Origin of the sequence: Pseudomonas sp. 21 (assembly GCF_000955805.1) — a bacterium.
Lineage (GTDB): Bacteria > Pseudomonadota > Gammaproteobacteria > Pseudomonadales > Pseudomonadaceae > Pseudomonas.
On record NZ_JYOA01000005.1, the window covers coordinates 228345 to 286015 of the forward strand.

Genomic DNA, 57671 nt, shown 5'->3' on the forward strand with positions numbered 1-57671 from the left:
CGCGCATGGCGCGCTCCTACAACGGGCCGCCGGCGCCCCTGCTCGCTTCGACGAACTCAGCGGGTGCCGCGGCGACGCAGGGCGGACGGGCTGAAGTAGGAGTCGTCCGGCACGGCCTGGCCGAAGTCGATGGTGCTCGGCTCTTCGTTGTCCAGGTTCTGCACGTGGTAGCGACGGGCCTGCAGGTCGTGGAAGGTATCCAGAGCGGTCCAGGTGGTAGGCAGCTCGTAGTAGTTCTTCAGATAGGCCAGCGATACACGCCACAGCTCACCGCGACCGTCGTACTGGTCGACTTCGGCGGCGCCCCAGCTGTCTTCGTCCAGGAACAGCACGCGCTTGGAGTAGATGTGGCGCGAGCCCGGCTTCAGGGTGCCTTCGACGACCCACACGCGGTGCAGTTCGTAGCGGGTGTATTTCGGGTTCAGGTGGTTGGGGGTCAGCAGATCCTTGTACTTAACCTCAGGGCTGGAAACCTTGTAGTTGTTGTACGGGATGTACATTTCCTTCTTGCCGATCAGCTTCCAGTCGTAGCGGTCCGGCGAGCCGTTGAACATGTCGGTGTCGTCGGCGGTACGCAGGCCGTCGGCGGCGGCGATCGGGGTGTCGTAGGCCAGGTTCGGCGCGCGGCGCACGCGGCGCTGGCCGGCGTTGTAGCCCCAGGCCTGACGCGGTTCCTTCACCTGGTCGAGGGTCTCGTGGACCAGTGCGGCACCACCGGCCAGGCGAGCCGGGCTCTTGGTGAACGACAGGTAGTAGAACAGCAGGTTGTTCAGGTCGGCGAAGCTCTTGCCCTGGATGTAGTACTTGAACAGCGCTTCCTGTTGCGAGGTCACCAGCGAGTAGTCGCCGTTGCGCTGCACGGCCACTTCGGAGGCGCGACGCACGACGTAGGTACCGCGGTAGCGGGCGATGTGGTTCCACACCGCTTCCACGCCGCTCTGCGGGATCGGGAATGGAATGCCGCCGAAGGCATCGACGAAGCCGTTGCCGCCCTCGGCCAGCTTGGCGCTGGTGGCGTTCTTCAGGGTGTTGTCATACACCCACTGCGGCGCCGAACCACTGCGGCGGCTCGGGTACACCGGCATCTGGAAGGTGTCCGGGTAGGTGGCGAACAGCGCCAGGGTGCCGGGGGTCAGGTTGGCCTTGTACTGGTCCAGGTTCGCCTTGGTGATGGTGTACAGCGGCTTGTCGGCGGCGAACGGGTCGATGTGGTGCTGGCCCGGCTTGTAGCCGGCCGGCGCCTGGGTGATGCCACCGGTCCAGGCCGGGATGGTGCCGGCGGCGTTGCCGGCCTTTTCCGCGCCCAGCGGGGTCAGGTTCGACTGCAGCTTGGCCGCGTCCTGCGGGGAAACCGCTGCCAGGACGCTGCCGGCCGACAGGGCCAGGGCCACTGCGGCGCCGACCAGGGTACGCATGTTGCGCATGTTGCTTCTCCGTGAGGTGTGCGCGGCGGGTACTTCTGAACCCCGCCGCGCGGCTTTCATAGGATCTGTTTTCGTCAGAACGAGTACTTGACGTTGAAGCCCACGTTGTCGCGGTCGCGTGCGGCGTTGTTCTGCCCGGCGCCGTAGAACTCGGTGTATTGCAGCTCGGCTTCGAGGGCGTTCAGGTAGGTTGCCTTGACGCCCAGGGTGTAGGCCTTGCGGCCTTCGATGAAGTTGCCGGTCTGGTAGGAGTTGCCTTCGAAGTCGTCCTTGTAGACGGCGTAGGGCGAGATGTTCACGCCAGCGAAGACGTCGTTCCAGGTGCCCGACAGCAGCAGGGTGTAGCCGTAGGCGTTCTTGTTCACCTGATCGTCGCGGTCGTAGCCGGAGATGTAGGCGCCGTTGCCACGGCCGGAGTAGTAGCGGGTGCTGCCGTCGTACGCGGTGTACTGCAGGTCGCTGCCGCGCAGGTGTTCGGAGGCCAGTTCCGCCACACCCATCAGCGAGTCGAAGGACAGCGACGGGCCGAAGTTGTAGATGGTGCCCAACGAGGTGTTGAAGGCCTCGACGCGCTCGTAGTTGTGGATCTGGTCGCGAATCGAGACGTCACCGCCACCGATGTTCACGGTCTTGCCGCTGGCCAGCGCCGGAGCCTGGACCAGCAGGTCGCCGAGCAGGTCGTTGGTGGTGGCGATGCCGATCGGCAAGTTCGGGCGGTAGGCCAGCTCACCGAACACCGAGGCGTCGCCCACGGTGGTGTTGAAGCTGAAGCCGTACATGCGGATGTTCTCGACGTACTCGCGGCGGGCGTTGACCTGGTTGGCGACGTCCACGGAGGTCGCGCCGTTGACCAGGCTCAGCACCTGGCCGGCCAGGGCGTTGCCGCTGCCCGCAGCGCTCACCAGCTGGTCGTAGGAGGTGAAGCCACCGACGCCGGCGAGCTGATCGAGATCCACGCCCGCGTAGCTGCTGTTCAGGTCGGCGTAGATGGTCGGCTCTTTGGAGTGGTAGTTGACGAAGTAGAAGCCGAACTCGGTGGAGTTCAGTTCCTCGGCCACATAGTGGAAGGCCACACCGAACTGACCATCGTTCTTGGCGTTGATGTCCTTGCCAACGTTGGCGACCTTGAACACGCCGTTGGAGTCCAGGTACTGGGTACCCTGCAGGCCGCCCACATGGGCTGCGGACAGCTGCGGGTAGAGGCTCTGGAACAGCGGGTTGGAGAGCGCGCCCACGGTGGTGTAGGCGGTGTTGCCGCCATCGGCGAACAGGTCGGTCTCGGAGAAGAAGGTGCCGACCGGGTCGATGCGGGTCTCTTTCCAGTTCCACTGGTAGAAGGCGTCCATCGACAGGTTGTCGGTCAGGCCGATGTTGAAGCTCGCGGCTTCAACCGGCATCAGCACTTCCTTCAGCTCAGAGCCCGGCAGGCGGAACTTGGCGGCGTCCACCGGGTTGGTGGTGTTGACGCCACCGCGGTAGAAGATGCCCTCGCCCCAGTTGAACACCTGGCGGCCCAGGCGCGCGGTCAGCGGGTGATCGGCCACGTCCCAGTTGCCGTAGACGTAGGCATCGAGGATCTCGGCGCGGTTGCCGGCGGCGTCGCGGGTCTCGCTGGTGAAGCGGTCGCTGTTGGGGTAGGTCTGGCTCGGCTGCGCCGGATGGTTGTTGTCGTAGTAGTCGTTGCGCTTGTCCATGATCTGGGTGTCATAGAAAGCCGAGCCACGCACGAACAGGCCGTAGTTCTTGTAGGTCGCTTCCAGGTCGGAAGTGATCTTGTACACCTCGGAAACCAGGCCAGTGTCGAAGTTGCGGTTGCCGTCGTTGCCGTTGATGTCGTTGTTGGTCTTGTCCTGGCCTTGTACGCGCCACAGGGCGCCGTAGGACACGGTGCTGTCCAGCGAGCCGGTGACTTCGTTATCGAGGAAGCTGAACTCGACCGCCGTTGCCTGGGCAGACATCAGCAGGGGCAGGATGCCGGCCAGGGCGAAACCGGCACGAGCAGGCGCATAACGCAAGACAGGCTTGCGAACTGGGATTTCCATTAGGACTCACTCCATGGACTGATCATTCTTTGGCGGCGCCGCCAGTGCGCGGTACGCCTTGTCAGCCGTTATTCCACGGCCTTGTTGTCGTCGATCTGAAGGAAATTCCCCCAAGGTGCTCGACACGCCTCCCGTCCCAATGGACGGGCAAAGGCTAAGCGGGGTCCGTCGGTGCAACCCCAGTGCCAACAGCACCGATGTCTCCGATTCTGCTTACAAAAAATAAAGAATCTGCGCGCTACTTTTTGTGACTGGTCGTTCACTGATCAAATCAAGGGGCCGATTGCGCCATTCACCACCCCGGATGGCGCAATCGGCCCCTGAAGGTGCGACGCAGACACATCGGCGTTTTTCGCCCAATATCACAAAGCGATAAGAATGATATCGATTAATTTCGATAGGTAACAAAAAGGTGTTACCAACAAAAGTTGGTAACACCTTTTCGACCGTGCATTGCGCCCCTGGGACGGGGCGCGGCGGGCGTGTTACGCGAGGCTCTTGCTGACCACTTCGTAGACATCGCTGGAAAGCTCGCCGGACGCCAGGATGCGCTCCAGCTCGGCCTTCATCAGCGCCTGGCGTGCCGGCGCGTACTTGCGCCAGCGGGTCAGCGGCGTCAGCAGGCGCGAGGCGATCTGCGGGTTGAGTGCGTTGAGGGTGATGATCTGGTCCGCGAGGAAGCGGTAGCCGGCGCCGTCCGCGCGGTGGAAGTTCACCGCGTTCTGGTTGGCGAAGGCGCCGATCAGCGCGCGGATCTTGTTCGGGTTCTTCAGGGTGAAGGCCGAATGCTTCATCAGCTCCTGCACACGCTCCAGCCCACCCGGCAGGGTGCAACCGGCCTGGACGCTGAACCACTGGTCCATCACCAGCGGGTCGTCCTTGAAGTAGTCGGCGAACATCGCCAGCGCCTCGGCCTTCTCCTTCTCGAAGGAAGAGTTGACCAGCACCGCGAGCGCGGTCAGGCGCTCGGTCATGTTGTCGCAATCCTTGTACTGCTCCTGGCAGGCAGCGAGCACTTCGGCCTTGCCACTCTGGATCAGGTAGGACAGCGCGATGTTCTGCAGGCTGCGACGGGCAATGTGCGAGGCCTCGGCAACGTAGGCGGTGTCGCGGGATTGCTTGCGGTTGGCCTGGTAACGCTCCCACAGCTGTTCGTGCAGCGCCGCGCCGATCTGCTGGCGGGCGAACTCGCGGGCCGCGTGGATCGCCTCGACATCAGCCACTTCGCTGATCTCGGTGAGGTAGGCCTCGCTGGGCAGCGAGAGCATCTCGGCGACCATGGCCTGGTCCAGGCCGGTGTCCAGCAGCAGGGTGCGGAAGGCGGTGATCAGGCGCTCATCCAGGACGAGCTTCTCACCACGCTGGTGCTGGCCGATCAGATCCTGCAGGACCTGCACGGACAACTGCTGGCCGGCTTCCCAGCGATTGAAGCCGTCCTCGTCAAACTGCATGAGGAACATCAGCTGGTCGCGGTCGTAGGGGAAGCTCAGCTTCACCGGCGCGGAGAAGCCACGCAGCAACGACGGCAGCGGTTTCTCCGCCAGGCCTACGAAGGTGAAGGACTGCTCGGCTTCGGTCACCTGCAGCACACGGTCGCTGCCGTGGGCGTGCTCTTCGCCCTTGAGGCGCAGCGACAGGGCGTTGCCCAGCTTGTCGATCAGGCCCATCTGCACCGGGATGACGAAGGGCAGCTTTTCGCTCTGCCCCGGCGTCGCCGGGCAGCTCTGGCGGAAGGTCAGGGTGTAGCTCTGCGCGGCGGCGTCATAGCTCTCCTCCACCGCCAGGCGCGGAGTACCGGACTGGCTGTACCAGCGCTTGAACTGGGTGAGGTCGACGCCGTTGGCGTCTTCCATGGCCTTGATGAAATCGTCGCAGGTCACGGCCTGGCCGTCATGGCGCTCGAAGTACAGGTCGGTGCCCTTGCGGAAGCCGTCGGCGCCCAGCAGGGTGTGGATCATGCGCACCACTTCCGAACCCTTCTCGTAGACGGTCAGGGTGTAGAAGTTGGAAATCTCGATGAAGGAATCCGGGCGCACCGGGTGCGCCATCGGGCCGGCGTCCTCGGCGAACTGGTTGGTGCGCAGGAAGGCCACGTCCTCGACGCGCTTGACGGTGCGCGAGTTCATGTCGGCGGAGAACTCACTGTCGCGGAACACGGTGAAGCCTTCCTTGAGCGACAGCTGGAACCAGTCGCGGCAGGTCACGCGGTTGCCCGACCAGTTGTGGAAGTACTCGTGGGCGACCACGCCTTCGACGCGCTGGTGCGCAGCGTCGGTGGCGGTCTCGGCCTTCGCCAGCACGCAGCTGGAGTTGAAGATGTTGAGGCCCTTGTTCTCCATGGCGCCCATGTTGAAATCGTTGACCGCGACGATCATGAAGATGTCCAGGTCGTACTCGCGACCGTAGACCTTCTCGTCCCAGCGCATGGAGTTCTTCAGGCTGTCCATGGCGTGCTGGCACTTGTCGATGTTCTCCGGCTCGACATAGATGCGCAGGGTGACTTCGCGTTCGCTCAGGGTGGTGAACTGGTCTTCCACGCACCAGAGGTCACCGGCGACCAGGGCGAACAGGTAGGCCGGCTTCTTGAACGGGTCCTGCCAGGTCGCCCAGTGCCGACCGCCCTCTTCCGAGCCGCTAGCCACCGGGTTGCCGTTGGAGAGGAGCACCGGGTACTGGTGTTGCTCGGCCGACAGCGTGGTGGTGAAGCTGCTCATCACGTCCGGGCGGTCAAGGTAGTAGGTGATCTTGCGGAAGCCTTCGGCCTCGCACTGGGTGCAGAACATCTTGCCGGACTTGTACAGGCCTTCCAGCGCGGTGTTGCTTTCCGGGTGGATGCGCACGGTGCTGTCGACGGTGAAGGTCGTCGCCGTCGGCTGCAGGGTCAGGTGGTTCTCGTCGAGCTGATAGTCGCCGGCCTCCAGGGCGCGATCATCCAGCGCGACAGAGAGCAGCTCCAGCTGCTGGCCGTCGAGCACCAGGGGCGGCAGGCCGTCGCCCGGAGCGCCGGCCGCACGATCCGGGTTGCGGCGCATCACCAGCTGGGCGTGGACCAGGGTGTGGTCCTCGTACAGCTCGAAGGTCAGGTTGGTCTCGTCGATCAGGTACTCGGGCGCCTGATAATCCTTGAGGTAGATGACTTTCGGTTGCTCGGTACGCATGGCTTTTGGCCCCTTGGCAGGCGGCCGGCGCGGTGGGCCGGCCGGAGGAATCTGGTACTGACTCTAGCGAGCTAGAGCGAAGCGGGCGAGTCGCGCACGCATCTATCCCTAGATGCGTGCCACGAACCGGAAATTCAATGCGGTGTCGATCAGGCGCTGATGGCCAGCTGGTACGCGGTGAACTTGCGCACGTTGATCACGCCGGTATCGAAGATCAGGTACTGGCCCTTGATACCCTGCAGGGTACCCTCGACCACCGGCGTCTTGTCCAGATCGAAGCTGGTGATCTTGGCCAGGTAGGCCTCTACCGGATAGCGGATCTCGATGGGCTGCATGTCGATCACCGGCTGGATCGCCTGCAGGCCAAAGCGCTGCTGCAGGGCGACGATGCCCTCGGCGCAGGCGTCGAAGATCTGCTCGCGGATGGCCACCAGGTCCAGCGGCTCGGCCTCGCCCTTGAGCAGCGCGCGCCAGTTGGTGCGGTCGGTGACCTGGCTGCGCAGCAGGTCCTCGACGAAGCCGGACTGCTGGCGGGTCGCCACGCGCATGATCGGCAGCGCCTGGCGCGCGCCCTGGTCGATCCAGCGCGTCGGCACCTGGGTGGCGCGGGTGATGCCCACCTTGGCTCCCGAGGAGTTGGCCAGGTAGACCACGTGATCGGTCATGCAGAAACGCTCGCCCCACTCCGGCTCGCGGCAGGAACCATCCTCGTAGTGGCACTTCTCCGGGCTCATGATGCAGCTGTCGCATTGCGCCAGCTTGGTGAAGCACGGGTAGCAGTAGCCCTGGGCGAAGCTCTTCTTGGTCTTGCGCCCGCAGTGGCAGCAGTTGATCTCGCCCAGGTACTCCAGGCGCACCGTCTTGCCGATCAGTGGGTTCACCGGAACCTGCGAATCGCCCAAGCGGAAGGCGTACTGCACGGGGCTTTCCAGGCGCGCCGACATCTTGTCCAGGGCGCCGCGTCCAATCTCCTGCATCAGTGCAGAGAATTGGAGGAGAAGAGGATGTTCGGGATCGGCTCGGCGTGGGATTCGCAGGCCTGCGGGCCCATGTAGCCGGTGCGCTGGTCCTCGGGCAGGTTGTCCATCTCCCAGGCGATCATGGCCTGCAGCGACAGCTCCTTCTGCTCCTGGGACAGCTTGCGGCCATCCGGCCATTTGCCGATTTCCACGGCCAGCTTGAGGCTCTCGTAGATTTCGGGGGTGATGTTCTCGATCATTTCGGCGAAGGACGACATGGGCCGGCTCCTGCTGGGGAAAAACGAAGCGGGCATTCTACCGGGCTGTGCGCCTGGGCGCACGAACGTCGGTCAATCGGTTGCCCGGCCGCATTCATGTAGGAGCGAGCTTGCTCGCGAACCGCCTAACTCCGCAGCGTCCGGCGAGATTGTTCGCGAGCAAGCTCGCTCCTACAGGGTCAGGGTCAGGGTCAGGGTCAGGGTCAGGGTCAGGCCATGCGACGCCGCGCCAGCAGCCCGCCGATCAGGCCGCTGAGGCAACCCGCCACCAGCCCGCCGACATGGGCGCCGTTGGCGATGGAGCCGAAGCCGAGCAGGTCGATCACGCCCGACAGGCAGACCAGCAGCCAGATCAGCATCATCGCCACCACGCCCTTGGGCAGGTTGTAGGCCGGCGTCGGCGCCATGCGCTGGAAGATCCAGCAGTGGCCGAGCAGACCGTAAAGCACGCCGGACAGGCCGCCGAACAGGCTCGGGCCACTGACGCCGTACTGCACGACGTTGGAGATCAGGCCGAAGCCCAGGCTCAGCCCCAGCAACAGCCACGGCCCCTGGCGGTACTCGATGCGCCGGCCCAGCTCCCAGTACCACATGGCGTTCATTGCCAGGTGCAGCCAGCCGAAGTGAATCAGCATGGGCGTGAACAGGCGCCACCACTGTCCCTGCGCCAGCGAGTCGGACAGCGGATAGAACAGCGCGCGATCCTCGCCGACCATCTGGAAATTCTGGAAGGTGAACCAGCGCAGCGTCTCCGGCGAGGTACCGAGCAGGGTGATGGCGGCCACCACGAACGTCACCAGCAGCACTGCCGCGGTCATCCGACTCATCTTCAGTTGCTGGACGAAACCCGGGCCGCGGCGCTGGGTCTCGGCCTGCACGGCGAACTGCGGATCGCCCTGCGGATAACGCTCATAGAGCGTGCGGACCTGCTCGGCCAGTTGCGCATTGGGCACCCAGAGCACCTGCTCGCCGGACTCTTCGCTGACCCGGAACGGCACGTTCAGCCGCTGCAGCAGGGTGACGAACTGCCCCAGATCGACCGCCGCCGGCAGCCGCATCGCTTCAATTGCGCTCACTCATCGCCCTCCGGACGCTTGACGTCCACCCACACGAACTTGTTGCGGTCCAGCCGCGTTTCCTCGTCCAGCCGGTAGGCCGCGAGCTTGCCGTACATCACCGCGCTGTAGTCCAGGCAGGCGAGGTTCGGGCGGATCGGCGCCGGGATGCCACGCCGCCAGTAGTGGCCGACGAACAGCAGCGGTTCGTCGGCGCCATAGGTCAGCAGGCGCGACTTCTGCTCCTCGCTCAGACGCTCGCTGGCCACTTCGTCGGGCAACGCGTCGGGCTGGAACACGATGTCGCCATAGGTTTCGGGCGCGCGGTCCTCCTCCCAGAACTTGGTGCGGAAGAAAGCACGGGTGAAACCGTCGCTGCCGGTCAGCGTCAGGCCGTTGGGCAGGCGCATGTCGGTGCCGCGCAGCAGCCGGTCGCAGGCCTGCTGGGCAAAACTGCCCGGCTCGGCAGTGGCCATGAGGAAGGCTTCGTCGATGCGCCCGCCAGGGAACTGCCGGCGCAGCGCGTCGATCACGTCGTGGTCCCAGCAGGCGTGCACCATGCGGAAGCGACCGGCATCGAGGAACAGCGGCATCTCCTGGAACCAGCCGAGGAAGTCGCGCCAGTCCGCCGGGTGGCCTTCGAACTGCTCCAGCGTCTCGCGGATCAGCCGGGCGTGGCGCGGCGTGTGCTCGCGCACGTAGTGCCGGCCGCTGCCTGGCGCGGCGGGGGTGGACCAGCCGAGGGCGTTGAATTCGTGGTTGCCCATGATGCACAGCGCCTCGCCGGCGGCGACCATGTCGTGCACCCGGTGCAGCGCCTCGCGGATGCGCGGGCCACGGTCGATGAGGTCGCCCAGGAACAGCGCCTGGCGCCGCGCATGGCGCCAGACGCCGCCCTGCTGCCGGTAGCCGAGGCGCTCCAGCAGGTGGTCGAGGGTGTGCGCGCAGCCGTGGATGTCGCCGATCAGGTCATAGCCGCGTGCGGGGTCGAGTTCCATCACTCGCTGCTCCCGAGGCGGCTGCCCCAGCCCAGCTTGGTCCGGCAGACCTCGTAGTAGTTGTGGTCGATGGGGTGGATCAGGCGCAGCTTCTGCGGCTTCTTGCTGACCGTGACGGTATCGCCCGGCGCGCAGGTGAAGTGGTTCTGGCCGTCACAGGACACCTGCGGGTAGATCTGCATGTTCGGCGAGACGACGATCTTCAGCTCGCTGTTGCCGTCGACCACGATAGGTCGGCTGGAGAGCATGTGCGGGTACATCGGCACCACCACGATGGCATCCAGCTTGGGATGCATGATCGGCCCGCCGGCGGACAGCGCGTAGGCGGTGGAGCCGGTCGGGGTGGCGACGATCAGGCCGTCGGCCTTCTGGCTGCAGACGAACTGGCCGTCGATGTACAGCTCGAACTCGATCATCCGCGTGGACTTGCCGGGGTGCAGCACCACGTCGTTCAGCGCGTCGCCCTGGCCGATGGATTCGCCATGCCGGCGCACCAGGGCGTCGAGCAGGAAGCGGCTCTCGACGATGTACTGGCCGCCGAGCACTTCGGCGACCTTGGTTTCCAGTTCGTCAGGGCGGATATCGGTGAGGAAGCCCAGGCTGCCGCGGTTGATCCCCAGCACTGGCACCTTGTGACGCGCCAGGGCGCGCGCGGCGCCGAGCATGCTGCCGTCGCCGCCGACCACGATCACCAGGTCGCAGATCTCGCCCATGATCTTCCGCGAGCACGTCTGCAGGCCATGGCCCGGCAGGACCTCGGCAATGGTGTCCTCGAGGATCACGTGCAGGTGGCGCTCGGTGAGGAATTTCTTCAGCCGACGGATGGTTTCCAGGACCTGGGTGCTGCCCAGGCGGCCGATGATGCCGATATTGCGAAAGGGTTCCATGGGACTCCGGACGGCGTTGCGCTACTCGAATGGCGGAATTATGGGCGAAAGGCGGAAGCAGCGGCAAACCGCAGCGTGGCCGGAGCGACGGTGTAGCGGCTAGGCTTGGGACATGACCGACTTCACCGCCCTGCTCGACGAGCTGCTGATCGACCTGCGCCAGCCGCAGGTCCGCGACCTCGCCTGGACATTGCTCTCCCCACCCCTGCTGCAACCCGGCAGCCCGGCGCTGCGCCATCCGCTCAGCGCCAGTCGCTGGTATTCGCAGCCCGCGCTGCTGGCCGACTGGCTGCGCGCCCAGGAATGCTCGCCGGACGAACTGCTGGCACAGCTCGAGTCCGCGCCCCACCAGCGCCTGGGCCGCTACTACGAACGCCTCTGGCAATACGCCCTGGAGCGCGCGCCGGACCTGCGCCTGCTGGCGGCCAACCTGCCGGTGCGCGACAACGGCCAGACCCTCGGCGAGCTGGACCTGCTGCTGGAGGACGACGACGGCCTGCATCACCTGGAGCTGGCCATCAAGCTCTACCTCGGCCCCAGCGACGACGGCCCCGATTCCTGGCTCGGGCCGGGCGCCGAAGACCATCTGCTGCGCAAGATCGGGCACTTCTACCAGCACCAGCTGCCGCTCTCCTCCACCGCAGAGGGGCTGGCCGTGGTGCGCGAGCACAGCGACGCCGAGCCGTCACCCGGCCTCTGGCTCGGCGGCTACCTGTTCTACTCCTGGCCCACGCCCTGCCCGCCGCCCGCGGGGGCCAGCGAAAACCACCAGCGAGGTCGCTGGCTGCACCGGCGCTCCTGGCCCGCCTACCAGGCACAACAACCACACGGCTGGCAGGCCTTGTCCCGCAAGGGCTGGCTATCCCCGGCCGCCGAAGATGAAAGCTGGAGCACGGAGCGCTTCGCCACCTGGCTGGCAGAACTGCCGGAAGATGGTTTCCCGCAGATGCTGGTGCGCATGGAGTTCCACGAAGGGCGCTGGCGGGAGCAGGAGCGTCTGTTCCTGGTGGGCGACCGCTGGCCAAGGGTGCACAGCGGTTACTCGCGCTGAAGCCGCCAGGGTCTTCAATTTCTCATCCAACGCTCGCCGCCCCTGCAGACCGCCGCTGTGGATCGCGACGATTCGTGCGCCGCATGCGATACGCCCGGCTGCGATTTCATCGTGCAACGCCAGCAGCAGCTTGCCGGTGTACAGCGGCTCCAGCGGCACGCCGCACGCGGCTTCGGTCGCGAGGATGAAACGCGCCAGTGTCGCGTCGATCCGCGCGAAGCCGCCACGGCTGGCATCCAGCAGACGGTATCCGGTATCGCTTGTACCACCCGCCCTTAACAGCTCGGGCACCTGGGTTTCGACGCCGTGCCCTGGCGGCACCGCCAGGGCACCGACCACCGGATGTGCGCCACGCTCGCCCAGCACAAGGCCGGCCAGGGTCGTGCCGGTGCCGCAGGCCACCCAGAGCTGGTGATAGTCGTTCCAACCGAGAACGCCGAGCTGCCCGTGAATCTGCGCAATCAACGGTGAGCAGCCTTGCGCACCGGGAAGTCCGCCGCCGCCCTCGCCCACCGCCAGCAACTGCGGGTAGCGCTCGCGCCAGGGCGCCCAGAAATCCGGCTCATTGCGGCGCCGATAGCCGCCGTAGCCCAGCCAATGGAGCTGCATGCCGAGTTCACGCAAGTCGGCCACGGTCGGGTTTTCCTGCGCTTCCCCGCGCAGCAACCCGACGGTCTCGAAGCCGAAGCGCGCGCCGGCCGCCGCGACCGCATGCAGGTGATTGGAATGGGCGCCGCCCAGGGTCATCACGCCGCTCAAGCCGAGGTCGGCGGCCTGCTGGAGGTAGGGTGCAAGTTTGAACCACTTGTTGCCGGAGACCAGGGAGTCCGTCTCGTCCAGACGCAACAACGCCAGCTCGACGCCGGCGCGGTCGAGCCAATCCAGGTGGACGCGTTGCAGGGGGACTTCGGGGCGCCAGTCGGGAAACCGCACGGCGCCCCGGTCAGCCGGCGGTGACGCTGCGCAGTCGGCCGGCGGTCTTGTGCCGGGAGCAGCAGTTGCTGTCGCCTTCGACGAAGCGGCCGGGGGTTTCCACGCGGTCGATGGGCATGGCGCAGCGCTCGCCGTTGGACAGGCGTCCTTCGCAGGCGGGTTGCTGGTAATGGGCGAGCCAGCTGCGGTACTGGTCTTCGGCGACGAAGCACTTGGCCGCAGCGTAAGCCATGGGATTTTCCTGGTAACGGGCGACATCCTGCAGCGACAGGGTCAGATGACCGGCGCCGGGATGGTACACCACGAAGATCACCCCCATGCCAGCCAGGCGCTCCAGCATCGAGCTATCGGCCGCCTTGGCCGCCAGCGCATCCAGCTCCAGGCGCAAGCCCTCGGCGCCTTGCTGCAACTGCCCGGCGAGCGCGCGCAACTGGGTGGTTTCCTCGCGCAGTTGCTCGGCCTCCTGGCGCAGCTGCTGGTTCTCCTGCTGCAGTTGCTGGTCGAGTTCGTTGCGATAGCCCAGTTCGACGTCACGGGCGGAAATCTGCTCCTTGTAGCGAGCCTCCAGGCTGGCCAGGCGGGTACGTGATTCTTCCTCGATCTGCTGGCGCAACTGCTCCAGCTCGTCGCGGCCGCTCTCTTCGATATGGCGCAACTGCGCAGTCAGCTCCTCGCGTCCGCGCTGGAAGCCATTGGCCTGGCCATCCAGCTCACGGCGCAGGCCGGCGTTGATCTCCTCCTCGCGCTTCAGGCCTTCGCGCAGCGCGGCGAGCTCAGCCTGCAGCACCTTGACCTGTTCCTGCGCGCCGAGCTTCAGGCGACTGAGTTCCTGCTCATGCTGCTGGCTGATCTGCGACAGGCGAGCCTCATGCTGGCCGAGCAGTGCGGCGGTCTTCTGCTGGTGCTCTTCGAGCATCGCGCGGGCCAGTTTTTCGGCCTCCTCGCGGGACTCCTCGGCAGGCGCATACCACTGGTGCTCGTCGGCCATCTGCAGGCGCGCGAGCTCCACGGCGGCCGGCTCTTCTTCCACCAGCACCCCGAGGTTGTTGCGCTTGATGGACTCGCGCAGTTGCACCAGATGGTTCTGGGCCGTATCGAGAGTCGGGTCCCACAGGTGCATCTGGTGCCAGGACACCGGGCACTGACTGCGGCAGGCCAGGCGGATGGGCCCGGCGCCCATGTCGGGGCCACGACCGGCACGGTCGGCCAGGTTGCGCAGCGGCAGGTTCCAGCCTTTGTCGGCTTCACCCTTCTCGTCGAAGTCCAGGTAGAAGAACACCACCGCCTTGACCAGCAGGCGCGGGTTGATCAGCACATAGGCGAGCTGCATCTGCTGATCGGCGTATTCCGGCATTTGCACGACGTTGTCGAGCAGCGCCTCGAATTCGGGGTAGAGCATTTCCCTGCAGACGCCACGGTCGTTGAAGAAGACCACGGCTTCCACCATTTGAGGCTTCTTCTGCATGCTCATCGATTGACCTCTGGGCTGGTGCGGGAGGAAGTCTGAAAAAAGGGTCTGTCAGAAATGCAGCACCCAGACAGCGGGAAAATCCCGACGTCCGAGCAAGTCTAGGGGAATTAATGTCGCAGGCAATGTGACTCGGTTGGCACCCGCCCCGGCGGTCGGGCCGGGCGGTTAACCGGCTGGATAATTCTGTGACGCGGTTGGATTTTCGAAAGGGTTCCCGGGCCCGGAAGGGAACTTTTCCGGGCCCGGTTTTGCGATCCAGATCTCAGTCAGCTCAGGCTTCGAGCGAATCAGATCTCGGCAGCGAGGCGCGACCCCTGGTTGATGGCGCGCTTGGCGTCCAGCTCGGCAGCCACGTCGGCGCCGCCAATCAGGTGCACGCTCTGGCCGGCAGCGACCAGGCCGTCGTGCAGTTCGCGCAGCGGGTCCTGGCCAGCGCAGACGACCACGGTATCCACCGGCAGAACCTGCGGCTCGCCGCCGGCGATGCTGATGTGCAGGCCGTCGTTGTCGACCTTGAGGTATTCGACGCTGTTGAGCATCTGTACCTGCTTGTTCTTCAGGCCGGTGCGGTGGATCCAGCCGGTGGTCTTGCCCAGGCCGTCACCGACCTTGGACTTCTTGCGCTGCAGCAGGAACACCTGGCGCGCCGCGGCGTGCGGGTGCGCCTGGATACCGGCGATGCCGCCACGGGCATCCAGGTTCTCGTCGATACCCCACTCCTGCCAGAAGGCATGGCGATCCAGGCTGGTGGATTCGCCGGCATGGGTGATGAACTCGGAGACGTCGAAGCCGATGCCGCCGGCGCCGATCACCGCTGCGCTGTTGCCGACCGGCTTGCGCTCGAGGATGGCGTCCAGGTAGCTGATCACCTTGGCGTTCTCGATACCCGGAATGGCCGGGGTACGCGGCACGATGCCGGTGGCCAGGATGATCTCGTCGAAGCCACCCTTGACCAGGTCATCGACGCTGACGCGGGTGTTCAGGCGCAGGTTCACGCCGGTGGTTTCCACCTTGCGCTTGAAGTAGCGCAGGGTCTCGTAGAACTCTTCCTTGCCCGGTACGCGCTTGGCGACGTTGAACTGGCCACCGATCTCGCCGGCGGCGTCGAACAGGGTCACCTCATGGCCACGCTCGGCCGCCACGGTGGCGGCGGACAGGCCGGCGGGGCCGGCGCCGACCACGGCGATCTTCTTCACGTGGGTGGTCGGGATGTAGTTCAGCTCGGTCTCGTGGCAGGCACGCGGATTCACCAGGCAACTGGTCAGCTTGCCGCCGAAGGTGTGGTCCAGGCAGGCCTGGTTGCAGCCGATGCAGGTGTTGATCTCGTCGGCACGGCCTTCGGCAGCCTTGTTGACGAAATCCGGGTCGGCAAGGAACGGGCGAGCCATGGAGACCATGTCGGCGTCACCTTCGGCCAATACCTGCTCGGCGATTTCCGGGGTGTTGATGCGGTTGGTGGTGCACAGCGGAATGCTGACTTCACCCTTGAGCTTGGCGGTGACCTTGGTGAAGGCCGCACGCGGCACCTTGGTGGCGATGGTCGGGATACGCGCTTCGTGCCAGCCGATGCCGGTGTTGATGATGGTGGCGCCCGCCTTTTCGATGGCCTTGGCCAGCAGGACGATCTCTTCCCAGGTGCTGCCGCCTTCCACCAGGTCGAGCATCGACAGGCGATAGATGATGATGAAGTTCGGGCCTACGGCCTCGCGCACGCGGCGGACGATCTCCACCGGCAGGCGCATGCGGTTCTCGTAGCTGCCACCCCAGCGGTCGGTGCGGTGGTTGGTGTGGGCCACCAGGAACTGGTTGATGAAGTAGCCTTCCGACCCCATGATCTCGACGCCGTCGTAGCCGGCCACCTGGGCCAGGCTCGAGCAATTGACGAAGTCGGCGATCTGCTTCTCGATGCCCTCTTCATCCAGCTCGCGCGGCTTGAACGGGTTGATCGGCGCCTGGATGGCGCTGGGCGCGACGGACTTGGGGCTGTAGGCGTAGCGGCCGGCGTGGAGGATCTGCATGCAGATCTTGCCGCCCGCCTCATGCACGGCCTGGGTGACGATCTTGTGCTTCTCGGCCTCTTCCGGCGTGCTGAGCTTGGCTGCGCCAGAATAGACGCCACCTTCCTCGTTCGGGCCGATGCCGCCGGTGACCATCAGGCCGACACCGCCACGGGCGCGCTCGGCGAAGTAGGCCGCCATGCGCTCGAAGCCCTGGGGCTTCTCTTCCAGGCCGGTGTGCATGGAACCCATCAGGGTGCGGTTGCGCAGGGTGGTGAAACCCAGGTCCAGCGGTGCGAGCAGGTGCGGGTAGGTGGCGGTCATGGTTCCTCCGGCATTCACGATGATGCCGCGCCCTCAGCCTGCGGTCGCGGAACGGCGAGGCATGGGGCGCGGTCGGTATGGGGCAGACTCTAAGGAGCGCACCCTCGCCGCTCAATGATCGAAAATGACAAGTTACTGACCAAAGATGACACCCCGGCTTGGCAAGGCCCGGCCCAACCCCTACCCTGTGGTGCATCCCATGAGTACCCGTCCTTTATGCGCAAGCTGATCTTCCTCGTCCTGGTCATCCTCTTCGCCGGTTATGCCGGTTGGGCGGAACGTCGACCGGTGGGCCACTACCTGTCCGACCTGCGCAGCGAAGTCTCGCTCAACCAGGGCCAGCCGTCCGAGCGCGGCAACCTGCTGGGCGTGCAGCCGGAGCTGTTCACCCAGGACTACCAGAGCGTGGAGCGCCTGCGCCTGAAGCTCCACGCCTACCTGGCCAAGGCCCGCGACGAAGGACTGATCAACCCGCACACCGTGGTGGTCTTCCCCGAGCACATCGGCACCTGGCTGGTGGCCGCCGGCGAGAAACCCGAGGTCTACCAGACCGAGCACATCGCCGAGGCCATGGAATGGATGGCCGCCAGCAACCCGCTGAAACTGGCGCGCGGCTGGCTCGGCGCCAAGGGCGAGGACCGCATGGCCGACGCCCTGTTCCGCATGAAGGCGGTGGACATGGCGCATGACTACCAGACACTGTTTGGCGGGCTGGCCAAGGAGTTCGGCGTGACTATCGTCGCCGGCTCCATCGTGCTGCCCAACCCGCGCATCGTCGAGGGACAGATCCGCACCGGCAATGGCCGCCTGTATAACGTCAGCCAGGTCTTCGGCAGTGACGGTCTGCCGCTGGGCAAGCCGCAGCGCAAGCTGTTCCCCATCGACGACGAGAAAGGCTTCACCCGCGGCGGCGATGCCGACGACCTGCAGGTGCTGCAGACCCCGGCCGGGCGCCTGGGCGTTCTGGTCTGCGCCGACAGCTGGTACCCGGCGAGCTACAGCGCGCTGGCCGCGAACAAGCCCGACATCATTGCCGTGCCCGCCTTCCTCACCGGCAACGGCAGCTGGAGCAAGCCGTGGAAGGGCTATAACGGCGGCGCGACGCCCAGCGACGTGACCCTCAAACCCGGCGAACTCACGGAAGGCGAAGCCTGGGAACGCCTGGCGCTGGCCGGCCGTCTCGGCGAGAGCGGCGCGCACGCCGGCATCACCGTGTTCTTCCGTGGCCATCTCTGGGACCTGGGCAGCGACGGTCGCAGCCTGGTCGTGAATGGCGACGGCCATACCCTGGCGCCCGACGGCCCCGGCGCGCGCCTGATCAACCTCTGGCTATGAACCGCCCGACCATGCGGCTCGGCGACCTTTCGGTGGGCTTTGTCCACAGCCTCGCCGATGCGCTGGCGGAAAGTGGCGTCGCCCCGCACCCCCTGCTCCAACAATACGGACTGGACGCGGCACGCCTGGGCGAGCCTGGCGCGCGCCTGTCGATCCCCCGCTACATGCGTCTGGGCCACGCGGCCATCCAGCAGAGCGGTGACCCTGCCCTCGGCCTGCGCATGGGGCAGTTGAGCCGGCCGAGCCAGAGCGGCCTGGCCGGCGTCACCGCCGCGCAAGCACCCAACCTGCGTGCGGCGGCCCGCGCACTGATCCGCTTCGAGCCGCTGTACGCACAGAACTATCGCGGCCAGAGCAGCTTCATCGAAGACGCCAGCGGCGCCTGGCTGCGCTTCTACTCCATCAGCCCGTACAACGCCTACAACCGCTTCGTGGTGGATTCGGTGCTGGCCGGCTGGGTGAGCATGCTCGGCAGCATTGGCGCGCAGCCGCTGCGCCCGGAGAAGGTCGAGATCGAGTACCCGGCACCTGCCTGGGCGTCGCGCTTCGAGGAAATGCTTGGCTGCCCAGTGGAGTTCGGCGCCGAACACAACCAGCTACGCCTGGACCAGGCAACACTGGCGCGCGCCAACCCGGACCACTGCCCGAGCACCTGGCGGCAATTGCTGGATATCTGCGAAAAGGAACTGGAGCAGCTGACTCGCACACGCAGCCTGCGCGAGCGCGTTGCCCAGTTGCTGGGCCCGATGCTCAACGGTCGCGAACCGGACCTGGAGGAAGTGGCCGCGCGCCTCAAACTGCCGACCTGGACGTTGCGCCGCAAGCTGGCCGAGGAAGGCACGCAGTTCCGCAGCATTCTCAACGACACCCGCCGCGACCTGGCGATGATCTACATCCGCGACACCGACCTGGCCTTCGGCGAGATCGCCTACCTGCTCGGCTTCGCCTCCGCGGAGGCCTTCCAGCGCGCCTTCAAGCGCTGGAGCGGGCAAACGCCGGGGGAGTTCCGCCGCGCCCAGCGCCACAGCGCCTGATCACATCTCCGTGGCGTCGTCGGCCGGCTCCGGCAGATCCTGTTCCACGGCATGCTGCTCCAGCAGTTCTTCCTGATAGTCGTCCATTGGCTTTTCTCCTGACCGTTCGATCCGGTTTTAGCAAAAACCATGGGAAAAAAGCTAGACGGAAAAGGTGAACGACCTGTGACAGCGTCTTGCAGAAGGACTGCTGGAGTTTTCCAACGGAAACGAAAAAACCCTCAGGTATTGCTACCTGAGGGCTTTCGAATATGGCGCAGCGGACGGGACTCGAACCCGCGACCCCCGGCGTGACAGGCCGGTATTCTAACCGACTGAACTACCGCTGCGTGTCGGTTGGACTTTCGTCCGGTACAGCAACCTCCTGGCGCCTGGAGTGAATCACTCGACAAGCAGGTTCGGGGTAGGAACCAAGGAGGGGGAAATGGCGCAGCGGACGGGACTCGAACCCGCGACCCCCGGCGTGACAGGCCGGTATTCTAACCGACTGAACTACCGCTGCGCGTAACTTGCGAGAGTGGTGGGTGATGACGGGATCGAACCGCCGACCCTCTGCTTGTAAGGCAGATGCTCTCCCAGCTGAGCTAATCACCCTTCGTCTCGAAGTGGGGCGCATTCTACAGCCGGCAGAACCTAAGTCAATGCCCTGATTGAACTTTTTTTCATTTTCCACAAAAAAAGTTCGGCGCGCGGTTAGCGACACCGGTGCGACTCCAGGTTCGCGAGCAAGCTCGCTCCTGCAGGGTCAACCTCGCGAGCGCTCTTGTCGGAGCAAGCTTGCTCGCGAACAACCCACGCTCGGAGTCGGAGAGCCACAAAAGAAAAAGGGCGACCCGCGGGCCGCCCTCCTCTTCCACACCCGACACTCAGTCGAGGTAGATCATCTTGCGCGTCATGCCGCCGTCGATCACCAACTCCTGGCCGGTGACGAAGCCGGCACTGTCGCCGATCAGCCAGGCCACCGCCGAGGCGATGTCCTCCACCGTGCCGACGCGGCCGACCAGATGCTGGTCATGGTCCAGCTCGGTCAGCGGCTCGGCTTCGCGCTCGCGCAGGTCGCGGGCGTCGATCCAGCCGGGGGAAATCGCGTTGACGCGAATCTCCGGGCCCAGGCTGCTGGCCAGGGCGTGGGTCAGCGACAGCAACCCGCCCTTGCTCGCCGCGTAGGCTTCGGAATTCGGCTCGGACTGGTGCGCGCGAGTGGAAGCGATGTTGACGATGGCGCCACTGTGCGCGCGCAGGTACGGCGCGCAGTGCTTGGCCAGCAGCATCGGGCCGGTGAGGTTCACCGCCAGGGTGCGGTTCCACTCGTTCAGGCCAAGGCTTTCCAGCGCCGTGTTGTGCGGCCGGGCGATGGCGGCATTGCTCACCAGCGCATCGAGGCGGCCGAACTGACCGATCAGCTCGGCCACGGCCGCGGCGACCTGCCCTTCACTGGCCACGTCCAGCGCGATGAAGCTGGCGCGCTCACCGAGTGCCGCCGCCACTTTCGGGCCGCGCTCGCGGTCGATGTCCGCCAGCACCACCTGCCAGCCCTCGGCGACCAGCCAGGCAGCGACGCCCAGGCCGATGCCGTGTGCCGCACCGGTGACCAGCACCACCTGGCCGTTGCCCAGGGCGTCCATCACGCTCACAGCGCCGCCAGGCCTCGCGCCAGATCGGCCTTGATGTCATCGACATCTTCCAGGCCAACGGCAACGCGGATCAGGTTGTCACGGATGCCGGCGTTCTCGCGCTCCAGCGGCGACAGGCGACCGTGGGAGGTCGTGGCCGGGTGGGCGATGGTGGTCTTGGTGTCACCCAGGTTGGTGGTGATGGAGATCATCCGGGTGGCATCGATGCAGCGCCAGGCTGCGGCCTTGTCACCTTTCACCTCGAAGCTCACTACCGCGCCGAAGCCCTTCTGCTGACGCTTGGCCAGCTCGTGCTGCGGATGACTGGGCAGGCCGGAGTAGTAGACGCGCTCGACGCCCGGCTGTTGCTCCAGCCATTCGGCGACCAGTTGGGCCGAGGCGCTGTGGGCCTGCATGCGCACGCGCAGGGTTTCCAGACCCTTGATGAAGATCCAGGCGTTGAACGGGCTGAGGGTCGGGCCGGCGGTGCGCAAGAAGCCGACGACGGGCTCCATCTGTGCACGGCGACCAGCGACCACGCCGCCCATGGTGCGGCCCTGGCCATCGATGTACTTGGTCGCCGAGTGGATCACCACGTCCGCGCCGAGCTTCAACGGCTGTTGCAGCGCCGGGGTGCAGAAGCAGTTGTCCACCGCCAGCAGCGCCCCCTTGGCGTGGGCGATCTCGGCCAGCGCGGCGATATCGACCAGCTCGGCCAGCGGGTTGGACGGCGATTCGACGAAGAACAGCTTGGTGTTCGGCTTGCAGGCCGCTTCCCAGGCTTTCAGGTCGCTCAGCGGCGGGTAGTCCACCTCGATGCCGAATCGCTTGAAGTACTTCTCGAACAGGCTGATGGTCGAGCCGAACACGCTGCGCGAGACCAGCACGTGGTCGCCGGCGCTGCACAGGCTCATCACCAGGGAAAGGATCGCCGACATGCCGGTGGACGTGGCCACCGCCTGCTCGGCGCCTTCCAGCGCAGCGATGCGCTCCTCGAAGGTGCGCACCGTGGGGTTGGTGTAGCGCGAGTAGACGTTGCCCGGCACTTCGCCGGCGAAACGCGCGGCCGCATCGGCGGCGCTGCGGAACACATAGCTGGAGGTGGTGAACAGGCCTTCGCCATGTTCAGCCTCCGGGGTGCGGCGCTGTCCGGCACGCACTGCGAGGGTGTCGAAACCGACGCCCTCCAGGTCGCTGTCCAGCCGGCCGGCTTCCCAATCCTGAGCCATGCCTGCTCTCCTTAGTCGTTATAGAGATCGATGATGGCGCTGACCGCGGCACCCTTGGTCTTGGTGGCGTCGTTGCGCGCCTGCTCGATCTTGTTCAGATAGGCTTCGTCGACGTCGCCGGTGACGTACTCACCGTTGAACACGGCACAGTCGAAGTGTTCGATCTTGATCTTGCCGCCCTCGGTGGATTCGATCAGGTCCTGCAGGTCCTGATAGATCAGCCAGTCGGCGCCGATCAGCTCGCCGACTTCCTCGGTGCTGCGGTTGTGCGCGATGAGCTCGTGGGCACTCGGCATGTCGATGCCGTAGACGTTGGGATAGCGCACCGCCGGGGCGGCGGAGCAGAAGTAGACGTTCTTCGCGCCAGCCTCGCGGGCCATCTGGATGATCTGCTTGCAGGTGGTGCCGCGAACGATGGAATCGTCCACCAGCATCACGTTCTTGCCGCGGAACTCCAGCTCGATGGCGTTGAGCTTCTGGCGTACCGATTTCTTGCGCGCAGCCTGGCCGGGCATGATGAAGGTACGGCCGATGTAGCGGTTCTTCACGAAGCCCTCGCGGAACTTCACGCCCAGGCGGTTGGCCAGCTCCAGCGCAGCGGTACGGCTGGTGTCCGGGATCGGGATGACCACGTCGATGTCATGGTCCGGTCGCTCGCGGAGGATCTTGTCGGCCAGCTTCTCGCCCATGCGCAGGCGCGCCTTGTAGACCGAGATGCCGTCGATGATGGAGTCCGGACGGGCCAGGTAGACGTGCTCGAAGATGCACGGCGCGTACTGCGGATTGGCCGCACACTGGCGGGTGTAGAGCTTGCCATCTTCGGTGATGTACACCGCTTCGCCCGGAGCCAGGTCGCGGATCAGGGTGAAGCCGAGGACGTCCAGGGCCACGCTTTCCGAGGCGATCATGTACTCCACGCCGTTCTCGGTGTGGCGCTGGCCGAAGACGATCGGGCGGATCGCATGGGGGTCGCGGAAGCCGACAATGCCGTAGCCGGTGATCATCGCCACTACGGCGTAGCCGCCCACACAACGGGCATGCACGCCGGCAACGGCGGCGAACACGTCTTCCTCGGTGGGTTGCAGCTTGTTGCGCACCGCCAGTTCATGGGCGAACACGTTGAGCAGCACTTCCGAGTCGGAGTTGGTGTTCACGTGGCGCAGGTCGGATTCGTAGATTTCCTTGGCCAGCTGCTCGACGTTGGTCAGGTTGCCGTTGTGCGCCAGGGTGATGCCGTACGGCGAGTTGACGTAGAACGGCTGCGCCTCGGCGGAGCTGGAGCTGCCCGCGGTCGGGTAGCGCACGTGGCCGATGCCGATCTTGCCGACCAGGCGCTGCATGTGGCGCTGCTGGAAGACGTCACGGACCAGGCCGTTATCCTTGCGCAGGTACAGGCGGTCGTCCTGACAGGTGACAATCCCCGCAGCGTCCTGGCCACGATGCTGGAGAACGGTGAGCGCGTCATAGAGCGCCTGATTCACGTTCGACTTGCCCACGATACCGACGATGCCACACATGCGACGCAACCCCTAGTTGGTGTTCAGGCTAAAACAATTCCGTATTCGGCAGTATCCACCGGACCTGCCGTAGCGGCGACGGCTACCCGTCGCCTCCGCCCGCCCGTCACTGGGCAGGCAGCAAGGACCCCACTCCGGATGGCGGAGTGATGGTCACGCCGGACATCCACTGCCCGGCAAAAGTCAGGATGAAGTTCTTCGACCAGTCGGCGACCATCAGGAAATGCGGCATCAGCACCGATTGCTGCCACCACGGATCCTGTTGCACCGGCGCAAGGCTCAGCAAACCGACCAGCAAAACCACCAGCAGCACACCGCGGGCGCCGCCGAACACCATGCCGAGCACGCGGTCGGTGCCGGACATGCCGGTCACCCGCACCAGCTCGCTGATGAGGAAATTGACAAGTGCGCCCAGCAGCAGCGTGACGACGAAAAGAAGAGCGCAGGCGGCGATGACGCGCCCCGAGGGCAGCTGGATGTAGGGTGCGAGATGCTCGGCCAGGGCGCCGCCGAACATCCAGGCGACCGCACCGGCTACGATCCAGGTGACCAGCGACAAGGCTTCCTTGACGAAACCACGACTCAAGCTGATCAGGCTGGAAATGACGATGATGCCGATCATCGTCCAATCGACCCAGGTAAATGCCACGTTGCGGCCCAGAAACGGAAAGGCCCCGCATTTTAGCAGAGGCCTTCGATTTAGAAGAGCCCCAGTTTGACATGGGGCCGATTGAGAGAAGCTAACGAACGGGCTCAGCCACGCTCAGGCTGGAAACGCACCACGAAACCATTGAGTTTCTGCTGCTTGCCGAGCTGGTCACGCAGGCGATCCGCCTCGGCACGCTCGACCACCGGGCCGACAAAGACGCGGTTCATGCCGTCGAAGCTGCGCACGTAAGCGTTGTAGCCCTGGCTGCGCAAGGACTTCTGCAGTTCATCGGCACGAGCACGGTTGGACAGGCTGGCCAGCTGCACCGACCAGCTCACCGGCAGGTTATTGCTGTCCATACGTTGGGCCGGCGGTTGCGCCGGAGCGGCAGGAGCGGTGCTGGCCTGGGCCTGGGCAGCCTGCTGCGCCGGCGCGGCAGGCTTGGGAGCAGCCACTTGCGGGGCCGGAGCCTTGGGCTGCGTCGGCTGGGCCTGCTGGGTCGGCAGACTGGCGATTGGTGCGGAAGGCGCCTGCGCCGGTGCTGCTTCGGCCGACGGCACGGCGTTATCCGCGTCTTCGGCCTGCAGGTCAGGAACTTCGGTGGGTTGCACTTCGACGGTAGGCATCGCCGGCGGCTTGGGCATCACCGGCGCCTCGACCACCACCTGGCGTACATCATCCTCGCGGGAGAACAGCATCGGCAGGAAGATCACGGCCAGTGCCAGCAGCACCAGCGCTCCGACTACCCGCTGCTTGAGCCCCTTATCGAGCAACGCCATGCACAACTCCCCTTAGGTCTACTTATTGAGCAGCCTTGGCGAGCCACTCCAGGGCATCCACCACGCTGTAGAACGAACCGAACACCAGGATCTCGTCATCGGTGCCCGCTGCATCGCATTGCGCCACCAGCGCCGCTGCGATATCGCCATGGCAACTGACCTGCGCCCCGCGAGCCTGCAGCGCGACCTCCAGCTCTGCGGCCGGACGGCTACGCCCGGTGGGCAGCGGCGCGACGGCCCAATCCTGCACCAAGCCGAGCAAGGGTTCCAGTACGCCGTCGAGGTCCTTGTCCGCCAGCAGGCCGAACACCGCGTGGCGCACACCCTTGGGCGGCGCCGCACGCAGGCGGCTGGCAAGGTATTGCGCAGCGTGGGGATTATGCCCGACGTCGAGCAGCAAGTGGCGCTCTTCGCCGTGCCATCGCACTGTGCGGCGATCCAGGCGCCCGGTCACGCGGGTGCGCTGCAGCGCGGCGACCAGTTGCTCGGGCTGCCACGGCAGGTCCAGCAAGGCATAGACCTGCAGGGCCAGCGCCGCGTTCTCCATCGGCAGATCGAGCAACGGCAGGTTGTGCAGGCTCAGCGCCTCGCCAGTGGCGGAGCGGCCGCGCCAGTGCCAGTCGCCCTCGCCCATCGCCAGGTCGAAATCACGGCCACGCAGGAGCAGCGGCGAGCCGAGCTTGCGCGCTTGTTCCATGATCGGCGCCGGCGGCTCCAGGTCGCCGCAGACTGCAGGCTTGCCGGCGCGGAAGATACCGGCTTTCTCGAAGGCCACGCTTTCGCGGGTGTCGCCCAGCCAGTCGGCGTGGTCGATACCGATGCTGGTGACCGCGGCAATGTCGGAGTCGATCAGGTTGACCGCATCCAGGCGACCGCCCAGGCCGACTTCCAGCACCACGGCATCCAGGTTGGCGCGCTCGAACAGCCAGAAGGCCGCGAGGGTGCCCACCTCGAAATAGGTCAGGGAGATTTCGCCGCGAGCCGCCTCGACAGCGGCGAAGGCTTCGCAGAGCGCTTCATCGCTGGCCTCGACGCCATCGATGAGCACTCGCTCGTTGTAGCGCAGCAGGTGCGGCGAGCTGTAGACGCCGACTCGCTGGCCCTGCTCGCCGAGCAGGGCGGCGAGGAAGGCGCAGGTGGAACCCTTGCCGTTGGTGCCGGTGACGGTCACCACTCGGGGCGCGGGGCGCCCGAGGCCAAGCCGGCCAGCTACTTCACGGGAGCGATCCAGCCCCATGTCGATTGCCGTGGGGTGGAGTTGTTCGAGATAGCTCAGCCAGTCGGCAAGGGTACGTTGGGTCATCCTGCGAGCGCGGTACTTGGAGTGTGGGTGAATTTGGCCAGCAGGCTGGCGAGCCGCTGACGCATTTCTGCACGGTGGACGATCATGTCGATGGCGCCGTGCTCCAGCAGGAACTCGCTGCGCTGGAAGCCTTCCGGCAGCTTCTCGCGCACGGTCTGCTCGATCACCCGCGGACCGGCGAAGCCGATCAGGGCGCGCGGCTCGCCGACGATCACGTCGCCGAGCATCGCCAGGCTGGCAGAGACACCGCCGTAGACAGGGTCGGTCAGCACGGAGATGAACGGGATGCCTTCTTCGCGCAGGCGGGCCAGCGCGGCGGAGGTCTTGGCCATCTGCATCAGGGAGATCAGCGCTTCCTGCATGCGCGCGCCACCCGAGGCGGAGAAGCAGATCATCGGGCAACGGTTTTCCAGGGCGTAGTTGGCGGCGCGCACGAAGCGCTCGCCGACGATGGAACCCATGGAGCCGCCCATGAAGGAGAACTCGAAGGCGCTGACCACGACCGGCAGGCCCATCAGCTTGCCGCTCATGGAGATCAGAGCGTCCTTCTCGCCGGTGTCTTTCTGCGCGGCGGTCAGGCGGTCCTTGTATTTCTTGCTGTCACGGAACTTCAGGCGGTCCACCGGTTCCAGCTCGGCGCCCAGCTCCTCCCGGCCTTCCTCATCGAGGAAGATATCGATGCGCGCGCGGGCGCCGATACGCATGTGGTGATCGCACTTGGGGCAGACGTCGAGGGTCTTTTCCAGCTCCGGACGGTACAGCACCGCCTCGCAGGACGGGCACTTGTGCCACAGGCCTTCCGGAACCGAGCTCTTCTTCGCCTCGGAACGCATGATGGAAGGGATCAGCTTGTCTACCAGCCAGTTGCTCATGCTCTCGTCTCCAGTGCAGTGACACAGCGCGATGGGTTGCGCGTGCCCCTGAGCAAATTCATCGTCGCGGTTCCGACCTCAAGGCCGGAACCCCTCGCAAACAAAGGCGCCGCCTGGGGCGTCGCCACGGATACAGCACTCGATGCGGGGCGCCGATGGGCAAGACTGCCAACACCGACAACTCCCTGCGCCACCCACGGGTAGCGATTGGGTAGTGGACGGCGGCAGGCCGCTGGTCGTCACATGAAGATTCCGCGTCACACCACCGAACGGCACTGCGCAATGAAATCGCGGATCTTCTGCGCATCCTTGACGCCCTTGCTCGCCTCCACCCCGCCGCTCACATCCACGGCGTAAGGACGCACCTGGGCAATGGCATCGGCCACGTTGCCGACCGTCAGGCCGCCGGCCAGGATCAGCGGACGCTGCACGTCCTTCGGCACCAGGGACCAATCGAAGGCCAACCCGGTTCCGCCAGGAATACCTTCCACATAGGTATCGAGGAGGAAGCCGCTGGCCTGTGGGTACTTCGCGATCTGCGCCGCCACGTCGTCGCCCGGCTTCACGCGCAGGGCCTTGAGGTAGCGCTTGTGCCAGCCGGAGCAGGCCTCGGGCGACTCGTCGCCATGGAACTGCAGCACATCCAGCGGCACCGCATCGAGGATTTCCCCCAGCTCGCAGCGACTGGCGTCGACGAACAGGCCAACGGTACTGACGAAGGGCGGCAGCGCAGCGACTATCGCCCGCGCCTGCTGGATGCTGACCGCGCGCGGGCTCTTCGCGTAGAACACCAGGCCGATGGCGTCGGCACCCGCCTCGGCGGCGGCCAGGGCATCCTCGACTCGGGTAATACCGCAGATTTTGATGCGAACGGCGGACAAGATGCAGCAACCTTCAGGCAAGTGATCGATCGATGGTAGCAAATGCCCCTGGCATCGTCAGCCGACGATATCCGGCAAACTTGAAAGGAAATGTGGCCCCACATACCGCTCGGGCAACACGAACTCCTCCGGGTATTCCACGCTCACCAGGTACAGCCCGTAGGGGTGCGCGGTGATACCGCTGGCGCGCCGGTCGCGCGCGGCCAGTGCCTCGGCCGCCCACTCAACCGGGCGCTCGCCGGCGCCGATGGTCATCAGCATTCCGGCAAAGTTGCGCACCATGTGATGCAGGAAGGCATTGGCGCGGACATCCAGCACGATGAAGCGCCCGTGTTCGATCACCTCAAGGTGGTGCACCGTCTTGATTGCCGACTTGGCCTGGCACTGCACCGCGCGGAAGGAGGTGAAGTCGTGGGTGCCGACCAGCGCACGGGCCGCCTCGCGCATGCGCGAGACATCCAGCGGACGGTGGTTCCAGGTGACCTCTTCGGCCATGTGCGCCGGGCGAATCTGATCGTTGTAGATCACGTAGCGATAGCGCCGCGCCATGGCGGTGAAGCGCGCATGGAAATGCGCCGGCATCACCTTGGCCCAGGTCACGCTGATGTCGTTGGGCAGGTTGGCATTGGTGCCCATGACCCAGGCGATGAGCGAGCGCTCGGCAGTGGTGTCGAAATGCACCACCTGCCCGCTCGCGTGCACCAGCGCATCGGTACGCCCCGCGCACATCAGGGAAACCGGATGATCAGCCACCCGGGACAGAGCTTTTTCCAGCGCGCCCTGCACGGTCGGCACACCATTTTCCTGGCGCTGCCAGCCGCGATAGCGCGAGCCTTTGAATTCGACGCCCAGGGCAATCCTGGAAACGCCAACGGCGGCCGATTCGGCCGCCGCTGAGGGTACTGCTTCAATCATCTATCTGGAGCCTTCCGGCTCAGGCGATACGCCCGAGCAGTTCGCGAGCTTCCTGCTGCTGGTTGTCGTTACCCTCGGTGATGACCTCATCGAGGATGTCGCGGGCGCCTTCGGTGTCGCCCATGTCGATGTAGGCACGGGCCAGGTCGAGCTTGGTGGCCGCCTCGTCAGCGCCGGAGAGGAAGTCGAAATCGTCTTCGTCGTCGGCACCTTCGCCCGGCAGTTCAAGATCGCTTGCGGCGAAGCTTTCTTCTGCCAGCGACTCGACCGGAGCCTGCGGCTCGTCGTTCTGTGCGGAGAGACGGTCCAGCTCGGCGCTGACCTCGTCCAACTGGGTGGCAAAGCTGTCGCCAGCCTTGGCCGGCGCCGGCTCGTCATCCGCCAGGGACAGGTCGAAATCGTCCGGCAGGTCGTCGGCTTGCGGCGCCTTGCTTTCGATATCCAGGGTGAACTCCTCGGGGCTCACGCCGGACAGCGATGCGGTGTCGTCATCCAGCCCCAGCAGGAAATCGTCTTCCGCCGAAGCCAGGGTGGAGCGGGTGTCCGTCTCCAGGTCCTTGTCCAGGTCCAGGGAGAAGTCGCTCAGGTCGTCGACCAGCGACGGAGCCTCGACCTTGGCAACCGGCTGTTCCGGCAGGTCCAGATCGAAAGCGAAGTCGTCCTCGGCCCTGGCGCTCGGCACTGCGGCCGGCGAGCCGCCCAGGCCCAGGTCGTCGTCCAGGTCGAAGCTACCGAAGGACAGTTCGTCGTCCTGCTGCGCAACCGGAGCAGCGGGCTTGTCGTCACCCAGCTCCAGGTCATCCAATGCCAGGTCGAAGGCATCGTCCAGATCGCCGTGGGGCTGCGCAACGGGCTCCGCAGGCGCCGCCGGGCTATCGGCAGTCGGGCTATCGATGGCGAAGTCGTCCAGGCTGAACCCGTCGAGGTCGCCATCCGAAGTTGCAGCAGCAGCGGCCAGGCCACCCCCCACGGCAGCGAGGGTGACCATGCCCGGGTAACGGGACTTCAGTTGCTCGACCTGCGGCTCGGCGCCACCGATCTCGCGCAGTTCGTTTTCCTGGCGGGCGAAACCTTCGCGATCACCGATCTCGGCATAGACCTCCATCAGCTTCAGGCGCAGGTCGGCGCGCTGCGGCTCGTCGTAGATGGCGCCCTGCAGCAGTTCGGCAGCCTGGTTGAAGCGACCGTAGGCGATGTAGATGTCCGCCTCGCCCAGCGCATCGCTGGTCTGCGCGGCAACGCGCTCGGGCGCAGCCTGAGCCGGGGCGGCAACTTCGGCGGCCTGCGGCACGTCGAGGGTATCCAGCTCGCTGCCGGCGAGGGCCAGGTCATCGTCCAGGTGCGGCTCGTCATCACCGGCGTAGGCAGCGAGGCTTTCCTGCTCCTTGGCGGCGCGGCGGCGGGAAATGATCATCAGCAGGACCAGCAGGGCCAGCAGTGCGCTGCCGGCGATGGCGCCCAGCCAGATCGGATTGGCGAGAATCTCGTCAACGATGCTGGTCTCGGCCTGCGGGGCCGGTGCGGCAACGGGAGCCGGTTTCGGCTTCTGCGCCTCAGGCACGGGGGCCGCTGCGGCAGGAGCCGGTGCGGGTGCCGGAGCCGGTTGCGGCTGTGCCTCGGCGGCAGGAGCCGGCGGAGTGCCTGCATCGCTGCCCGGAGCCGGCGCGGCCGGTTGCTCTGCCACCGCCGGAGCCGGCGGAGTGGCCGGCTGGGCGGCCGAATCGGCGCCCGGCACAGGAGCCGGAACGGCAGCGGCGCCATTGGCGACCGCCTTGTCGCTGCCCAGTTCGTTCTGCAGTTTGGCCAGCTGGGCATCCTTCAGCGCAATGAGCTTCTGCAGCTTGTCCATCTGACTCTGCAGGTCGGTCATGCGACTGCTCAGCTCATCGTTCTCGCGACGGGTGCTGTCCAGGCTTTCCTTGGTGACGGCCAGCTTGTCAGCGACGGCCTGGCCGTCCTTGCTGCCCTTGTCGCCACCCTTGGCCTTGCCGTTCTCGCCAGAGAGCAGGCGCAGGCTGTCCTTGGTTTCGGCCTGGGCCGGAGCGTTGCCGGCATTGGCACGCGGCGTGGCGTCCAGCTGACGAGCGCCGCCAGCGGGCAGGCTGCGGCCTTCGCGCCAGGCGGTGTACTGCTGGTTGACCTCGGTCACGGCAGCCGGCTGGGTGCGGGCCTTGATCTGCTCGGCATCGGGCAGGCGCAGCACCTGGCCGCTCTTCAGGCGGTTGATGTTGCCGCCGAGGAAGGCATCGGGATTCAGATCCTGGATCGCCAGCATGGTCTGCTGGACGGAAACGCTGCCATCCGGGCGCGCACGGGCGGCGATTTCCCAGAGGGTGTCATTCTTACCGGTACGGTACTCATTGCCTTCCAGGCGACGAGCCGGCGCGGCCGGAGTTGCCCTGGGCGCGGGAGTCGCACGCGGCGCGGCAGTGGCGGACGGGCGCACCACCGGAGCGGGAACGGCCATCGGCGCGCGCGGCACGGCGGCGGCGGTCTGTGGCGAATACAGTGGCGGGTCCAGCAGCACGGTGTACTCGCGCAGCAGTCGACCATTGGGCCAGAGCACTTCCACGAGGAAGTTCAGGTAGGGTTCCTGCACCGGCCGGTCGGAAGTCACGCGAATGACGCTCTTGCCGTTGGGCTTGACGATGGGGGTGAACTTCAGCCCGGTCAGGAAGTACTGACGGTCGACGCCGGCCTTGTTGAAGTCTTCCGGGGAGGCCAGCTTCGGGATCACCTCGGCCGCGGACAGGTCACGAACTTCGACCAGCTCGATTTCGGCATCCAGCGGCTGGTTCAGCGCCGAACGCAGGTGGATGTCTCCCAACCCCAGCGCATGCGCCATGCCCGAGGTCAGTGCCGAAGCAGCTGCGATTGCCTGCACCAGTTTGCGAAGCCGGACCATATAGTAATCCCTTGTTTTAATAGCTTTTTTCTGGATTAGAACAACGTCTATCGGGCGCCGCTGCCCACTACACCTTCCGTTTTCACGGCGGTGCTTCCCCTGTCAGCGACGTTCCCGGCCAGTATTGCCAAGCTAGAATACTTCTTCAAATATTCGGTAAGTATCTTTTACAGATAGTGTTTTATCAACAATTCGCCCAAGTTCACAGCATTTAGGGCTGCGCCTTTTCTCACATTATCTGACGCAATCCACAAATTCAGTTCGCACGAATCTGTCAGACCGGTCCGTAGGCGACCGACGTACACCGTATCCTGCCCCTGTGCATCGCCGATGACAGTCGGGTAATCGTCTTCCACCAGCTCGATGCCGTCGGCCGCCTCGAGAGCTGCGCTGACGACGGGCAGGGAAACCGGCGCCGCAGTCTTGATGGTCAGCATCAGGGCATCACCGAAGAAAACCGGGGCCAGGCTGCAGGTTACGCTCAGGCCATGCTTCAGCTCGGGGAACATCCCGGCGAGCTCCGCCGCGATGCGACGCTCCACCGCGGAATGACCCTGCTCGTCGACGCCACCCAACTGCGCGAGCATGTTGAAAGCGAACTGACGATCCACCAGGCGTGGCTCCAGCGGGCGCGCATTGAGCAGCTCGGCCGTCTGTCGCGCCAGCTCCTGTACCCCCTCGCGCCCCAGCGCAGAGGCGGACAGGCAGGCGGCCACATTGACCTGGCGAAATTCCAGCACGCCGCGCAGCGCGGCGAGCACCTCGGCCACCTCGGCAGCGGGTGCTGCCGGTGCCGCGATCAGGGCGGGAAGCTGCAGGGTTTCGATGGCATCGCCATTCACGCCGGCCTGGGCCAGCAGTGCGGCGGCATTGTTCAGCGCGGCACCACTGAGGTCGATCACGCTGCAGCCAGCCTCGCTGGCGCGGGCGGCGCAGTCGGCGGCAGCTTCGGCGCCCACGGAGAGGAAGGCCAGGCGCACCTTGGCGAAGTCGAAGTCATCGAGTTTGCCGACCCGGATGTTGCGCCCACGGAAGCCTATCGACTTGCCGGCGGATTCACCGCTGGCCAGCAGATACAGGTTGGCGACGGGGAAGTCGCGCTCTTCCAGCAGTTCGACCAAAGCCTCGCCAACGAGTCCTGTGGCGCCAACTACGGCGATGTCGAGTGTTTCAGGCATCGGGGTCTCACAATCGGTGGGAAAAGTAGCGCAGCACTTTACTGCCCCCACCGGCGGCGAAGCAATCGGGCGCCCCGCCGCCTATCGCCGCAGCTCAGGGGTGCGGCGCACCCTCGGTGACCTGGGCCGTCAGCGGCGCAGTGACTTGGGCGACCTCCCCGGCCGCCGCCTGCGGATTACCCGCCTGCGGAGCACCCTGGGTCTTGGCGCGATCCTGCTCGGCCAGACGCGCGATCAGGCCGGCGATCTGCGACTCCTTCAGTTCGATCAACTTGTTCAGCTTCTGGGTCTGGCTCTCCAGGTCGGAAATCCGGCTGCGCAGTTCATCGCCCTCGCGACGAGCGCTGTCCAGGCCCTCCTGGGCCACGGCCAGTTGCTCGGCCTCGACCTTGCCCTTGTCCTTGCCCGGCTGACCGGAGATCAGGCGCAGGTTGTCGCGCTCTTCGGCTTTCGCCGGCGCGCTGCCAGCTTCCGCCTTGTGGGTGGCGTCCAGCTGGCGCTCCTGTCGCGCCAGTTGCGGATTACGCCTGGCCTTCCACTCCGAATTCTGGGTTTCCACATGGGCCACTGCCTGGGCATGGCTCTGCTCGCGAACCTGTTGCTCGCTGGGCAGACGCAGTACCTGGCCGACCTTCAGGCGATTGATGTTGCCATCGACGAAGGCATCGGGGTTCATCCGCTGCATCGCCGCCATGGTCTGCATGACCGACACACTGCTGGACGGGCGGTTGCGCGAAGCGATATCCCACAGCGCGTCGTTGCGCTGGATGCGATAGCTGTCAGCCGGCGTATTGGGTACCGACGGCGTTAGCGGTTGCGCTTGCGGCGCGCGCACCGCAGCCACCGGCGCGATGGCTGGCGGCGTCACCGGGCTGGCCACATAGGTCGGCGGGTCCAGCAGCAAGGTAAATTCGCGCACCAGGCGACCCTGCGGCCAGACCACCTGGAGGACAAAGTTCACGTACGGCTCTCGAATCGGCCTGTTCGAGCTGACATGAATGACGCCACGGCCGTTCCTGCCGATATCAGGGGTGAATTTCAGCCCGCTGGTAACCACGTTGCGGTCCACCCCGAGGCGCTCGAAGTCTTCGGCCGAGGCCAGGCTCACCACGACGTCTTCGGAGCTCATATCAGCCGCACCACGCAGATCGATATTGGCCGAGAGGTTCTGCCCCAGCGCCGCCCGCGAGGAAATGTCGCCCAGCTCAAGGGCGCCCGCCATGCCCGGCAGGAAAGCCGCCGCCACCGCCGTCGCCAACCACAATCTGTGTAACCGAGCCATTTTTTTCCCCGCTGCTTGCTTGCCGTCGGTCGGCGCGAAAAGGCGCGCCGAAACCTGTCCTCATGGACGGGCTGCGAGGATAGCGACTGGCTCCCGGTGGCTTTTCCGGGTGCGTCACAGAAACTGGCGCCAAGAAGCCGTCAACCAAACGGACTGGCGTTTTTGTGCGGCGGTTCACCTACATGCTGGGAACTTCTCGCCCCCACAAAGCACGACGCCGGCTCAGGGCCGGCGTCGTGGGTTCCACACTCAGGAGCGAATCAACGCTCGAGCAGGATGCGCAGCATGCGGCGCAGCGGCTCGGCAGCGCCCCACAGCAGTTGGTCGCCGACGGTAAAGGCGCCCAGGTACTGAGTACCCATGTTGAGCTTGCGCAGACGACCGACCGGAACGCTCAGGGTGCCGGTGACGGCCGCCGGAGTCAGTTCGCGCATGCTGATCTCGCGCTGGTTGGGGATCAGCTTGACCCAGGGATTGTGCTGGCTGATCAGGCCTTCGATGTCCGCGATGGGCACATCCTTGTTCAACTTGATGGTCAGCGCCTGGCTGTGGCAGCGCATGGCGCCGATGCGCACGCAGATGCCGTCCACCGGGATCGGGTTCTTGAAGCGACCGAGGATCTTGTTGGTCTCCGCCTGGCCTTTCCACTCTTCGCGGCTCTGGCCGTTGGGCAGTTCCTTGTCGATCCACGGGATCAGGCTGCCGGCCAGCGGCGCACCGAAGTTCTCGGTGGGCATGGCGTCGCTGCGGATGGCTTCGGCGACCTTGCGGTCGATGTCGAGGATGGCGCTGGACGGGTTGGCCAGGTCATCGGCCACGGAGGCGTTGATGGCGCCCATCTGCTTGATCAGCTCGCGCATGTTCTGCGCGCCGGCGCCGGAGGCCGCCTGGTAGGTCATGGCGGACATCCACTCGACCAGGCCGGCTTCGAACAGGCCGCCCAGGGCCATCAGCATCAGGCTGACGGTGCAGTTGCCGCCGATGTAGTTCTTGGTGCCGGCGTCCAGCGAGTTGTCGATGACCTTGCGGTTCACCGGGTCGAGGACGATGACCGCGTCATCCTGCATGCGCAGGCTGGAAGCGGCGTCGATCCAGTAGCCCTGCCAGCCGGCCTCGCGCAGCTTGGGGAAGACTTCGCTGGTGTAGTCGCCACCCTGGCAGGTCAGGATGACGTCGAGGGTTTTCAGTTCCTCGATGCTGTAGGCGTCCTTCAGGGGGGCAATGTCCTTGCCAATGGACGGGCCTTCGCCACCCACGTTGGAGGTGGTGAAGAACACCGGCTCGATCAGGTCGAAGTCCCGCTCTTCCAGCATCCGCTGCATGAGCACCGAACCCACCATGCCACGCCAACCGATCAGACCTACACGCTTCATCGCTACTACACCTTCAAATATTTAGAGGGCCGTCGTTCCCGCCTTCCTGCAGGGGTGCGGGAACGAGCGAGCCGGACAGATTACAGATTCCGCAGAGCCGCGACTACCGCGTCGCCCATTTCGCGGGTACCGACCTTGGTGCAGCCTTCGGACCAGATGTCACCGGTACGCAGGCCCTGGTCCAGGACCAGGCTCACGGCCTTCTCGATGGCATCGGCGGCGGCGCCTTCGCTGAAGGTATAACGCAGCATCATCGAGACCGAGAGGATGGTCGCCAGCGGGTTGGCGATGCCCTTGCCGGCGATGTCCGGCGCGGAACCGTGGCAAGGCTCGTACATGCCCTTGTTGTTCGAATCCAGCGAGGCGGAGGGCAGCATGCCGATGGAGCCGGTGAGCATGGAAGCCTCATCCGACAGGATGTCGCCGAACATGTTGTCGGTGACCATCACGTCGAACTGCTTGGGCGCACGGACCAGCTGCATCGCAGCGTTGTCGACGTACATGTGCGACAGCTCGATGTCCGGGTAGTCCTTGGCGACTTCCTCGACCACTTCGCGCCACAGCTGGCTGGAAGCCAGGACGTTGGCCTTGTCCACCGAGCACAGCTTCTTGTTGCGCACGCGGGCCATGTCGAAGCCGACGCGGGCGATGCGGCGGATTTCGCTTTCGCTGTACGGCAGGGTGTCGTACGCCTGGCGCTCGCCGTTCTCCAGCACACGCTGCTCGCGCGGTTGGCCGAAGTAGATGCCGCCGGTCAGCTCGCGGACGATAAGGATGTCCAGGCCGGCGACCACTTCGGGCTTCAGGCTGGAAGCATCGGCCAGCTGCGGGTAGAGGATGGCCGGGCGCAGGTTGCCGAACAGGCCCAGTTGCGAACGGATCTTCAGCAGGCCGCGCTCGGGGCGGATGTCACGCTCGATCTTGTCCCACTTCGGGCCGCCCACGGCGCCCAGCAGGACGGCGTCGGAGTTGCGCGCACGCTCCAGGGTCTCGTCGGCCAGCGGCACGCCGTGCTTGTCGATGGCGGCGCCGCCGATCACGTCCTCGGTCAGCTCGAAGCCCAGGGCGAACTTGTCGTTGGCCAGCTCCAGCACCTTGACCGCTTCGGCCATGATTTCCGGGCCGATACCGTCGCCGGGGAGAACCAGAATCTGTTTGCTCATCTCTCTGCTCACTTTATAAAAGTCGCTTGGCAAAAAACGTAACGCCCCGGGCGGCTCTCGCCACCCGGAGCGGTCAAAAAGCCGAAATCAGCGCTCGGCCCAGAGCACCAGCACGTCGGTGCTGAAGGAGCCCTCGGCGTCGATCTCGAAATACTCGCGCACCTCGTCGCCCATCGAAAGCTGCAGGGCACGAATGGCCTGGCGCATCACGTCTGGGGTGCGCATGCGCTCGACCCAGGAAGTGAACTCCAGGCGCAGGCGCTGGCGCTTGGCGGCGGTCACCGCAAGGCCGGCCTCGCCGACCAGACGCGCCCACTCCGAGGGGGAGTAGTCACGCACGTGGCTGGTGTCGCGCAGGACCTCGACAGTCTGCAGATAGGTGTCCAGCAGAGGCAAGCCCGGCGCCGCGACATCGATGAAACAGGCCACGCCGCCCGGCTTGAGCACCCGGCGCACTTCGCGCAGCGCCTGGCCGACATCCCGCCAGTGGTGCGCGGAATAGCGGCTGAAGACGAAGTCGAACTCGCCCGCTTCGAACGGCAGCTGCTCGGCGGCGCCACAGCGCGTGGAGATGTTGCCCAGGCCGCGCTCGGCGGCGGCCGAAGCCACCACGTCGAGCATCTGCTGGGACAGGTCGTAAGCCACCACCTCGCCAGCCAGCGGCGCGACGTTGAAGCTTACATGCCCTGCCCCGCAACCCAGGTCCAGCACACGCGCACCAGTGGTCGCCGACAGTCGCTCACGCAGTTGGGCGAACTCCTCGCCTTGTGCGTGGACGGCACTGGTCAGGTAAGCGTTGGCCTGGGCGCCGAACTGGCGCTGGACCACTTGCTCATGGCGACTCTGGGTCATGGCTTTCTCCTTGGCTTGCGGTTGCTGCGGCGCCATCAGGCGTCGCGGAACAACCAGGGTTGCTGCTGTTTATAGCCACCTTCGAAACTGCGGATGGCGTCGGCGTCCTGCAGGGTCAGGCCGATGTCGTCCAGGCCGTTGAGCAGGCAGTGCTTGCGGAACGCGTCCACTTCGAAGCTGTACTGCTTGCCGTCCGGACGGGTCACGGTCTGCGCGGCGAGGTCGACAGTCAGTTGGTAACCCTCGGTGGCCTCGCACTGGGCGAACAGCTCGTCCACTTCTTCGTCCTTCAGGATGATCGGCAGCAGGCCGTTCTTGAAGCTGTTGTTGAAGAAGATGTCGGCGAAGCTCGGCGCGATCACGGTGCGGAAGCCGTACTCGTCCAGCGCCCACGGCGCGTGCTCGCGGGAGGAGCCGCAACCGAAGTTCTCACGGGCCAGCAGCACGCTGGCGCCCTGGAAGCGCGGGAAGTTGAGGACGAAGTCCTTGTTGATCGGACGCTTGGAGTTGTCCTGGTTCGGCTGGCCGACGTCCAGGTAGCGCCACTCGTCGAACAGGTTCGGGCCGAAGCCGGTGCGCTTGATCGACTTGAGGAATTGCTTGGGGATGATCTGGTCGGTGTCGACGTTGGCGCGGTCGAGCGGCGCAACGAGACCGGTGTGCTGGGTAAAGGCTTTCATGTTCGGTCTCCTCAGGCCTGCATCAATTCACGTACGTCGATGAAACGACCGGTCACCGCGGCGGCGGCAGCCATTGCCGGGCTCACCAGGTGGGTACGACCACCGGCGCCCTGGCGGCCTTCGAAGTTGCGGTTGGAAGTGGAAGCGCAATGCTCGCCACTTTCCAGGCGGTCCGGGTTCATCGCCAGGCACATGGAGCAGCCCGGCTCACGCCACTCGAAGCCGGCTTCGATGAAGATCTTGTCCAGGCCTTCCTGTTCGGCTTGCGCCTTGACCAGGCCGGAGCCCGGCACGACCAGCGCCTGCTTCACGGTGGCAGCAACCTTGCGGCCCTTGGCCACGGCGGCGGCGGCGCGCAGGTCTTCGATGCGCGAGTTGGTGCAGGAGCCGATGAACACGCGGTCCAGCTGGATATCGGTGATCGCCTGGTTGGCACTCAGGCCCATGTACTTGAGGGCGCGGGTGATGGAGTCGCGCTTGACCGCATCGGCCTCGGCGGCCGGGTCCGGCACGTTCTGGTCGACGGCCAGGACCATCTCGGGCGAGGTGCCCCAGCTGACCTGCGGCTTGATGTCCTCGGCACGCAGCTCGACGATGGTGTCGAAGTGCGCATCGGCGTCGGAAACCAGATCGCTCCAGGCTTCCACGGCCTTGTCCCAGTCGCTGCCTTGCGGCGAGAACGGACGGCCCTTCACGTAGTCGACGGTCTTCTGGTCGCACGCCACCATGCCGACGCGAGCGCCTGCCTCGATGGACATGTTGCAGATGGTCATGCGGCCTTCCATGGACAGGTCGCGGATGGCGCTGCCGGCAAACTCCAGGGCATGGCCGTTGCCGCCCGCGGTGCCGATCTTGCCGATCACCGCGAGGACGATGTCCTTGGCGGTCACGCCGAAGGGCAATTTGCCTTCCACGCGAACCTGCATGTTCTTCATCTTCTTGGCGACCAGGCACTGGGTGGCGAGCACGTGCTCTACCTCGGAGGTGCCGATGCCGTGGGCCAGCGCACCAAAGGCGCCGTGGGTCGAGGTGTGCGAGTCGCCGCAGACCACGGTCATGCCCGGCAGGGTCGCGCCCTGCTCCGGGCCGACCACGTGGACGATGCCCTGGCGGACGTCGTTCATCTTGAATTCGAGGATGCCAAAGTCATCGCAGTTCTCGTCCAGGGTCTGGACCTGGATGCGCGACACTTCATCGGCGATGGCCTGGAGGCCGCCCTTGCGCTCGGCCTGGGTGGTCGGCACGTTATGGTCCGGAGTGGCGATGTTCGCGTCGATGCGCCACGGCTTGCGACCCGCCAGGCGCAGGCCTTCGAAGGCCTGCGGCGAGGTCACCTCGTGGAGGATGTGGCGGTCGATGTAGATGAGCGACGAACCATCGTCACGGCGCTTCACCTCGTGCATTTCCCAGAGTTTGTCGTAGAGCGTCTTGCCGGCCATCAGAGAGTCCTCATCAGCGTCTTTCTATGCCCCTTGGGCTTGTGGGGATGATCCTATGGAAAGGCACCGAATAACTCAAATTCATATTTTTTATCCAAAGGATTCCCACGAGGAATACGGTGCGTTATAAAAGTCGGGCGCCGCTTCCAGAGCGCAGGGAGTCGATATGGACCTGACCAGCCTCAACACCTTCCTCGCCATTGCCGAATCCGGCAGCTTCTCCGAGGCCGGCGAGCGCCTGCACCTGACCCAGCCGGCGGTGAGCAAGCGCATTGCCGCCCTGGAGAACCAACTGGGAGTCAGGCTGTTCGACCGCGTCGGCCGCGAAGTGACCCTCACCGAGTCCGGTCGCGCCCTGCTGCCGCGCGCCTATCAGATCCTCAGCGTGCTGGACGACACCCGTCGCGCCCTGACCAACCTGAACGGCGAAGTGAGCGGCCGGCTGGTCCTGGCCACCAGTCACCACATCGGCCTGCACCGCCTGCCGCCGCTGCTGCGCGCCTTCACCAAGGCCCACCCGCAGGTGGCGCTGGATATCCAGTTCTGCGACTCGGAAGTCGCCTACGAAGAAATTCTCCATGGCCGCGCCGAACTGGCGGTGATCACCCTCGCCCCGGAAACCGCCGAACCCGTGCGCGCCGTGCCGGTGTGGGACGACCCGCTGGACTTCGTCGCCGCCCCCGAGCACCCGCTGTCGGTGCAGGGCCCGGTGTTCCTCGCCGACGTGGCGCGGCACCCGGCGGTGTTCCCCGGCGGCAACACCTTCACCCACCACATCGTGCGGCGCATGTTCGAAGCCGAAGGTCTGACGCCGAACATCGGCATGAGCACCAACTACATGGAAACCATCAAGATGATGGTCTCCATCGGCCTGGCCTGGAGCGTACTGCCTCGTACGATGCTGGATGACAGCGTCGTACGCCTGCCGCTGCAGGACATCCAGCTCAGCCGGCAACTGGGTTACATCCTGCATACCGAGCGCACGCTGTCCAACGCCGCGCGGGCCTTCATGCGCCTGCTCGACGCCCAGGCGGCCGGGCTTGCGCCGGTCGCGGCCTAACCTCTATTGTTCTGACAGAACTAGAAGAAGGGGCCCGAATGCCCGTCCGCACACCCGTTCGCGTTAGCCGGCCCCACTTGGCCGGTGTCGCCAGACTCAGGGGGAGCGCCGCATGAGCCGCGATCCGCACACGCCCCCGCACGCCTCCGACGGACAGGACAAGTTCGCCAAAGCCTTTCATACCGCGCCCGACGCCATGGTCATCACCGACCGGGACAGCGGAAAATTCCTCGAACTCAATGCCAGTTTCGTCGACCACTTCGGCTGGAGTCGTGACGAAGCCCTCGGCCGCACCTCCTTGCAACTCGGCCTCTGGCACAGCCTCGAAGAACGCCAGCGGATGCTCGACAAGATCACCGCCGAGCGGCAGATCGACGGTTTCGACGTTACCCTCATCACCCGTACCGGCGAAGTACGCAGCGCCCGCGTCTACGGCTGCCAGATCGAACAGGACGGCCGCCCCTGCCTGGTCCTGACCGTCCGTGACATCACCCGCATGCGCGACCAGGAACGTGCCCTGCGCGACAGCCAGGAACGCCTGGACCTGGCGCTGGACTCCGCGCAACTGGGCATCTGGGACTGGCACATCCCCAGCGGCCTGCTCTACGGCTCGGCCCGTGCCGCCGTTCTGCACGAACTGCCTGACCGGGATTTCCACGGGCCCTTCGGCGAATTCTTCGCCTGCGTCGACAAGACCGACCGCCAGCGCATGCGCCAGGTGTACGCCCGACTCGCCCGCGGACCGGAGAACGACTACCAGTTCACCTACCGCGCCCACCTCGACTCCGGCGAAGTGCGTTACCTGGAAAGCCGCGCACGCCTGTACCGCGACACCCACGGCAAACCACTGCGCATGGCCGGCACCCTGCTCGACATCACCGAGCGCGTGCTGCGCGAGCGCAGCCTGCAGGCCTCGGAGGAGAAATTCGCCAGCCTGTTCCAGGGCAGCCCGGACCCGATCTGTGTCTCGCGGGTGCGCGACGGCGAGTTCGTCGAAGTCAACCCGAGCTTCTGCAGCACCTTCGGCTGGCTCGCCGAGGACATCATCGGCCGCTCGTCCCACCAGGTCACCTTCTGGGCCGATCACCACCAGCGCTCGCGCCTGTTCGAGCAACTGATGCGCGACCACTCGCTGCAGAACGTCGAAGTGCAGTTCCTCACCCGCGAAGGCCAGACCATCACCTGCATGGTCGCCAGCCGGCTGATCTGGGTCGACCGCCAGCTGTGCATCCTCTCCAGCTTCCGCGACGTCACCCGCCGGCTGCTGGCCGAGGCGGCGCTCAAGGCCAGCCAGGAGAAGTTCGCCAAAGCGTTCCACTCCAGCCCCGACGCCATCACCATCACCGAACGCGAGACCGGCCGCTACATCGAAGTCAACGAAGGCTTCCACCGCCTGACCGGCTACCGCACCGACGAGGTGATCGGGCAAACCTCCCTGGGCATCAACATCTGGGCCGATCCGGACGAGCGCCTGAACATGATCGCCGCGCTGAACCGCGACGGCTTCGTGCACCACCTGGAAATGCGCGGCCGCCACCGCGACGGCACGATCAAGACGGTGGACGTGTCGGTGGAGCCGATCGAGCTGGGCGGCGTGAACTGCCTGCTGCTCACCGCCCGCGACACCAGCGAGCTGCGTGAGGCCGAGGCGCGCATCCAGCACCTCGCGTACCACGACGCCCTGACCGACCTGCCCAACCGCGCGCTGCTGATGGACCGCCTCAAGCAGCAGATCGCCCTGCTGCAACGCCACAGCCTGCGCGGCGCCCTGCTGTTCCTCGACCTCGACCACTTCAAGCACATCAACGACTCCCTCGGCCACTCCGTCGGCGACTCCATCCTGCAGATGGTCACCGCGCGCCTGGAAGCCAGCGTGCGCCAGGAAGACACCGTGGCGCGCCTGGGTGGCGACGAGTTCGTGGTGCTGATCACCGGCATCGAAGGCAGCCGCCTGGAAACCGCCCAGCAGGTGCGCCAGCTGGCGGAGAAACTGCGCGACCTGCTGGCCGAACCGATGCTTCTGGACGGCCACCGCCTGCAGATCACCCCGAGCATCGGTATCGCGCTGATCCCCGACGACGGCGCGACGCCGGACGACCTGCTCAAGCGCGCCGACATCGCCATGTACCGCGCCAAGGACGCCGGGCGGAACACCGTGCAGCTGTTCCACGAATCCATGCAGCAGGCCGCCAGCGAGCGCCTGCGCCTGGAGAACGGCCTGCGCATGGCCCTCGCCCGTCGCGAATTCAACCTGCATTACCAGCCGCAGGTGGATGCCCGCGATTCGCGCATCGTCGGCGCCGAGGCGCTGCTGCGCTGGCGCCACCCGACCCGCGGGCCGCAATCCCCAGCCAGTTTCATCCGCGTGCTGGAGGACAGCGGGCTGATCGTCGAAGTCGGCCAGTGGGTGCTCGAGGAAGCCTGTCGCACCGGCGCGCGGCTGCTCGCCGAGGGTCGCATCGACATCGAGAGTTTCAGCCTGAGCGTGAACATCAGCCCGCGGCAGTTCCGCCAGAGTGACTTCGTCGAGCGCCTGCTGGCCCTGCTGCACAAGACCAGACTGCCGCCCAGCCTGCTGAAACTGGAGATCACCGAGGGCATCGTGATCCAGCAACTGGACGACACCATCGCGCGCATGGAACGCCTGCGCGAAGCCGGCGTGCAGTTCGCCATGGACGACTTCGGTACCGGCTACTCATCGCTGACCTACCTCAAGCGCCTGCCGGTGGACAGCCTGAAGATCGACCAGAGCTTCGTGCGCGACGCCCCCAACGACAGCAACGACGCAGAGATCGTCCGCGCCATCATCGCCATGGGGCACAGCCTCGGGCTGGAACTGGTGGCCGAAGGGGTGGAAACCCCGGAACAGCTGGCCCTGCTGGCGGAACACGGTTGCCACCTGTACCAGGGCTACCTGTTCGGCCGTCCGGTGCCGCTGGAAGACTTCATCGCCCTGCTGCCCCACAACGACACGCAGCAGGCAACCTGAGGCCCGCTATTGCGCGGGCCGCAACTCCGACATCACCACCATCACCTGCGCCTCGTCGGCTTCGCCGTCGTTGAGATAGAGGTGGCCGACGCTGCTGTCGAAATAGGCGGTCTCGCGCGTCCCGATGCTCACCGACTCGCCCGTCTCGAACTGGATGCGCACACGACCGGCCACCACCATGGCGAACTCCTGGCCGGGGTGGCGGACGTAATCATCGAACTCGCCCACCTCGCGGGCGAAGATGCGCGCGTACAGCGGCGTCATGCTGCGTTGTGGGAAATCGCCGGCGATGGGGTAGTACTCGTAGCCACCGGTGTCGTAACCAGCGGCATCGTCGATGCCCGTCTTGACGAAAGTCTTCAGCCCCATCAGCCCGCCGACGGGCGGCAATGGGCGGAACAGCTGGGCGATATCCACCTGCAATGCTCGGGCGGCGGCGGCCAGCTTGTCGTAGCTCACCGCGACCTGCGCCAGTTCCATCTTCGACAGGGTGGAAACCGCCACGCCAGAGAGGTCGGAGAGCTGTTTCAGGGTCAGTTTCCGCTGCTTGCGAACTGCCCGCAGGCGCGCACCGACTTCGTCTCGATCCAGTTGCTGGGGCTTGGGCAGTAGTTGGGCGGTTTCGCTCATGGGACATCTCGTGAGGGGGCCGACGAAAGTTTACCGGGCCTTGCCTTGGGTGCAAAAATTCTCATATCTTAGATTTCTCACATACGAGAAAATCTGCAGAAGGCCCATGCAGTGAGCCAATTCGATTTCGTCATCATCGGTGCCGGCATTGCCGGCGCCTCCCTCGCCTACCGCCTGAGCGAGACGCACAAGGTACTGGTACTGGAGCGCGAAGAGCAGCCCGGCTACCACTCCACCGGGCGTTCCGCCGCCATGTTCATGGAGGCCTACGGCACGCCACAGATCCAGGCGCTGACCCGCGCCAGCCGGGCCTTCTACGAAAACCCGCCGGCGGGTTTCAGCGAGCACCCGATCCTCACCCCGCGCGGCTGCCTGTACGTCGGCGGCCCTGAGCACGTCGAGCTGCTCAAGCAGGCCGAAGCCACGCCCGGCGTCCAGCGCATCAGCACCGAACAGGCGCTGGAGTTCCTCCCCGTCCTGCGCGCCGACGCCATCATCGGCGCGCTCTACGAGCCGGACGCCCGCGACCTCGACGTGCACGCCCTGCACCAGGGCTACCTGCGCGCACTGCGCCAGCGCGGTGGCCAGCTGTGCTGCAACCGCGAGCTGTTGTCGGCTGACTATGCCGATGGCGCATGGACGCTAGAACTCAGTCAGGGCGAAAGCATCCGGGCCGCGCATCTGATCAATGCTGCCGGCGCCTGGGCCGATCATGTCGCCGAGCGCTGCGGCATCCGCCCGGTCGGCCTGCAACCGTGCCGCCGCACCGCCTTCACCTTCCCGGTGCCCGACGGCATCGACATCAGCCGCTGGCCGACGGTGATCGGCATCGACGAGAGCTTCTACTTCAAGCCCGATGCGGGCCAGTTGCTTGGCTCCCCCGCCAATGCCGACCCGGTGGAAGCGCAGGACGTGCAGCCCGAGGAACTCGACATCGCCCTGGGCGTGTACCACATCGAAGAACACACCACCCTGGCGATCCGTCGGCCGAACCACAGCTGGGCCGGCCTGCGCTCCTTCGTCGCCGATGGCGACCTGGTGATTGGCGCGGATGCACAGAACCCGGCGTTCTTCTGGCTGGCCGCCCAGGGCGGCTATGGCATCCAGTCCGCCGACGGCGTTTCGCGCCTGGCCCAGTCGCTGCTGCTCGGCCAGCCGCTCCCCGAATCCCTGCGCCAGGAAGGCGTCGATCCCCAGCGCCTGGACCCGGCGCGCCTGCGTTGAATTCCCCCGGAGACCTACCCATGAGCGATATCCAGCGTTACCCCAGCACCCTGCCCTTCCCCTTCTCCCGCGCGGTGAAAGCCGGCGGCTTCCTGTTCCTCTCCGGCCAGGTGCCGATGACCGCCGACGGCCAGGTGGTGAAAGGCGACATCCAGACCCAGACCGAAGCGGTGATGACCCGCATCGCCGAAAGCCTGGAAGCCTGCGGCGCGAACTTCTCCCAGGTGGTGAAAGCCACCGTGTGGCTGTCGGACATGTCCCACTTCGCCGGTTTCAACGAGGTGTACAAGCGCTACTTCGACCAGGGCCTGCCGGTGCGCTCCTGCGTGGCGTCCGCCCTGGCGCTGGGCGTGGACGTCGAGGTGGAAATCCAGGCCTACGTCGGCCAGGCGTAAGCCCTTTTGCGGTCCGGCGCAGAGCCGGGCCGCCCCATAACAACAACAGAGTCTCGATCATGAAAACCAGTCTCAAGCTCGGCGGTGCGTACATCGGCCTGGTGGTGGGCGTCGGCTTCGCCTCGGGCCAGGAGATCCTCCAGTTCTTCGGCGGCTTCGGCATCATGGGCCTGGCCGGCGGCCTGGTGGCGCTGGCGCTGTTCGCCTTCCTGCTGATGAACCTCTACCAGATCGGCAGCCGCCTGCAGACCCAGTCGCACAAGGAAGCCATGGAGTTCATCTGTGGCAAGCCACTGGGCCGCGTCGTCGACCTGATGCTGACCTTCTTCCTGTTCGGCACCATGGTGGTCATGTTCGCCGGGGCGAACTCGTCCTTCGAGCAGCAGCTGGGCATCGGTCATTCCATCGGCGGGATCGTCCTCGGCGTGCTGACCATCATCACCGTGTGCATGGGCCTGAAGCGGGTGATCACCCTGATGAGTTTGATCACCCCGGTGCTGATGATCATCGTCGCGATCATCGCCATCTATGCGCTGACGCACGTCCAGAAGCCGCTGGCGGAGCTGGAGCAGATTGCCCTGGCCGTGCCGCACCCGGCGCCCAACTGGCTGCTCGGCGCACTGCTCTACGTCTCCTACAACGTCGCCGCCACCGCGGCCGCCGTGGTGGTGATGGGGGGCAGCGTGGCGAACCTGCGCACTGCCGCGCTGGGCGGCGTGTTCGGCGGGATCGGCGTGGGCGTGCTGATCCTCGCCATGGCGCTGGTCATGCTGGTGCAGATCGACGTGATCGGCGGCAGCGCCATCCCCACCCTGCTGCTGAGCAACAACATCGCGCCCTGGTTCGGCGACGTGATGCTCGCCCTGCTACTGGTGAAGCTGTACTGCACCACCAGCGGCTTCGCCTACACGCTGGCCGCACGCTGCGCCGCGTACGGCGTGCCCTTCCGCGTGGCGACCGTAGCCGCGGTGGTGCTCGCCTTCATCGCCAGCCAGGTCGGCTTCGTCAGGCTGGTGGGGCTGGTCTACCCGGCCATGGGTTACCTGGGCTTCGTGCTGATGGCGGCCATCGTCATTGCCTGGTGGCGCAATCGCTCGGCGCCGCTGGGGCAGAACGCCTGATCGGGGCACGAACGAAAACGCCCGTCTCTTTCGAGACGGGCGTTCTTGTTTGCGGCTACGGCCCGGCTAACGCCGGGGCGCTGCTCAGCCTTCGATGGCCGGGCGCTGGCCGTTGATGGCGATCCGCTTGGGCTTGGCTTCTTCCGGAACGATGCGCACCAGCTCGACGCTGAGCAGGCCGTTCTTCAACGACGCACCCTGGACCTCGATATGGTCGGCGAGGCGGAACGACAGCTTGAACGCGCGCTGGGCGATGCCCTGGTGCAGGTAGGTGACGCTCTCGGAAGCCTTTTCGCGCTTGCCGCCATTGACGGTCAGCACGCCGCGCTCCACTTGCAGCTCCAGGTCTTCCTCCTGCAGGCCGGCAGCGGCGATGACGATGCGGTACTGGTCATCACCATGCTTCTCGACATTGTAGGGCGGGTAGGAACTGCCGCTTTCACTGCGCAGGGCGGATTCGAACAGATCGCTGAAACGATCGAAACCGACGGACTGGCGGAACAGCGGGGCGAGGGAAAGGACGTTGCTCATTGCGAATCTCCTGAAAATTTCAGCAAGGTATGATTTGGAGCCTGACGTCAGAACTCCGGTGCGGGACCCGTCTTCGGCCTCCCGCAGGAACATAGATTGGGCTGCTCGAATCCATTTCAAGCCCCCTTCGCCACAGGACGATTTTCCATGGACAAGGTCATGCTGATCACCGGCGCCAGTCGCGGCATCGGCGCCGCCACCGCGCTGCTCGCTGCCGAGCGCGGCTACGCCGTGGCGATCAACTATCGTCGCGAGCGCGAGGCCGCCGAGGCGCTGGTGGCACAAATCACAGGGGCCGGTGGCAAGGCACGCGCCTTCGCCGCCGACGTGGCGGACGAGAGCGATGTGCTGGACCTGTTCCGAGAAGTGGACGAAGCCTTCGGCCGCCTCGACGTGCTGGTGAACAACGCCGGCATCCTCGAGCGCCAGATGCGCCTGGAGGACATGGACGTGGCGCGCCTGCAGCGGGTATTCGCGGTGAATGTCACCGGCACCTTCCTCTGCTGCCGCGAGGCGATCAAACGCATGGCGCGCAAGCACGGCGGCAACGGTGGCAGCATCGTCAACGTCTCGTCCATGGCTTCGCGCCTGGGCTCGCCCAACGAGTACATCGACTACGCCGCCGCCAAGGGCGCCGTGGACAGCCTGACCATCGGCCTGGCCAAGGAAGTGGCGGCAGAAGGCATCCGCGTGAATGCCGTGCGGCCCGGGCTGATCAAGACCGAAATCCATGCCAGTGGCGGCGAGCCTGGGCGCGTGGAGCGCCTGCAAGCGGCGATTCCGCTGGGGCGCGGCGGTGAGGCTGAGGAAGTGGCGCGGGCGATCCTGTTCCTCGCCTCGGACGAATCCAGTTATTCCACCGGCAGTTTCGTCGACGTCAGCGGTGGGCGCTGATTCGGTGTAATCGTGACGCACGCTTTTGTAGGAGCGAGCTTGCTCGCGAACTGCCCAACACCGATGTGTTGGGGGGAACTGCGTTCGCGAGCAAGCTCGCTCCTACGAAGAGCAGATCAGGCGGCTGCTTCGATCTCGACCTGCAGCATCCGGTCCAGCACTTCGCAATCATGCTCGCGGCGCACCTGGGCGAATAGCTCCACGGCCTCGGGATAACTGCGGGTAAGCATCCCCAGCCACTGCTTCAGGCGCCCCGGTGCATAGCGCGGTGCGAGCTTGCGTCGGGCCTGGCGCCAGAAGTCGTCGAGCAGTACGCGCACTTCCGACCAGGGCATCGGCACCACCTCGCGACCGTCGCGCCAAGCGGCGATCTGCCGGGCCAGGTCAGGGCGCGAAACCAGACCGCGACCGAGCATGATGTCCGCCACGCCGCTGATGGAACGGCAGCGATGGTAATCCTCGAGCGTCCAGACTTCGCCATTGGCGAACACCGGCACCTTCACCGCATCAGCGACTTTCGCCACCCACTCCCAATGCGCTGGCGGCTTGTAGCCGTCGGCCTTGGTCCGCGCATGCACCACCACATGGGCGGAACCGGCGTCGGCCAGGGCGCGTGCGCAGTCGATGGCGCCGTCCGGGCTGTCGTAGCCCAGGCGCATCTTCGAAGTCACGGGGATGTGCGCCGGCACCGCGCGGCGCACGGCCTCGATGATGCTGAACATCAGCTCGGGCTCCTTGAGCAGCACCGCGCCACCCCGGGAGCGGTTCACCGTCTTGGCCGGGCAGCCGAAATTCAGGTCGATCACCGGCGCACCCAGTTCGCAGGCCTGCACGGCGTTCTCCGCCAGCAACTGCGGATCGGAGCCGAGCAGTTGCACGCGCATCGGCACGCCGGCGCGCGTCTTGCTGCCGTGCGCCAATTCCGGAGCGGCCGCCAGGAAGGACGACGGCGGCAGCAGTCGGTCGTTGATGCGGATGAATTCGGTGACGCACCAGTCGATGCCGCCGACGCGGGTCAGCACATCGCGGAGGATGTCATCAACCAGCCCCTCCATCGGGGCCAGGGCGATCTGCACGGGGGAATCTCGGGCTATGGCGAAGGCCGCGGATTGTAGGGAATGCGCCGCGCCGGGAAAAGCGCGGCACGACGGATCACGCGCCGGCGGCCACGGTGTCCGGGGAGAGCAGCGCGCGGCCATAGCCTTCGATGAACTCCACCGGCATGCGCTTGGGCTTGCCGCTGGACAGTTCGATGCAGACGAAGGTGGTCTGTGCGCGCAGCAGGGTCAGGGCATCCGCCGGGCGCACCAGCTGGAAGTGACGGGTCATCTTCAGGCGCTGATCGGACTGGACGATCCAGGTCGCCAGTTGCAGCTGCTCGCCTTCATAGGCGGCTGCCAGGTAATCCACTTCATGGCGTACCACGGCCATGGCGCGATCCAGCCGGCGGTATTCGGCCAGGTCCAGCCCCAGGCTCTGGGAGTGACGCCAGGCGCAGCGTTCCAGCCAGCTGACGTAGACGGCGTTGTTGGCGTGGCCGAGGCCGTCGATGTCCTCGGACTTGACCTCGATGTCGATGACGAACGGATCGGGCAACTGCCAACTCATGACGCGTGCTCCAGGCTTGCGGCCAGCGCAATCGCTTCGGCGGCCAGTTGGGTGATCTGGTCCCACGCACGGGCGCGGACCAGGCTGGGCGGCGCGATCCAGGTGCCGCCGACGCAGGCGACATTGGGCAGGCGCAGCACGTTGAGCAGGTTCTCCTGGGTGATGCCGCCGGTCGGGCAGAAGCGGATGCCGGAGAAAGGCGCCTTCAGGCTCTTGAGCATCTTGATCGCGGCGTTGCCGTCGGCCGGGAAGAGTTTCAGCGAGCGGTAGCCGTACTCCAGCGCCACCAGCACCTCCGAAGGCGTCATTACCCCCGGCAGGAAGGGCAGTTTCGCATCGTCGGCGGCGGCCACCAGGCGTGGCGTACAGCCGGGGCTGACAGCAAACTGCGCGCCGGCGTCGCGGGCTTCCTGGAACTGCTCTGTGTGGATCAGCGTACCGGCGCCGACGACCATTTCCGGCAACTCGCGGCGAATCTCGGCCACCGCATCCAGCGCCTGCGGTGTACGCAGGGTCACTTCCAGCACCCGCACACCACCGTCGTACAGGGCACGGGCCAGGTCACCCGCCAACACCACATCGTCGATCACCAATACCGGCATGACCGGGCGCGCCTTCTGCAGCACCCAATCCAGCGACAGATTCATGCATTCCCCCAATCGGCCACCCGCGTGCGCAAGACCTCACGCCCAGGCCGGGGCGGCCGGAAATACCCGAAAGTCTACGCCAGCGCGCCGGGCCTGACGACCCGCAACGGGCCATCATGGAACGAGAACGGCGGCCTGTAGCCGCCGCTATCAGGCTGGTGAATGGCTCAGGAAGCCAGTGCCAGGGGTAACGGCATCTCGGCCTCTTCCAGCAGTTCCAGAATAGCTTCTGTGACCGCCGCATCGGCCAGTACTCGGTGATGCCCGCCATCCTTCAGGCGCAGCAATCGACTGCGCGGCCAGGCGTCATGGATGGCCACCGCCTCGCCCACACGCACGTACCTGTCGTCCTCGGCGTGTACCACCAGGCCAGGGAAGTCCAGTTCATAACGCGCGACGTCCAGTTGCCTGGCCGCGATGCCCGTGCGCCCTTCGATCATGCGAATGAAGCGTGAGCGTGCCAGCGGCGGCAGGCCGACCATCCTGGAGAAGCCGCGCAGAACGCCAAGCACATTGCTCGGCGCACCGATGGTTACCAGCGTTTCGGTGCGCAGGCCCATCTGGGTTGCCAGCAGGGCGCTGGCGCCGCCCATGGAATGGCCGATCACGGCACGCAGCGGCGGCAGTTCCCCGGCCGCCTCCAGCAGGGCACGGGCGAACAGAACGATGTCCGCTTCCTGGCCGGGCGAGCGGCCGTGTCCCGGCCCGTCGAGGGCGATCACTCCGTAACCGGCGCCCACCAGCTTCTCGATCAGCGTGGCGAACTGGGTAGGCCGCCCTTCCCAGCCGTGCATCAGCAACACAGCCGGCCCCTCTCCCCAGCGCAACGCGGACAAGCCGAAGCGCAGGGTAACGCGCTCGGAGCTGGCCAGCAGCGGCAGCTCCCAGTCACGCGGGGCGTATTCATTGGGCGTCACGAACAGCTGACGCATGCGCTGCGCCGCCCATTTCGGCGCGACGCGGCCCAAGGTGGCATTGATTCCTCGAACCCAGCTCAGACTGCTCATTTCCGCACCTCCTCAGTTCACCGCCTTCTTCGCGGCACGCAGGACACGATCGGACAGGTCGCCGGTGCCCAGGGCACGAGCCAGCGCCAGTCCGCCAATCATCAGGGCCATGTCGCTGAGCACGGTGTCGATTTCCTCGGGGCGGCCGGCCAGCGCCGCGACCATCAACTCCACGTGCTCTTCCAGGGTCTGGCGAAACGCTTCCGGCAGATTGGCCACCTCGTTCAGCGAACTGGGAATCGGGCAGCCCTCCTCCTCGGTGTCGCGGTGCTTGCGCGAAAGATAGAACTGCGCCGTCAGTGCACGGCGCTCGGCGAAGCTCAACTTCGGATCGAAGCGCTTGAGGCCTTCGCGGCGCTTGGCAAGCAGCTCGCGGAAGGCCTCCAGCATCAACGCGTCCTTGCTCTCGAAGTGCGAGTAGAAGCCGCCCACCGTCAGCCCTGCCGCCGACATCACCTCGCCTACGCTGGGGCCGACCGGCCCGCGCTGCAGCAATGCGCTGGTGGCGGCGGAAAGGATGCGTTCGCGGGTCTGGGCTTTCTTGTCGCTCATGGCTGGCTTCTCGCTCGGACAGAATATTATGGTGAGAATATTATTCTCATAATAAAAATCGGCAAGCAGAAAGCGCGACCACTGGTCGGGGGAACATTTTCTGGAGGGAGAAAAAACAAAAGGGCCACTGAAAGTCTCAGTGGCCCTATAGGCATCGCAGAGCGATAAAAATGGCGTCCCCTAGGGGACTCGAACCCCTGTTACCGCCGTGAAAGGGCGGTGTCCTAGGCCACTAGACGAAGGGGACATATCCTTCGAAGAAACCCACCAGGCGGTGGATTCTGGCTTCATCCCATATGGGAATTTGGTGGAGCTAGACGGGATCGAACCGTCGACCTCTTGCATGCCATGCAAGCGCTCTCCCAGCTGAGCTATAGCCCCAGATGACTCTGGCTGACGACGCGAACGCATCGTCGCTGGATAAGTGGCGTCCCCTAGGGGACTCGAACCCCTGTTACCGCCGTGAAAGGGCGGTGTCCTAGGCCACTAGACGAAGGGGACGCAAAACCTTCGATTTCAGCCTTGCCCGGACCAGGCAAGACCTACTGGTAATTTGGTGGAGCTAGACGGGATCGAACCGTCGACCTCTTGCATGCCATGCAAGCGCTCTCCCAGCTGAGCTATAGCCCCAAAGTACCGCTGGATCTACCGTTCCGCTTCGCTCTGTCAGTTCAGTTCGTCGCTGGAACGGGGCGCATCTTAGGGGTGAGGCGAACCCCTGTCAACAACATTTTTTCAGATTTCTTATTTTTTTCTCCCACAGAACAATCACTTAAGTGACCACCCCGGTTTCCGGCCGGCGAAATCCGCGGCTCGCCTGCCCTCCTCCGGCGCGCCCGCAGCCACCGCCGCCAGCATGAAAAAGGCCAGACGCTTCGCAGCGCCCGGCCTTTTTCAGTGTAGGAAAGAACTCAGGAGCCGATGGCGTCGCGGATCTTTTCCCACTCCTTGGCTTCTTTCTTCGACGCACCGCCCAGCAGTTCCAGCGCCTGGCGCAGGCGATAGCGCGACAGGTCGGCACCGAGGATTTCCATGGCGTCGAGCACCGACACCGAACTGGCTTGGCCGGTGATCGCCGGGAACATCAGCGGCATCACGTCACGCAGCTTGAGGCCCAGGTGCTCGGCCACGGCCTGGATGGTCGCGGTGATGCGGTCCTTTTCCCACTGGCGCAGCGCTTCCAGCTTCCACAGCACCAGTTGCAACACCTGGCGAACCTGGGTGGCATCGAGCTTCTTGTGCTCGAACAGCTTGGCGTCCAGCTGCACGCCGCCGCTGAAGAAGAAGCCGGCCAGCGGGGCGATCTGGCTGAAGTTCTCCACGCGGCCTTGCACGTGCGGGGCGATCTTCATCAGGTACTCGGGGTTGAGTGCCCACTTCTGCACTTCCTTGGCGAAATCCTCGACGGACAGCTCGCGGATCCACTGGCCGTTCAGCCAGGAGAGCTTCTCGATGTCGAAGATCGGCCCGCCCAGCGACACGCGGGACAGGTCGAAGTGCTCGATCATCTCCGCCAAGCTGAACTTCTCGCGCTCGTCGGGCATGGACCAGCCCATGCGGCCGAGGTAGTTCAGCAGCGCCTGGGGCAACAGGCCCATGCGCTCGTAGAAGGTGATGGAGGTGGGGTTCTTGCGCTTGGACAGCTTGCTCTTGTCCGGGTTGCGCAGCAGCGGCATGTAGCAGAGCACCGGCTGCTCCCAGCCGAAGTACTCGTACAGCTTGATCAGCTTGGGCGCCGAGGGCAGCCATTCTTCGCCACGCAGGACGTGGGTGATGCCCATCAGGTGGTCGTCGACCACGTTGGCGAGGAAGTAGGTGGGCAGGCCGTCGGCCTTCATCAGCACCTGCATGTCCATGCGGTCCCACGGGATTTCCACGTCGCCACGGAGCATGTCCGGCACCACGCAGACGCCCTCGGTCGGCACCTTCATGCGCACGACGTGGGATTCGCCGGCGGCGATACGCTTGGCCGACTCCTCTTTCGGGATGTGCATGCAATGGCCGTCGTAGCGCGGGGTTTCCTTGCGCGCCTGCTGTTCGGCACGCAGTGCGTCGAGGCGCTCGGAGGAGCAGAAGCAGGGGAAGGCGTGGCCCTTCTCGACCAGTTCGTCGCTGTACTGCTTATAGATGGCACCACGCTCACTCTGCCGGTACGGACCGTGCGGGCCGCCGACGTCCGGGCCCTCGTCCCACTCGATACCCAGCCAGCGCAGCGCGTCGAAGATCTGCTGTTCCGATTCGCGGGTCGAGCGCACCTGGTCGGTGTCCTCGATGCGCAGAATGAACTGACCGCCGTGCTGGCGGGCGAAGCAGAGGTTGAACAGCGCGATATACGCGGTGCCGACGTGCGGGTCGCCGGTGGGAGACGGCGCGATACGGGTGCGGACTGTGGTCATGAAGGCTCTCGTGTGCAGCAATTCTTCGTGTGAGGCGGACAGCGCGCGACGGCGCGCGCGCTCATGGGTGCGATGGTATCAGGCGGGCCACCTTCGGCTCCAGCCAGCGACCGGGATCAAGGGGCAGGTTATTGATCATGAAATCAAGGAAAGCCTTTACCTTCATCGCCTGGAAGCGCCGCGACGGGTACACGGCGTACAGCTCGCCCACCGGCAGCTGAACCTGCGGCAACACGCGCACCAGGCTTCCGCTGGCCAACTGTTCGTCGACGATCAGCTCCGGCAGCGAGGCGATTCCCACTCCGGCCAGCACGGCTTCGCGGGCGAAAGTGATGTTGTTGCACGACAGCACCCGGTGGCACGGCACGGTTTCCCCGCGCAGCGGCCAGTAGCGTTGCGAATCGGCCTGCAGCAGCACGGCGCGGTGGCCAGCCAGCTCCTCGACGGTTTCCGGCCGGCCGTGCAACTTCAGGTACTCGGGGCTGGCGCACAGGCAGCGGCTGGTGGTCAGCATGCGCCGCGCGATCAGGGTCGAATCCTCCGGCTGGCCGACCATGATGACGATGTCCACGCCCTCTTCCAGTGGATCGACTGTACGCGAGGTCAGTTCGACCTCGGCGGTGATCTGGGGATAGCGGTTCATGAAGTCGCCCACCACCTTGGCCAGGTACATCTGGCCGAACTCGATGGGCGCACTGATCCGCAACAATCCCGAAGGCGCCTGCTGCAGCTGCATCACCGCCTGCTCGGCCTCGGCGAAGTCATGCATGATCTGCCGGCAGCGGTCGTAGTAGGCCTGGCCCACTTCGGTCAGCCTGAGCTTGCGAGTGGTGCGGTTGATCAGGCGCACGCCCAGACGCTCTTCGAGCAGGGCGATACGCCGGCTCACCGTGGACTTCTGCATCCCCAGGCTCTGCGCCGCCTGGGTAAAACTGTGCAGTTCCACCACGCGGGTGAAGATCAGCGCATCATCCAGCCCCATGATTGTTCCCTATAAGCAACAAAGTTTCCGAAGTGTAGCGGCTACGTGCCGCCACGGAACACTGTTACATTGGCAAACATTTTTTTGGCCAACCAAACGCTCGTTTACCTATGCCCGCACAATTACAACGCCGCCTGACCGTGTTCTTCGTCATCCTCGCCGTGGTCGCCCTCGCCTTCCTGGCGCGCTGGTACTTCATCGGCCGCTTCGTCGAGACCACCGACAACGCTTACGTGCAGGGCGAGATCACCCGCATTGCCAGCCAGCTCGGCGCCCGCGTCGATGAGGTACTGGTGCAGGACAACCAGCACGTGGAGAAAGGCCAGTTGCTGGTGAAGCTGGAAGCCGCTGACTTCCAGCTTGCCCTGGACCGCGCCAAGGCCACCCTGGCCACCCGCGAGGCGGAACTGGAGCAGGCACGCAGCAAGCTCAAGGGCCAGACCAGCATGATCGCCGCCAGCGCGGCCGACGTGAACGCCAGCCAGGCCACCCTCGGTCGCACCGAAGTCGACCTCGGCCGTGCCCAGGCGCTGCGCAAGCCCGGCTACGTGTCGGAAGAGCGCGTGACCACCCTGGCCGCCGACTCCAACGTCGCCCGCTCCCAGGTGGCCAAGGCCCAGGCCGACCTGCAGGCCCAGCGCGTGCAGCGCGAAACCCTGGGCACCGACGTCCAGCGACTGCAGGCGCAGATCGAGAGCGCCCGCGCCGACATCACCCAGGCCGAAATCAACCTCGCCCGTACCGAAATCCACGCGCCGGTCAGCGGACTGATCGGCCAGCGCGGCGCCCGCGTCGGCCAGTACGTGCAGGTTGGCAGCCAGCTGCTGTCGTTGGTACCGGACGACGGCATCTGGGTCCAGGCCAACTTCAAGGAAACCCAGATCGGCAAGATGCGCCCGGGCCAGACCGCCAAGCTGGTGTTCGACTCCTTCCCCGACCAGCCCATCGAAGGCCAGGTACAGAGCCTGTTCGCCGCCTCGGGTGCGCAGTTCAGCCTGCTGCCGCCGGACAACGCCACCGGCAACTTCACAAAGGTGGTGCAACGCATTCCGGTCAAGATCACCTTCGCCGACGACAATCCGCTCAAGGGGCTGATCCGCCCGGGCATGTCCGTCGAGGCAGAGGTCGAGCTGGGTGGCCGGTGATCAACTGATCCGGCCGGTCGGAGAACCGACCCGCCGCGACTGGATCGCCGTGTTCAGCGCCATGCTCGGCGCGTTCATGGCGGTGCTCGACATCCAGATCACCAACTCTTCGCTGAAGGACATCCAGGGCGCGCTGGCCGCCACCCTGGAAGAAGGCTCGTGGATTTCCACCTCCTACCTGGTGGCCGAGATCATCATGATCCCGCTCACCGCCTGGCTGGTGCAGCTGCTCTCCGCGCGCCGGCTGGCGTGGATGATCTCCGTCGGCTTCCTGTTCTCTTCCCTGCTCTGCTCGTTCGCCTGGAACCTGGAGAGCATGATCGTGTTCCGCGCCATGCAGGGCTTCACCGGCGGTGCGCTGATTCCCCTGGCCTTCACCCTGGCACTGATCAAGCTGCCGGAGCACCACCGCCCCAAGGGCATGGCGCTGTTCGCCATCACCGCCACCTTCGCGCCCTCCATCGGCCCGACCCTGGGCGGCTGGCTGACGGAAAACTTCGGCTGGGAGTACATCTTCTACATCAACATCCCGCCGGGCCTGCTGATGATCGCCGGCCTGCTCTACGGCCTGGAGAAGAAGGAAGCGCACTGGGAACTGCTGAAAAGCACCGACTACGCCGGCATCGTCACCATGGCCATCGGCCTGGGCTGCCTGCAGGTGTTCCTCGAGGAAGGCCACCGCAAGGACTGGCTGGAGTCGAACCTGATCGTCGGCCTGGGCAGCATCGCCCTGGTCAGCCTGATCCTCTTCGTGATCCTGCAGACCTCGCGACCGAATCCGCTGATCAACCTGGGGATTCTGCGCAATCGCAACTTCGGGCTGTCGAGCATCTCCAGCATCGGGCTGGGCATGGGGCTGTACGGCTCGATCTACGTGCTGCCGCTGTATCTCGCGCAGATCCAGGGCTACAACG

47 protein-coding genes, 7 tRNA genes and 1 pseudogene (1 of these 55 only partly in view) are annotated in these 57671 nt (G+C 65.5%); 11 read left to right on the plus strand and 44 right to left on the minus strand.

Annotation, left to right across the window (positions count from 1 at the left end):
* Positions 1-56 precede the first annotated feature (56 nt).
* From UB43_RS13820 to UB43_RS13855, 8 genes are all read right to left on the minus strand, one after another.
* A complete protein-coding gene (locus tag UB43_RS13820; protein ID WP_045211829.1) occupies positions 57-1424 on the minus strand; it encodes a DUF1329 domain-containing protein in 1368 nt (455 codons plus the stop codon).
* 74 nt (positions 1425-1498) lie between these two features.
* Complete coding sequence (locus tag UB43_RS13825) at positions 1499-3466, minus strand: DUF1302 domain-containing protein (protein ID WP_045211832.1); 1968 nt, start codon at positions 3464-3466, stop codon at positions 1499-1501.
* 485 nt (positions 3467-3951) lie between these two features.
* Complete coding sequence (gene pepN / locus UB43_RS13830; protein WP_045211834.1) at positions 3952-6624, minus strand: aminopeptidase N; 2673 nt, start codon at positions 6622-6624, stop codon at positions 3952-3954.
* A 149-nt stretch (positions 6625-6773) separates the two neighbouring features.
* Positions 6774-7601, minus strand: coding sequence for a DUF2797 domain-containing protein (locus UB43_RS13835; protein WP_045211836.1), 828 nt, complete (start codon positions 7599-7601; stop codon positions 6774-6776).
* The gene (locus tag UB43_RS13840) at positions 7601-7861 is read right to left on the minus strand and encodes a YeaC family protein (protein WP_045211838.1); all 261 of its coding nucleotides are present in this window, start codon (positions 7859-7861) and stop codon (positions 7601-7603) included. The genes UB43_RS13835 and UB43_RS13840 overlap by 1 nt, the downstream gene beginning before the upstream one ends.
* Positions 7862-8070: 209 nt before the next feature.
* Positions 8071-8937, minus strand: coding sequence for a rhomboid family intramembrane serine protease (locus UB43_RS13845; RefSeq protein WP_045211840.1), 867 nt, complete (start codon positions 8935-8937; stop codon positions 8071-8073).
* Entirely contained in the window at positions 8934-9914 is a 981-nt protein-coding gene (locus tag UB43_RS13850; protein WP_045211842.1) for a metallophosphoesterase, read from the minus strand. The genes UB43_RS13845 and UB43_RS13850 overlap by 4 nt, the downstream gene beginning before the upstream one ends.
* Positions 9914-10801, minus strand: a complete 888-nt coding sequence (locus tag UB43_RS13855; protein ID WP_017519352.1) for an NAD(+) kinase — start codon at positions 10799-10801, stop codon at positions 9914-9916. Before UB43_RS13855 ends, UB43_RS13850 begins: the two co-directional genes overlap by 1 nt.
* A 112-nt stretch (positions 10802-10913) precedes the next feature.
* Here UB43_RS13855 and UB43_RS13860 point away from each other — a divergent pair, with 112 nt between their 5' ends.
* The gene (locus UB43_RS13860) at positions 10914-11852 is read left to right on the plus strand and encodes a DUF1853 family protein (protein WP_045211845.1); all 939 of its coding nucleotides are present in this window, start codon (positions 10914-10916) and stop codon (positions 11850-11852) included.
* A gap of 6 nt (positions 11853-11858) precedes the next feature.
* On the opposite strand, the pseudogene UB43_RS29185 reads toward UB43_RS13860, so the two are convergent.
* The 3 genes and pseudogenes from UB43_RS29185 to UB43_RS13875 form a co-directional block, all read right to left on the minus strand.
* Positions 11859-12752 (minus strand): annotated as a pseudogene (locus UB43_RS29185) (1-aminocyclopropane-1-carboxylate deaminase/D-cysteine desulfhydrase); the annotation flags it as partial.
* A 43-nt stretch (positions 12753-12795) separates the two neighbouring features.
* A complete protein-coding gene (locus tag UB43_RS13870; protein WP_045211848.1) occupies positions 12796-14256 on the minus strand; it encodes a chromosome partitioning protein ParA in 1461 nt (486 codons plus the stop codon).
* A 287-nt stretch (positions 14257-14543) separates the two neighbouring features.
* A complete protein-coding gene (locus UB43_RS13875) occupies positions 14544-16577 on the minus strand; it encodes an FAD-dependent oxidoreductase (protein WP_045211850.1) in 2034 nt (677 codons plus the stop codon).
* A gap of 216 nt (positions 16578-16793) precedes the next feature.
* Between UB43_RS13875 and UB43_RS13880 the strand changes: the two genes are divergently transcribed.
* A complete protein-coding gene (locus tag UB43_RS13880) occupies positions 16794-17912 on the plus strand; it encodes a carbon-nitrogen hydrolase family protein (RefSeq protein WP_045211853.1) in 1119 nt (372 codons plus the stop codon).
* Positions 17909-18946, plus strand: coding sequence for an AraC family transcriptional regulator (locus tag UB43_RS13885; RefSeq protein ID WP_045211855.1), 1038 nt, complete (start codon positions 17909-17911; stop codon positions 18944-18946). Before UB43_RS13880 ends, UB43_RS13885 begins: the two co-directional genes overlap by 4 nt.
* Positions 18947-19198: 252 nt before the next feature.
* Here UB43_RS13885 and UB43_RS13890 read toward each other — a convergent pair.
* The 20 genes from UB43_RS13890 to leuC form a co-directional block, all read right to left on the minus strand.
* A tRNA-Asp gene (locus tag UB43_RS13890) sits at positions 19199-19275 on the minus strand.
* Positions 19276-19371: 96 nt separating this feature from the next.
* A tRNA-Asp gene (locus UB43_RS13895) sits at positions 19372-19448 on the minus strand.
* 16 nt (positions 19449-19464) lie between these two features.
* Positions 19465-19540: transfer RNA gene (locus UB43_RS13900), tRNA-Val, on the minus strand.
* A 272-nt stretch (positions 19541-19812) separates the two neighbouring features.
* Positions 19813-20571, minus strand: a complete 759-nt coding sequence (locus UB43_RS13905; RefSeq protein ID WP_045211857.1) for an SDR family oxidoreductase — start codon at positions 20569-20571, stop codon at positions 19813-19815.
* A gap of 5 nt (positions 20572-20576) precedes the next feature.
* Positions 20577-21788: an O-succinylhomoserine sulfhydrylase gene (locus UB43_RS13910; protein WP_045211860.1), complete on the minus strand. Its 1212-nt coding sequence runs from the start codon at positions 21786-21788 to the stop codon at positions 20577-20579.
* Between the two features lie 11 nt (positions 21789-21799).
* Positions 21800-23305: an amidophosphoribosyltransferase gene (gene purF / locus UB43_RS13915; RefSeq protein ID WP_045211863.1), complete on the minus strand. Its 1506-nt coding sequence runs from the start codon at positions 23303-23305 to the stop codon at positions 21800-21802.
* 106 nt (positions 23306-23411) lie between these two features.
* Positions 23412-23954, minus strand: a complete 543-nt coding sequence (locus UB43_RS13920; protein WP_138525869.1) for a CvpA family protein — start codon at positions 23952-23954, stop codon at positions 23412-23414.
* A gap of 104 nt (positions 23955-24058) precedes the next feature.
* A complete protein-coding gene (locus UB43_RS13925) occupies positions 24059-24733 on the minus strand; it encodes an SPOR domain-containing protein (RefSeq protein ID WP_045211867.1) in 675 nt (224 codons plus the stop codon).
* A 22-nt stretch (positions 24734-24755) separates the two neighbouring features.
* Entirely contained in the window at positions 24756-26036 is a 1281-nt protein-coding gene (gene folC, locus UB43_RS13930) for a bifunctional tetrahydrofolate synthase/dihydrofolate synthase (protein WP_045211870.1), read from the minus strand.
* Positions 26033-26908, minus strand: a complete 876-nt coding sequence (gene accD, locus UB43_RS13935; protein WP_045211873.1) for an acetyl-CoA carboxylase, carboxyltransferase subunit beta — start codon at positions 26906-26908, stop codon at positions 26033-26035. Before accD ends, folC begins: the two co-directional genes overlap by 4 nt.
* A gap of 257 nt (positions 26909-27165) precedes the next feature.
* Positions 27166-27789 (minus strand): phosphoribosylanthranilate isomerase, encoded by a 624-nt coding sequence (locus tag UB43_RS13940; protein WP_045211876.1) that lies wholly within the window; start codon positions 27787-27789, stop codon positions 27166-27168.
* 57 nt (positions 27790-27846) lie between these two features.
* Positions 27847-28704, minus strand: a complete 858-nt coding sequence (gene truA / locus UB43_RS13945) for a tRNA pseudouridine(38-40) synthase TruA (protein WP_045211878.1) — start codon at positions 28702-28704, stop codon at positions 27847-27849.
* A 19-nt stretch (positions 28705-28723) separates the two neighbouring features.
* Positions 28724-31609, minus strand: a complete 2886-nt coding sequence (locus UB43_RS13950; RefSeq protein ID WP_045211880.1) for a FimV/HubP family polar landmark protein — start codon at positions 31607-31609, stop codon at positions 28724-28726.
* 167 nt (positions 31610-31776) lie between these two features.
* The gene (locus UB43_RS13955; RefSeq protein WP_045211882.1) at positions 31777-32787 is read right to left on the minus strand and encodes an aspartate-semialdehyde dehydrogenase; all 1011 of its coding nucleotides are present in this window, start codon (positions 32785-32787) and stop codon (positions 31777-31779) included.
* 94 nt (positions 32788-32881) lie between these two features.
* Positions 32882-34069 carry a FimV family protein gene (locus tag UB43_RS13960; RefSeq protein WP_045211885.1) on the minus strand — a complete coding sequence of 396 codons (1188 nt, stop codon included), beginning with the start codon at positions 34067-34069 and terminating at the stop codon, positions 32882-32884.
* 260 nt (positions 34070-34329) lie between these two features.
* Positions 34330-35442 (minus strand): aspartate-semialdehyde dehydrogenase, encoded by a 1113-nt coding sequence (gene asd / locus UB43_RS13965; RefSeq protein ID WP_045211887.1) that lies wholly within the window; start codon positions 35440-35442, stop codon positions 34330-34332.
* An 80-nt stretch (positions 35443-35522) separates the two neighbouring features.
* On the minus strand, positions 35523-36605 hold the full coding sequence (gene leuB / locus UB43_RS13970; RefSeq protein ID WP_045211890.1) for a 3-isopropylmalate dehydrogenase: 1083 nt from the start codon (positions 36603-36605) through the stop codon (positions 35523-35525).
* Positions 36606-36692: 87 nt separating this feature from the next.
* Positions 36693-37457 carry a class I SAM-dependent methyltransferase gene (locus UB43_RS13975; RefSeq protein WP_045211892.1) on the minus strand — a complete coding sequence of 255 codons (765 nt, stop codon included), beginning with the start codon at positions 37455-37457 and terminating at the stop codon, positions 36693-36695.
* A gap of 35 nt (positions 37458-37492) precedes the next feature.
* Positions 37493-38137 carry a 3-isopropylmalate dehydratase small subunit gene (gene leuD, locus UB43_RS13980; protein ID WP_045211895.1) on the minus strand — a complete coding sequence of 215 codons (645 nt, stop codon included), beginning with the start codon at positions 38135-38137 and terminating at the stop codon, positions 37493-37495.
* 11 nt (positions 38138-38148) lie between these two features.
* Entirely contained in the window at positions 38149-39576 is a 1428-nt protein-coding gene (leuC, locus tag UB43_RS13985; protein WP_045211897.1) for a 3-isopropylmalate dehydratase large subunit, read from the minus strand.
* 166 nt (positions 39577-39742) lie between these two features.
* On the opposite strand from leuC, the gene UB43_RS13990 reads away from it, so the two are divergent.
* Positions 39743-40636, plus strand: coding sequence for a LysR family transcriptional regulator (locus UB43_RS13990; RefSeq protein ID WP_017520368.1), 894 nt, complete (start codon positions 39743-39745; stop codon positions 40634-40636).
* A 112-nt stretch (positions 40637-40748) separates the two neighbouring features.
* Positions 40749-43625 carry a GGDEF domain-containing phosphodiesterase gene (locus tag UB43_RS13995; RefSeq protein WP_045211902.1) on the plus strand — a complete coding sequence of 959 codons (2877 nt, stop codon included), beginning with the start codon at positions 40749-40751 and terminating at the stop codon, positions 43623-43625.
* A gap of 6 nt (positions 43626-43631) precedes the next feature.
* Here the strand turns inward: UB43_RS13995 and UB43_RS14000 are convergent, their stop codons facing one another.
* A complete protein-coding gene (locus tag UB43_RS14000; RefSeq protein WP_045211905.1) occupies positions 43632-44255 on the minus strand; it encodes a helix-turn-helix domain-containing protein in 624 nt (207 codons plus the stop codon).
* A 111-nt stretch (positions 44256-44366) separates the two neighbouring features.
* On the opposite strand from UB43_RS14000, the gene UB43_RS14005 reads away from it, so the two are divergent.
* The 3 genes from UB43_RS14005 to UB43_RS14015 are packed head-to-tail and all read left to right on the plus strand — an operon-like array spanning position 44367 to position 46995.
* Positions 44367-45479, plus strand: a complete 1113-nt coding sequence (locus UB43_RS14005) for an FAD-binding oxidoreductase (protein ID WP_045211907.1) — start codon at positions 44367-44369, stop codon at positions 45477-45479.
* Between the two features lie 20 nt (positions 45480-45499).
* A complete protein-coding gene (locus UB43_RS14010) occupies positions 45500-45874 on the plus strand; it encodes a RidA family protein (protein ID WP_045211910.1) in 375 nt (124 codons plus the stop codon).
* 59 nt (positions 45875-45933) lie between these two features.
* Positions 45934-46995, plus strand: coding sequence for a membrane protein (locus UB43_RS14015; RefSeq protein ID WP_045211912.1), 1062 nt, complete (start codon positions 45934-45936; stop codon positions 46993-46995).
* A gap of 84 nt (positions 46996-47079) precedes the next feature.
* On the opposite strand, the gene UB43_RS14020 is transcribed toward UB43_RS14015, so the two are convergent.
* On the minus strand, positions 47080-47526 hold the full coding sequence (locus tag UB43_RS14020) for an Hsp20 family protein (protein ID WP_045211915.1): 447 nt from the start codon (positions 47524-47526) through the stop codon (positions 47080-47082).
* 147 nt (positions 47527-47673) lie between these two features.
* Here UB43_RS14020 and UB43_RS14025 point away from each other — a divergent pair, with 147 nt between their 5' ends.
* Positions 47674-48420 (plus strand): SDR family oxidoreductase, encoded by a 747-nt coding sequence (locus UB43_RS14025; protein ID WP_045211918.1) that lies wholly within the window; start codon positions 47674-47676, stop codon positions 48418-48420.
* 116 nt (positions 48421-48536) lie between these two features.
* Here the strand turns inward: UB43_RS14025 and UB43_RS14030 are convergent, their stop codons facing one another.
* The 11 genes from UB43_RS14030 to UB43_RS14080 form a co-directional block, all read right to left on the minus strand.
* Entirely contained in the window at positions 48537-49496 is a 960-nt protein-coding gene (locus UB43_RS14030; RefSeq protein WP_045211921.1) for a tRNA-dihydrouridine synthase, read from the minus strand.
* 76 nt (positions 49497-49572) lie between these two features.
* Positions 49573-50028: a thioesterase family protein gene (locus tag UB43_RS14035; protein ID WP_045211923.1), complete on the minus strand. Its 456-nt coding sequence runs from the start codon at positions 50026-50028 to the stop codon at positions 49573-49575.
* Entirely contained in the window at positions 50025-50675 is a 651-nt protein-coding gene (locus UB43_RS14040) for a bifunctional 4-hydroxy-2-oxoglutarate aldolase/2-dehydro-3-deoxy-phosphogluconate aldolase (RefSeq protein ID WP_045211924.1), read from the minus strand. Before UB43_RS14040 ends, UB43_RS14035 begins: the two co-directional genes overlap by 4 nt.
* A 167-nt stretch (positions 50676-50842) precedes the next feature.
* Positions 50843-51682 (minus strand): alpha/beta fold hydrolase, encoded by an 840-nt coding sequence (locus tag UB43_RS14045; RefSeq protein ID WP_045211925.1) that lies wholly within the window; start codon positions 51680-51682, stop codon positions 50843-50845.
* A gap of 12 nt (positions 51683-51694) precedes the next feature.
* Positions 51695-52234: a TetR/AcrR family transcriptional regulator gene (locus UB43_RS14050; RefSeq protein WP_045211927.1), complete on the minus strand. Its 540-nt coding sequence runs from the start codon at positions 52232-52234 to the stop codon at positions 51695-51697.
* Positions 52235-52405: 171 nt separating this feature from the next.
* Positions 52406-52481, minus strand: a tRNA-Glu gene (locus tag UB43_RS14055).
* Between the two features lie 58 nt (positions 52482-52539).
* Positions 52540-52615 (minus strand) — tRNA-Ala (locus UB43_RS14060).
* Positions 52616-52659: 44 nt separating this feature from the next.
* Positions 52660-52735 (minus strand) — tRNA-Glu (locus UB43_RS14065).
* Between the two features lie 53 nt (positions 52736-52788).
* Positions 52789-52864 (minus strand) — tRNA-Ala (locus UB43_RS14070).
* Positions 52865-53145: 281 nt separating this feature from the next.
* Entirely contained in the window at positions 53146-54630 is a 1485-nt protein-coding gene (gene gltX / locus UB43_RS14075) for a glutamate--tRNA ligase (protein ID WP_045211929.1), read from the minus strand.
* A 61-nt stretch (positions 54631-54691) separates the two neighbouring features.
* Positions 54692-55612 carry a LysR family transcriptional regulator gene (locus UB43_RS14080; protein WP_045211932.1) on the minus strand — a complete coding sequence of 307 codons (921 nt, stop codon included), beginning with the start codon at positions 55610-55612 and terminating at the stop codon, positions 54692-54694.
* 110 nt (positions 55613-55722) lie between these two features.
* Here UB43_RS14080 and UB43_RS14085 point away from each other — a divergent pair, with 110 nt between their 5' ends.
* Positions 55723-56757 (plus strand): HlyD family secretion protein, encoded by a 1035-nt coding sequence (locus UB43_RS14085; RefSeq protein ID WP_045211934.1) that lies wholly within the window; start codon positions 55723-55725, stop codon positions 56755-56757.
* A gap of 49 nt (positions 56758-56806) precedes the next feature.
* Positions 56807-57671, plus strand: partial view of an MDR family MFS transporter gene (locus UB43_RS14090; RefSeq protein ID WP_156160421.1) — the 5' portion only. Its footprint extends 635 nt past the window's final position; 865 of the gene's 1500 nt are visible here — the first part of the coding sequence; it begins with the start codon at positions 56807-56809; the stop codon falls past the right edge of the window.

Coding starts and splice junctions, on each gene's coding strand:
- UB43_RS13820 (WP_045211829.1), bottom strand. CDS start 1,424: ATGCGCAACATGCGTACCCTGGTCGGCGCCGCAGTGGCCCTGGCCCTG.
- UB43_RS13825 (WP_045211832.1), bottom strand. CDS start 3,466: ATGGAAATCCCAGTTCGCAAGCCTGTCTTGCGTTATGCGCCTGCTCGT.
- pepN (WP_045211834.1), bottom strand. CDS start 6,624: ATGCGTACCGAGCAACCGAAAGTCATCTACCTCAAGGATTATCAGGCG.
- UB43_RS13835 (WP_045211836.1), bottom strand. CDS start 7,601: ATGCAGGAGATTGGACGCGGCGCCCTGGACAAGATGTCGGCGCGCCTG.
- UB43_RS13840 (WP_045211838.1), bottom strand. CDS start 7,861: ATGTCGTCCTTCGCCGAAATGATCGAGAACATCACCCCCGAAATCTAC.
- UB43_RS13850 (WP_045211842.1), bottom strand. CDS start 9,914: ATGGAACTCGACCCCGCACGCGGCTATGACCTGATCGGCGACATCCAC.
- UB43_RS13855 (WP_017519352.1), bottom strand. CDS start 10,801: ATGGAACCCTTTCGCAATATCGGCATCATCGGCCGCCTGGGCAGCACC.
- UB43_RS13860 (WP_045211845.1), top strand. CDS start 10,914: ATGACCGACTTCACCGCCCTGCTCGACGAGCTGCTGATCGACCTGCGC.
- UB43_RS13870 (WP_045211848.1), bottom strand. CDS start 14,256: ATGAGCATGCAGAAGAAGCCTCAAATGGTGGAAGCCGTGGTCTTCTTC.
- UB43_RS13875 (WP_045211850.1), bottom strand. CDS start 16,577: ATGACCGCCACCTACCCGCACCTGCTCGCACCGCTGGACCTGGGTTTC.
- UB43_RS13880 (WP_045211853.1), top strand. CDS start 16,794: ATGCGCAAGCTGATCTTCCTCGTCCTGGTCATCCTCTTCGCCGGTTAT.
- UB43_RS13885 (WP_045211855.1), top strand. CDS start 17,909: ATGAACCGCCCGACCATGCGGCTCGGCGACCTTTCGGTGGGCTTTGTC.
- UB43_RS13905 (WP_045211857.1), bottom strand. CDS start 20,571: ATGGACGCCCTGGGCAACGGCCAGGTGGTGCTGGTCACCGGTGCGGCA.
- UB43_RS13910 (WP_045211860.1), bottom strand. CDS start 21,788: ATGGCTCAGGATTGGGAAGCCGGCCGGCTGGACAGCGACCTGGAGGGC.
- purF (WP_045211863.1), bottom strand. CDS start 23,305: ATGTGTGGCATCGTCGGTATCGTGGGCAAGTCGAACGTGAATCAGGCG.
- UB43_RS13925 (WP_045211867.1), bottom strand. CDS start 24,733: ATGGCGTTGCTCGATAAGGGGCTCAAGCAGCGGGTAGTCGGAGCGCTG.
- folC (WP_045211870.1), bottom strand. CDS start 26,036: ATGACCCAACGTACCCTTGCCGACTGGCTGAGCTATCTCGAACAACTC.
- accD (WP_045211873.1), bottom strand. CDS start 26,908: ATGAGCAACTGGCTGGTAGACAAGCTGATCCCTTCCATCATGCGTTCC.
- truA (WP_045211878.1), bottom strand. CDS start 28,704: ATGATTGAAGCAGTACCCTCAGCGGCGGCCGAATCGGCCGCCGTTGGC.
- UB43_RS13950 (WP_045211880.1), bottom strand. CDS start 31,609: ATGGTCCGGCTTCGCAAACTGGTGCAGGCAATCGCAGCTGCTTCGGCA.
- UB43_RS13955 (WP_045211882.1), bottom strand. CDS start 32,787: ATGCCTGAAACACTCGACATCGCCGTAGTTGGCGCCACAGGACTCGTT.
- UB43_RS13960 (WP_045211885.1), bottom strand. CDS start 34,069: ATGGCTCGGTTACACAGATTGTGGTTGGCGACGGCGGTGGCGGCGGCT.
- asd (WP_045211887.1), bottom strand. CDS start 35,442: ATGAAGCGTGTAGGTCTGATCGGTTGGCGTGGCATGGTGGGTTCGGTG.
- leuB (WP_045211890.1), bottom strand. CDS start 36,605: ATGAGCAAACAGATTCTGGTTCTCCCCGGCGACGGTATCGGCCCGGAA.
- UB43_RS13975 (WP_045211892.1), bottom strand. CDS start 37,457: ATGACCCAGAGTCGCCATGAGCAAGTGGTCCAGCGCCAGTTCGGCGCC.
- leuD (WP_045211895.1), bottom strand. CDS start 38,137: ATGAAAGCCTTTACCCAGCACACCGGTCTCGTTGCGCCGCTCGACCGC.
- leuC (WP_045211897.1), bottom strand. CDS start 39,576: ATGGCCGGCAAGACGCTCTACGACAAACTCTGGGAAATGCACGAGGTG.
- UB43_RS13990 (WP_017520368.1), top strand. CDS start 39,743: ATGGACCTGACCAGCCTCAACACCTTCCTCGCCATTGCCGAATCCGGC.
- UB43_RS13995 (WP_045211902.1), top strand. CDS start 40,749: ATGAGCCGCGATCCGCACACGCCCCCGCACGCCTCCGACGGACAGGAC.
- UB43_RS14000 (WP_045211905.1), bottom strand. CDS start 44,255: ATGAGCGAAACCGCCCAACTACTGCCCAAGCCCCAGCAACTGGATCGA.
- UB43_RS14010 (WP_045211910.1), top strand. CDS start 45,500: ATGAGCGATATCCAGCGTTACCCCAGCACCCTGCCCTTCCCCTTCTCC.
- UB43_RS14015 (WP_045211912.1), top strand. CDS start 45,934: ATGAAAACCAGTCTCAAGCTCGGCGGTGCGTACATCGGCCTGGTGGTG.
- UB43_RS14020 (WP_045211915.1), bottom strand. CDS start 47,526: ATGAGCAACGTCCTTTCCCTCGCCCCGCTGTTCCGCCAGTCCGTCGGT.
- UB43_RS14025 (WP_045211918.1), top strand. CDS start 47,674: ATGGACAAGGTCATGCTGATCACCGGCGCCAGTCGCGGCATCGGCGCC.
- UB43_RS14035 (WP_045211923.1), bottom strand. CDS start 50,028: ATGAGTTGGCAGTTGCCCGATCCGTTCGTCATCGACATCGAGGTCAAG.
- UB43_RS14040 (WP_045211924.1), bottom strand. CDS start 50,675: ATGAATCTGTCGCTGGATTGGGTGCTGCAGAAGGCGCGCCCGGTCATG.
- UB43_RS14045 (WP_045211925.1), bottom strand. CDS start 51,682: ATGAGCAGTCTGAGCTGGGTTCGAGGAATCAATGCCACCTTGGGCCGC.
- UB43_RS14050 (WP_045211927.1), bottom strand. CDS start 52,234: ATGAGCGACAAGAAAGCCCAGACCCGCGAACGCATCCTTTCCGCCGCC.
- gltX (WP_045211929.1), bottom strand. CDS start 54,630: ATGACCACAGTCCGCACCCGTATCGCGCCGTCTCCCACCGGCGACCCG.
- UB43_RS14080 (WP_045211932.1), bottom strand. CDS start 55,612: ATGGGGCTGGATGATGCGCTGATCTTCACCCGCGTGGTGGAACTGCAC.
- UB43_RS14085 (WP_045211934.1), top strand. CDS start 55,723: ATGCCCGCACAATTACAACGCCGCCTGACCGTGTTCTTCGTCATCCTC.